Below are 56157 nucleotides of genomic sequence, written 5' to 3' on the forward strand. Positions count from 1 at the left end.
CGCGTGGTGATCGCCCAGATCACTTCCTTCCAGTCGCGGATATTGACGTCCTCGTCGACCACTACGATGAACTTCGTATACATGAACTGGCGCAGGAAGCTCCACACGCCGAACATCACGCGCTTGGCGTGGCCGGGGTAGCTCTTCTTCATCTGCACGATCGCCATGCGGTAGCTGCAAGCTTCCGGTGGCAGATAAAAATCGATGATTTCGGCGAACTGCTTCTGCAACAGCGGCACGAACACCTCGTTGAGCGCGACGCCGAGCACGGCAGGCTCGTCGGGCGGTTTGCCGGTGTACGTGGAGTGGTAGATCGGGTCGCGCCGCATCGTGATGCGCTCGACCGTGAAGACGGGAAACCATTCCTGCTCGTTGTAGTAGCCGGTATGGTCCCCGTACGGACCTTCGAGCGCATGCTCGTACGCGGCGCAAGCGCCCTTGACCGGCCGTGGCGGCGCGCCCGCGGGGGCGGGCGGCGGCGTGGCCTCCTGCGGATAGATGAACCCTTCGAGCACGATCTCCGCGCGCGCCGGCACCTGCAGGCCGTCGACGCCCGGCGTGAGGCACTTCGCGAGCTCGGTGCGCGCGCCGCGCAGCAGGCCGGCGAACTGGTACTCGGACAGCGTGTCGGGCACCGGCGTCACCGCGCCGAGGATGGTGGCGGGATCGGCGCCGAGCACCACAGCTACCGGGTACGGCTTGCCGGGGTTGCGCAGCGCGAATTCGCGGAAATCCAGCGCGCCGCCGCGATGGGCGAGCCAGCGCATGATCAGCTTGTTCCGGCCGATCAGCTGCTGGCGATAGATGCCTAAATTTTGACGGCTCTTATTCGGCCCTTTCGTGACGGTAAGACCCCATGTGATCAGTGGGCCGGCGTCGCCCGGCCAGCAGGTCTGGATTGGGAGTCTCGCGAGGTCGACGTCATGGCCTTCCCACACGATTTCCTGGCACGGTGGCGCGCTCACCGTCCTGGGTGCCATGTCCCAAACCGCTTTGGCCAGCGAGAACAGCTTGCCCGCATCCTTGAGCCCTTTGGGGGGCTCCGGCTCCTTCAGTGCGGAAAGCAGTCGGCCGACGTCGCGCAACGACTCCAGCGCGGCGCCGTCGCCTTCGCCGGCTTGCGCGTCGACGCCCATGCCGAGCGCGACGCGCCGCGCGGTGCCGAACAGGTTGCCGAGCACGGGAAACGTAGAGTGCGCCTTGCTCTCGAACAACAAGGCCGGACCGCCGGCGCGCAGCACGCGGTCGCATAGTTCGGTCATTTCCAGCCTGGGAGACACGGGTTGCGAGATACGGCGCAGTTCACCAATCGTTTCCAGGCGGCTGACGAAATCGCGCAGGTCTTTGTATTTCATCTGTGGCGGTTCTCTGCCGCGTGCGCGGCGAAAGGGGGGCGCGCGGCAGTTGGTCGCCCGCGCCCATGGAACCGGCGATTTTACCTGCGTTGCCTGGCGCACGTAGATCGACCAAATGACCTAGGCGCAACGGCGGAGCGCAGACCGCTCGAAAGGCCCATGCCGCGAGGTTTCGGACCCCTCCAGGCTCCCGCGTTATTACAATTAGTTATAATTTCATCCTTCTATAGTGTTGACGATCTATAAAACGGTGCATAGAATCCGTCCACATTGGTCGCAGGGCGTGCATCTTTTTACCACTGGCCCGGTCCCGTCCGACGCATCGCGTCACCGCCTTACCGATCCCCTGCACGGTATTTGACGGCTATTGAAGTCCCTACCAGCGCCTGCTGACGCTGGTTTTTCGCGTGGGAGCCAGCGCCTGCATGCAGTTTCGGCATGACGCGGGCTTTTCGAGATGGCTCCCCACAGACGGTATTGACCGTTTCCCGACGTCGCTGCTGCCCTAACCAGACAGAGCGCGCGATGTCTTGACTCTACGAACATGCGGTACCGCCGTTTTCATCTGCTGGCGGAGTTCGCGGATCATGCAACATGGGAGATCTGAATGAACGCCTGGTTATCCTGGCGTCCCGATGAGCGGATCGCGCAAGTTGTGCGCGGTGTGTTGCGTCGCGGGACGCGAATGAGTCATCACCTGTTCAGCATCGTCGGCGGTATCGCTGTGGTGCTGGCTATCGCACTGTGGCTGATGCCGGCCTGGCGCGGCGCCTTGGCCGCGCGCTTGATGCCGGTCATCTCCGCCGCTGTGCAGGCGGGCCCCGCCCGTCTGCTGCAAGGCCATCCGCTGCCGTCCTTCGGGCCGTCCAGCAATAGGGTTGCACCCGCCGACGACTCCCTGTCGTCCAACGCGCCGCTTGTTCCCGACACCGCAACCGGTGCGAACAACGGCAGCACCAGCCTCACCGTAAGCAATACCAGCTTCGACAGTGCTTTCGACAGTTCCGGTGCGGCCGGCATGGGCGTGGCAGCGCTGAGCGGGCTCGATCCGCGGACCATGCAAAGTGTCAGCGCGCTGGCGCGTCTGATTCCGGCGCAACGGGTCTCGGCCGATGCGCGCGACGATCGCGCGCTGGTTTCCAGCCGTGAACAGAATCTGGTGGCGACTTATCTGGCGCGGCGTTATCGCGTCGCTCAGGAACCCGTCAGCGAGCTCGTGAAGGCCGCGTTCGATACCGGTCGCGAAGTCGGTCTCGACCCGCTGCTGCTGCTGTCGGTAATGGCGATCGAATCGGGCTTCAATCCGTATGCCGAGAGCGGCGTGGGCGCGCAAGGTCTGATGCAGGTGATGTCCAAAGTGCATTCGGACAAATTCCAGTATTTCGGCGGCCAGAGTGCGGCGCTCGAACCGGTCGCGAACATCAAGGTCGGGGCCTTGGTGCTGAAGGATTGCATCGCGCGCGGCGGCTCGCTGTCGGGCGGCTTGAGGCTGTACGTCGGTTCGAGCACGCAGGACGACGGCGGCTACGGCGCCAAGGTGATGGCCGAGCGCGGCCGTCTGCGCGACGTCGCGCGTGGCCGCAAGGTGCCGATCAACGCACCGCAGGCGCCGGTTCTCACGGCATCGGCCAGCGCAAATACGGCAGCGGTTGCTGCCGGTGGGGGCAAGCGTGTACAGGTGACGCTCGATGGCGGCCGTCCGCTGAGCGCGGCAACGCCGGCTAAGACGCCGGATGTCGGGCAGGACGACGCCAATTCGAATACGAAGCACGTGGCATCGGCCTCCGAGCTGGGCGCTTGAGGTCGCATCGCGTGATACCGACGGCGTGTCGATGTAAGGGCGGCCGGCAGAACCAGCTACAAACGAAAGGGCACCGATGGGTGCCCTTTTTGCGTCTGGCGGGTTGGCTGGTGGCGAAGCGTGCGTTGTGTCAAACATTCGACGGGACAATGCGCGGCTGCCGTCTGCCCACCCGCTCGCCTGGTGGAACCCGCAGGCTTCCACGCCAAGCCGTGGTCAGTGCCGCCCGAAGAGCTTCGCCAAGCGTTCGACCGCCTCTTCCAGCTTCGGATAAGCCGTTGCGTACGACAGCCTGATGTACTCGTTCGGTGCATGCGTGCCGAAGTCCATGCCCGGCACCAGCACCACACCGGCGTCGTGCAACATCGACCGGGTGAGTGCGGCGCTGTCGCCGGCCGCCCGATGCGCGACTGTGCGGCAATCGGCATAGACGTAGAACGCGCCGTCGGGCATGACCGGCACCGTGAAGCCCAGCGATTCCAGTGCCGGCGCGATGAAGTCGCGGCGGCGCTTGAACTCGACACGCCGCGCCTCGTAAGTGGCGATGGTGTCCGGCTCGAAACACGCGAGCGCCGCATGCTGGGCGAGCGCCGACGCACAGATGAACAGGTTCTGCGCGAGCTTTTCGAAGGCGTCGACCATGCCGGGCGGGACCACGAGCCAGCCGAGCCGCCAGCCGGTCATATTGAAATACTTCGAAAAGCTGTTCACCGTGACGACGTCGTCGCCGAACGACAGCGCCGACACGGGCTTCGCATCGTAGCTCAAGCCTTGGTAGATCTCGTCGACGATGGTGAAGCCGCCACGCGCGCGCACGGCGTTGACGATGCGTTGGAGTTCGGCCGGCTCGATCGACGTGCCCGTCGGGTTCGATGGCGACGCAAGCAGCACGCCGCGCGTGCGTTCGTTCCATAAGCGCTCGACGTCGGCGGCGGTCAGCTGGAAGCGTTCGGCCGGGCCGCTCGGCACCATCACCGGCTTGCCTTCGGCGGCGATCACGAAATGACGGTTGCACGGGTAGCACGGATCGGGCATCAGCACTTCGTCGTCGCGGTCGACCAGTGCCGCGCAGGCCAGCAGCAACGCGGCCGACGCACCGGCGGTGACGACGATTCGTGCCGGATCGACTTCTACGCCGTAAGCCTCGGCGTAGTGCACTGAAATCGCTTCGCGCAGCGCATGGAGACCCAAGGCGTTGGTGTATTGCGTGACGCCACGGCGCAGCGCGCTCGCCGCCGCCTCGATGACCGGCTCCGGCGCGGTGAAGTCGGGCTCGCCGATTCCCATGTGAATGATGTCGCGTCCGTCGCGCTCGAGGAGCGCGGCCTCCTTGGCCAGTTCCATCACGTAGAAAGGCTGGATGGCGTCGACGCGCGCAGCAAGCCGCATCAAAGGTTCGGTCACGGAGTTCATACGATCCAATCCAATGCAATTCAGAAGCAAAAGCCGCCCTGCGCCCGCGCGAACGGTCATGCGCGAGGCGGCGTGTTGATGAGCGGGGCCGCGGGCCGCAATAAACGCGGCGCACGACGGAACTCTGCCAGGCTTATAACGACGACGCTCAGCGCTTCCTGGCCGCCTGCGTTTCTTCGACGCGCAGTTGCGCCGATAGCTTGTCCAGTACACCATTCACGTACTTGTAGCCGTCCGCGCCGCCGAATGTCTTGGCGAGTTCAACCGCTTCGTTGATGACCACGCGATACGGAATGTCGAGGTGGTTCTTCAATTCAAAGGCGGCGACCAGCAGCACGGCCCGTTCGACGGGCGAGAGCTGCTCGAGCGGGCGGTCGAGACACGGCGCGATGGCCGCAGACAGCGCTTCCGAGTCGCGGATCACCCCGTTCAGGATGGCGTCCAGATGCTCGTGGTCGGCCTTGTCGAAGCCTTGCGCGCCGCGCAATTGCGCGTCGATTTCACCGGCGGGCGAACCCGACAGCAGCCACTGGTAAAGCCCCTGCGTGGCCAGTTCGCGGGAGCGTCGGCGGGCGCTCTTCATGCCTCTTCCTCTTCTTCATCTTCTTCGTCGTCGCCGCCGAGCTGTTCCAGCGCGACAGCGAGGTTCGCCATTTCGACGGCCACGCGTGCGGCGTCACGACCCTTTTCGGTCATGCGCGCGACGGCCTGCTCGTCGTTTTCGGTAGTCAGCACGGCGTTCGCGACTGGAATGCCGAAGTCGAGGCCAATGCGCGAAATTCCCGCGCCGCTTTCGTTCGAGACCAGTTCGAAGTGATACGTTTCCCCGCGGATCACGGCGCCCAGCGCGATCAGCGCGTCGAATTGCGCGCTTTCGGCGAGCTTTTGCAGCGCCAGCGGAATTTCCAGCGCGCCCGGCACGGTGACGAGCAGCACGTCTTCGCCGGTGACGCCGAGGCGTTCCAGTTCTTCGATGCAGGAATCCGCGAGACCATTGCAGACGGGTTCGTTAAAACGCGCTTGAACGATGCCGATACGCAGTCCGTCGCCGTCGAGATTCGGTTGATATTGTCCGATTTCCATGTGAATTCCGTAGTGTTTTGGTGGGCGCTAAGCGCGTGAACGATCGGATCAGCCTTGTGGAGCTTGCGCAACGCCGCCCGGCATCGGAACGAAGCCCGTGACTTCGAGACCGTAGCCCGACATGCTGCCCAGCTTGCGCGGGTTCGACAGCACCTGCATCTTGCCGACACCGAGTTCGCGCAGAATCTGCGCGCCGATGCCATACGTCTTGAAATCGACTGGCCGGCGTTTGAGTGCGTTGGCCTTTTCGGTCGAGTCGAACGCCTTGAAAACGTCGATCAGATGATCTTTGGAGTCGCCGCAATTGAGCAGAACGACCACGCCGAGATCACGTGCGGCGATTTCTTGCATGGCCGCATCCAGCGTCCACGAATGGGTGGATTCGCCGACTTCGAGCAGATCCAGCACGGACAGCGGTTCATGCACCCGCACCAGGGTGTCCTGGTCCGGGCTCGGCGTGCCGCGCACGAGTGCGATGTGCGGCTGGCCGCTCGGCTGGTCGAGGTACATGACCGCGCGAAACGCGCCGTGCGCGGTGTGCATGGTGCGCTCGCAGATCCGCTCGACGATCGACTCGGTGCGGCTGCGATAGTGAATCAGATCCGCAATCGTGCCGATTTTCAGACCGTGCTGCTGCGCGAACTCCATCAGGTCCGGCAGCCGCGCCATCGTGCCGTCGTCCTTGATGACTTCGCAGATCACCGCGGCAGGCGTGAGCCCTGCCAGCGCGGTGAAGTCGCAGCCCGCCTCGGTATGGCCGGCGCGCACCAGCACGCCGCCGGGCTGGGCCATGATCGGAAAGACATGGCCGGGCTGCACGATGTGGTCCGCCTTGGCGTCCGGTGCGACCGCCGCGGCGATCGTGCGGGCGCGGTCGGCTGCCGAAATGCCGGTGGTCACGCCCTCGGCCGCTTCGATGCTGACGGTGAAGGCGGTGCCGTATTGCGTGCCGTTGCGGTAAGTCATGAGCGGCAGGTTCAGCTGCTTGCACCGTTCCTGCGTGAGCGTCAGGCAGATCAGGCCACGGCCGTAACGGGCCATGAAGTTGATCGCTTCCGGTGTGACGAATTCGGCGGCGATCACAAGGTCGCCCTCGTTTTCGCGATCTTCTTCGTCGACGAGAATCACCATCCGGCCGGCTTTGAGTTCGGCGATGATCTCTGGAGTGGAGGCGAGCGTCATGTTGGCGAGTTGTTCGGGAAAGCGCGTATTTTACGCCACGCGCGGGTGCAAGTCGCCTCTGCCGAACGGCCTATCCCGTTTGACCGACTGGCGACGAGCCGCGCGCCGTTGCTATGCTCGTCAAAACGATCGACGCATGAACCGGCCGGCAGCGGGAGGGCGCCGCCGCAAGCCCATGCGTGGCCGGGCCTGGTGCCGCGCCGGTCGATTATTTCGGCGCGTTCAGCATGCGTTCCACGTACCGCGCGATCAGGTCGATTTCCAGATTGACCTGCGTGCCTTCGCGCAGACGCTTGAGCGCGGTTACTTCGACCGTGTGCGGAATCAGGTTGATCGAGAATTCGCAACCGTCGTCGCGATCTTTAACCGAGTTGACAGTCAGGCTCACGCCGTTGACCGTGATGGAGCCTTTGTACGCCAGGTAGCGGCCGATCTCGCGCGGCGCCAGCACCCGCAGTTCATGCGATTCGCCGACCGGCGCGAAATGCGTGACAGTGCCCAGGCCGTCCACGTGGCCGGAAACGATATGGCCGCCGAGCCGGTCGTGCGCGCGCAGCGCCTTCTCGAGGTTGACTTCGCCGATCTCGCCCAGCCCCGCCGTGCAGTTCAGGCTTTCGCGCGACACGTCGACTTCGAACGACCGGGCGGTTTTCGCGACCACGGTCATGCAGGCGCCCTGGATCGTGATGCTGTCGCCGAGTTGCACGTCGCCGAGGTCGAGACCGCCGGCCTCGACGTTCAGTCGCACGCCCGCGTCGCCGTCGCTGCCCAGCGGCGTGACCGATTCGATGCGGCCCACTGCCGCGACGATTCCTGTGAACATCGTGCTAATCCTTGATCATTTCGAAACAGATGGAGGCGCGGGAGGGGTGCCGGCTCCGACTGCGGCCTGCGGCGCGAAGCGCGCGAGAATCCGCAGGTCGTCGCCGATCCGGTCGACCGCGTGGAAATTCAGTTTGACACGCCCGTCGAGCGTTTGCGGCGCGTCGAGGTTGAACATGCTCATCGAATCCATGCCGAGCAGGCTTGGCGCGAGGTACACGAGCAATTCGTCGACACAGCCTTCGCGCAGCAGCGAGCCGTTCAGCTTGTAGCCCGCCTCGACGTGCAGTTCGTTGACGTTGCGCTCGCCGAGCACACCTAGCATGGCAGGCAGATCGACCTTGCCGTCAGTGTTCGCCAACTGGACGATTTCCGCGCCGCGATCTCGCAGCGCATTGACGCGATCCGCGTGACGCGAATCGAGATTGCCGCAGAAGATCAGCGTGGGTGCGCCCGCCAGGATTTGCGCGTCGGGCGGCACGTCCAGCCGGCTGTCGATCAGCACCCGTTGCGGCTGGCGCGGGGTATCCACCGCGCGCACCGTCATGCGCGGATTGTCTTCCCTGACGGTGCCGATGCCGGTCAGGATCGCCGAAGCGCGGGCGCGCCACGCGTGCCCGTCAGCACGCGCGGCGGCGCCGGTAATCCACTGGCTGATACCGGACGGCAGGCCGGTGCGCCCGTCCAGCGAAGCCGCCACTTTCATGCGTACCCAAGGGCGGCCGCGCGTCATGCGCGACACGAAGCCGTTGTTCAGCTCGTGCGCTTCGTGGGCGAGCAGTCCGCATCGCACTTCGGTGCCCGCGTCGCGCAACATCGCGAGACCTCGCCCGGATACCTGCGGATTCGGATCTTCCATCGCCGCGACCACGCGCGCCACCTGTGCGTCGATCAGCGCATTGACGCACGGCGGCGTGCGGCCGAAGTGGCTGCACGGTTCGAGCGTCACGTAGGCGGTGGCGCCGCGCAGATCATGGCCGCGCGAGCGCGCGTCCTTCAATGCGCGGATCTCCGCATGATCCTGGCCGGCCGGTTGCGTGAAGCCTTCGCCGATCACTTCGCCGTTCTTCACGAGCACGCAGCCCACTCGCGGATTCGGATCGGTGGTGAACATGCCGCGCTTCGCTAATGCAAGCGCGCGTTCCATATGGACGAAGTCGGTTTGCGAAAACATCGGGGGTCCGGTCGGGTGCGGTGGTTAAGTCGTGTCGACTTTCGGTTCGGGACTTTCTATGGGATGCCGGCCTAGGCTACGAGCGACGCAAACGCGCCGCGCGCCGTGTCGATCGTGGCGTCGATGATCGCATCGTCGTGAGCAATCGAAACGAAGCCCGCCTCGTATGCCGACGGCGCGAAATACACGCCCGCGTCGAGCATCTTGTGAAAGAACGCGTTAAAGCGCGGCACGTCGCTCTGCGTGACTTCAGCGAAGCTGGTCGGGATCGACCCGGTGAAATAGAGGCCGAACATGCCGCCGAGCGAGTCCGCCGAAAACGGCACTTTCGCGTCCCGTGCGGCCTGCGCAAGACCTTGCGCGAGCCGCGCGGTGCGCGCGGCGAGCGTTTCGTAAAAGCCCGGTGCCTGAATGAGCTGCAAGGTCTTCAGGCCGGCCGCGACCGCGATCGGATTACCGGACAGCGTGCCTGCCTGGTAGACGCCGCCGAGCGGCGCGAGGTGAGCCATGATGTCGCGCCGGCCGCCAAAGGCCGCCGCCGGCATCCCGCCGCCGATGACCTTGCCCAGGCACGTGAGGTCCGGCGTGATGCCGTACACCTGCTGCGCGCCGCCGAGCGCGACGCGAAAGCCGCACATCACTTCGTCGAAGATCAGCACCGAGCCGTAGTCGCTGCACAGACGCCGCAGCGCTTGCAGGAATGCCGGCGTGGCGCGCACAAGGTTCATGTTGCCCGCGACCGGCTCGACGATCACCGAGGCGATCTCGCTGCCGAATGCCTGAAACGCTGCTTCGAGCGCCGCGACGTTGTTGTATTCGAGGACGGTGGTGTGCCTGGCGATATCCGCCGGCACGCCGGCCGAAGTCGGATTGCCGAACGTCAGCAGACCCGAGCCGGCCTTGACGAGCAGGCTGTCCGCGTGACCGTGGTAGCAGCCTTCGAACTTGACGATGCGGCTGCGGTTCGTGAAGCCGCGCGCAAGGCGCAGCGCGCTCATGGTCGCCTCGGTGCCGCTCGACACCATGCGAACCTGTTCGATCGACGGTACCAGCTTGCAGATCGTCTCGGCGATTTCCACTTCCGACTCGGTCGGCGCGCCGAACGAGAAGCCGTTGACGAGCACCCGCTGGACCGCTTCGAGGACTTCCGGATGGACGTGGCCAAGAATCATCGGGCCCCAGGAGCCGATGTAGTCGATGTAGCGCTGGCCGTCCGCGTCCCAGAAGTAGGGGCCTTGCGCCCGCTCGATAAAGCGCGGCGTGCCGCCGACCGAGCGAAAGGCGCGAACCGGCGAGTTCACGCCGCCGGGAATGGTGCGTTGCGCGCGTTCAAAGAGGGTTTCGTTTCTGGACATGGCGGTGGCTGGAATTGGGGTGGCGCAGCGGCGCAGGCCGCTCATGGGCGATTCGCGCGATGCTGGAATAGGTGCGGAAATTGTACCGGAGTCAGCATGAACCGGGCTGGCCGCTGGCCGGCGACGTTGCTCGTGGTCAAGCTGTTTGCCCGCGTTTCCTCGTTGTCTGGTTCGTTCCCGTTCGGGGCGCGTCGATGGCGGCGTGAGCTTGCATCATCAGTCCTGCCGCCTTCGTCGCTGCCGCGCTTTTTGCCGCTGCTGCAGCGTGCGCGCTCACCTTGCTGGAGCGTGTCGGGCCCGCGGGCGTATCGAGCTTTGGCGCTTTGCGCTTACCCGTGAGTTCGGCCCAGCGCTTTTCAAGTGCGCCTTCGGCGATTGGCTTGATCACCGTGCCCGAGCTTTGCGCGTCCCAGGTCTGCACGGAAAACGGATGCGCGCGCAACGCCTCGCGGGAAATCACGGGCGCTTCGTGCGCGTCGACGAGCCAGTCGTACACGAAGTCGATACACAGGCGGTATCCCCGTCTGGTAGCCGGGTCGGGCACCTCGTAGGGCGCGCGGGTCACGTAGCCCGAGCCGAAGATGCCCTTCGGTTGCTGGGCGACGCGATGCAGAAACAGGCGATCTCCCGGCAGGATGCTGCGGGCAAATCCGCAGCCCCACACGTCGCGGACAGCGTCGCCCGCGGCCACGCGTTTCGCGATGTCCGGCAACTCGGGCCACGGCCATTTCTTGGGGCTCCAGATCAGCAGGAAGGCGGTCATCGCGTGTTTGGAACAGGACTTGGGGAAGGGGGTGCGCGACCCTGTCGCGCGGTCGCGGCGTTCAGACGGCAGCTTAACCGATCGGCTGCGCAATGGCCGCGAGCCGGCCCCGCGCCGCCGCGCCCGTCATGCCGCACGCGCAATCGGACGCGCAATCGGACGCGGCCGCCGCTTCGTGAGCATGATCGGTCGCGTACAATCGAGGCGGTCAAGCTGGTGCTTTCGCATTCCACCCGTTCCGCTGCCGATAACGCGCGGCGCTCCATCCGGATTCCAATGTCTCACGTCTCCAGAAGCCGGCCCGATGGCCGGCTGATTCTGTTGCTCGGTGCGCTTGCCGCATGCGGGCCGATTTCCATCGATATGTATTTGCCGAGCCTGCCCACCATCGCGCAGGCCTTCGCGATCAGCACGGGCGCCGCGCAGGCGACGCTGACCAGTTTCATGCTCGGCTTCTCGATCGGCATGTTGCTGTATGGGCCGCTGTCGGACACGTACGGACGGCGGCCGGTGTTGCTCGGCGGTATCGTCATGTATGCACTGGCGAGCGTGGCTTGCGCGCTGTCGTTTTCGATTGGCTCGCTGGTGGCCTTCCGCTTCGTGCAGGCGCTCGGTGCCGGTGCGGCCTCGGTACTGGCGCGCGCGATCGCGCGCGATGCGCACGGCCCCACCGATGCCGCCCGGGTATTGTCGCTGCTCGCGATCGTCACCGCCGTCGGCCCGCTGCTCGCGCCGCTGATCGGCGGCCAGTTGCTGCTGGTGGGCGGCTGGCGCGTGGTGTTCGTCGTGCTGACGCTGTTCGGCGCGGTGTGCGCGGTGACCGCGTTCCTGAAGGTGCCCGAAACCTGGCCGCGCGAGAAGCGCGCACAGTCGGCGCTGCTGAAATCGTTCGGCGCTTACGGCAAGCTGCTGCGCGATTCCGTCGCATGGGGGCACATGCTGTGCGGGGGCATGGCGTTCGCGGCGATGTTCGCGTACATCACGGCGACGCCTTTCGTCTACATCGAATACTTCCATGTGTCGGCACAGCATTACGGCTTCCTGTTCGCGTTGAACATCGTCGGAATCATGTTCGGCAACCTGATGAATACGCGCCTCGTCGGCCGGCTCGGCTCACTGCCCATCATTTCTTTTGCGGCGACCGTGAGCTTTGGTGCTTCGCTGTTCGTGTGCCTCGTGTCGCTGACCGGCTGGGGCGGATTATGGTCGATCGTGTTCGGCCTGTTCTTCGTGGTCGGCGTAGTGGGCTTGCTGTCCGCCAATTGCACGACCGATCTGATGCACCGCTATCCGGCCAACGCGGGCGCCGCGGCGGCCGTGTTCGGCGCGGTGCAGCTGGCGCTCGGGGCCGTGTCGAGCCTCGCGGTCGGGCTGTGGCACGACGGCTCGCCCAAGGGTATGGGCATCGTGGTGGGCGTGGCGGGAACGCTGTGCTATGTCGGTCGGATGCTGGTGATCAGATGGCATGGCACGAAGGCGCCGCTCGCGGCGGCGTGATGCGTGCCCCCGGGGTCCCTGTGAACGATACATGAAGGTCGTACGACGGCAGAGCGATGATTGCATGATGGCCGTTCTTCCTCTGCCGGGACACTGCCTGGGGCCAACGACGCCCGCGCCGCTGGTACCACAAATACTTCTCGACCCGCGCCGCGCCTACGGAAAACACCAGGTGTTGCGTGCACGCCACCGTGCGTAGCAAATTGCGTTGCTATGATGGAACCACTGTTCTTCGGGGCGGCACTCATGGCGATCAGAGACCTGGTGAATGGCGAACGGCAACAAGCCGCTTTCGCCGAAGCGCGGAAGCTGGCTGATAGCGGCGCCTATCACGACTACACCGACATCGAATACGTCTTGCGCTTTGATTATGGTCTAACCGATGTATCGGCTTTGCTCGATAGCCAACCGATGCATCGCGACCTGAATCGCCGTTGCGCCGATGCGCGCGAAGTGCTGCAGGCGCTAAGCGCGTGACGCGTCACGCATGGTCGCTTGTTCGAGTGTGCGAAGCGCATCGAACGCTGAGCGGGGCGACGCATTGCATCTCGCGGCAGTCGATCTTGCACGTTCATGTGCTGCGACGGCGTTGTGCGTAACCGCGCACTGTTTCGGACTGCAGATCAAACTCGCTTGCGGGGGCGAGTGTGCGGCGTTCCTCACCGCGCACGTCGTACCAGCAACCGGCTATCGGACGAGAAAGCCGTAGGTTAGCGGATCGCGCTCATCGACGATCCAGGTGGAAAAACCACAGATAAAGGCGTTGCCTTCGACTTCCGGAATCACCGCCTTGAAGTCGCCCACCATGGTTTCGCTCAAGACCCGGCCTTTGAATACCGTGCCAATGATGGATTCGTTAATCAGTGTTTCGTCTTTCCCCAGTTCGCCGCGCAAATACAGCTGAGCCACCCGACCACCCGTGCCCGAGCCGGTAGGCGAGCGATCCACTTCCCGGTCGGCGAACACGCAGCAGTTGGCTTGCGTCGATCCCGCGTGCCGGGGAGCGTTGGCGATGATCGTTCCGTAGATGTGATTGATCTCGGGTATGAGCGGGTGCTCGACCGGGAATGCCTCGTTAGCCGCCGCCTTCACCTCGGCGCCAAAGCGGATCAATTCCTCGACCGAGGATTCGCGCACTTCGAGACGATGCGGGCGACCATCGGTATAGAAATAGAACGCGCCGCCGAAAGCGATATCGCCGGTCACGGCGCCAAACGAAGGCGTCTGGACCGTGACGTCTTTCTTCCAGATGAAGGACGGCACGTTGACGAAGCGGACGTTGCCCGCGTGGTCGCCGTCCCACTGGACCAACGCTTCGATGAAGCCGCACGGCGCATCGATTCCAACGCGTGTCTCGGGAACCTGACGTTGCACCCAGCCGAGTTCCACCGCCGCCGTGGACAGCGCGATGATGCCGTGTCCGCAATGGTCGCTATACCCCTCGTTGTGCACGAAGATGATGCCGAAGTCCGCGGCCGGGCTCACCGGCTCGGTCAGGTAACCACCGTACATGTCAGCATGCCCGCGCGGCTCGAACATCAGCGCCCTGCGGATTTCGTCGGCGTTTTCCTTCAGCCACGCGCGGCGTTTGACGATCGTGTCGCCAGGCAGACGCGGCAGGCCACTGGTCACGATGCGGAATGCTTCCCCGCCGGTATGGACTTCGACAGTCGAAAGGGTGCGTGTGATTTTCATGATCGCCTCGGCAAGATCGGTTCGCGGCCTTGGGTTATTCGCCGTACGGAACGGGCAAGCCGTTCTTGATGACGTACACCGTTGTTGGCGCACCCTTGAGGTCGCCGTACTGGTCGAACGAGTAGGTGCCGGCAACACCCTTGTAGTTCTCCTTCGCAAGCTGCGCGATCAGCTTTGCCTTGTCGGTCGTCGTGCCCGCCTTGACCATCGCATCGGCAAGCAGCTTGACGCCGTCGTAGTAGCTGACCGCGTAGACCTGCGTGTCCGTGTGGTAGGCGGCCTTGTACTTCTGCAGGAACTCGCGGCCCGCAGCGGACTTGTCGAGCCCGACGCCGCCCTGGGCGCAGTAGACGATCGATGCCGCGTCGCCCGCGACCTTGCCCATGTCCGCCGAGCAGATGCCGTCGCCGCCGAGCAGCTTCGCGCGCAGCCCCCGCTGGCGCATCTGCCGGGCCATCGGTGCGCCTTGCGCAGCATAGCCACCGAAGAAAACCACGTCCGGATTTTTGCCCTTGATGTTGGTGAGAATGCCGAGAAAGTCGGTTGCCGAAGAATTGGTGAACTCCTGATCGACAATCTGGATACCGTTGGCCTTTGCCGTCTTCATGAACTGTTCGGCGACGCCCTGACCGTATGCCGTGCGGTCGTCGATGACTGCCGCCGTTTTCGCTTTCAGCGTTTTCGCGGCGAACTGGCCCATCGTGCCACCGAGCTGCTCATCGCTTGCGCCGATCCGGAAGATGTTGTTGAAGCCCTGTTTCGTCAGTGCCGGGTTGGACGCAACGGGCAGCATCGGGACGCCGGCGGCGTGGTAGACGCGCGATGCCGGGATGGCTACCCCCGAGTTGTACGGTCCTACGACCGCGACAACCCCGCCGTCGACCAGCTTTTGCGCGACCTGTACACCGATTTTTGGATCGGCCTGATCGTCTTCCGAATCGAGCTTGAATGTCACCTTCTGTCCCGCAACGCTGACACCTGTCTTGTTCAGCTCGTCGATGGCGAGACGCGCGCCGTTCTCGTTGTCCTTACCGTTGGGCGCTTGCGGGCCTGTGAGTGGCGCCGAATGGCCGATTGTGACAACGGCTTGAGCACTTGCAGAGAGGGCGAAACCGGCGGCCAGCAGGGCGGCCATTGTTGTTGCGAGACGGCACATAGCAGACTCCGGGGCGGGTCGACAGAAAGACCAGATTAGTCGCAATCCGGTCCTTGTTCAATCGGTGGTGACGGGCCACGCACGCGTACTGTCTCGACCGTCTCATTGAACAGCGGGACCATGACATCATGGGCCGTCAGTCGGTCGCGGTTCTTACTGAAAGTGGAGTGGTCCCAAATCACATCGTCCATCGCCGGTCCGACGAACCAGCGACAGCATTTGGCTTGCTCCTTATCCGAATGTCCGACACTAGCAACGCAGCGAAGGCTTTGCGCTAATCTGCGGACGGTTAGGGCATCTCGTTTTTGCCGTAGACAGAAAACATCCAGAATTGGGTGCCTTCGATTCAGTAGGAATAGATGAGATGACGCGCAACCCGCCTCGCTTGCCCTTGTTTCGTCGGCGCAGCGGGGCGTAAGCCTACGCAATCTTGGCGGCACCTAACTTTTGCGGGTGCTATGGCGGGCAGAAACGAAAAACGGGCCCCGTGGGCCCGTATTCATTGAGTTTCTGGCGGAGGCGGTGAGATTCGAACTCACGGAAAGATTGCTCCTTCGCCGGTTTTCAAGACCGGTGCCTTAAACCGCTCGGCCACACCTCCAAGCCGCGAATTGTAACCCGAAAAATCCGTGTGCGGCATTCAGTCAATCGGCAATCACTGTGAGTCTTTGAGGAACAGCGCTTGCAGATCGTTCAGGAACGCCTGGCCGAGCGGTGTCGGTGCAATCTTCTCGTGGTCGCGCGTAATCAGCTTGCGCCGTTCCGCTTCCTGCAATGCCGGTTCGATGGAAGTGATGGACAGCCCCGTACGCTCGACGAACCGATGCACCGGGAAGCCTTCCACCAGTCGCAGCGCGTTCAGCATGAACTCGAACGGCAAGTCCCGCGGCCCCACTTCGTGCTCTTCCTGCACCGCGTAGCCGGCCTTCGCCTGCTCGATGAAGGTAGTCGGATGTTTATAGCGCGCCTGGCGCAGCATGCGATTCGGAAACGACAGCTTGCTGTGCGCGCCCGCGCCGATACCGAGGTAGTCCCCAAAGCGCCAGTAGTTCAGATTGTGTTTGCTCTGACGATGCGGCTGCGCATACGCCGACACTTCATAGTGCGTGTAACCGGCCGCTGCCGTGCGCTCGTGAATCCAGTCTTGCATGTCGGCTGAGGCATCGTCGTCGGGCAACGCGGGCGGGAATTTCGCAAACAGCGTGTTCGGCTCGAGCGTCAGGTGATAAAGCGACAGGTGTGGCGGCGCGAACGACAACGCCGTCTCCACGTCGGCCTGGCATTCGGCGAGCGTCTGACCCGGCAGCGCGAACATCAGGTCGAGGTTGAAGTTGTCGAACGTGGTGGCGGCGACGTCAACGGCGTGGCGCGCTTGCGCCGCGTCATGAATCCGGCCGAGCGCCTGCAGATGCGCTTCGTTGAAACTCTGGATGCCTACCGACAGCCGGTTCACGCCGCTCGCGCGAAACTGTGCGAACTTGTCGGCTTCGAACGTGCCGGGATTGGCTTCGAGCGTGATTTCGGCGTCGGCGTCGAGCGGCAGCAGCGCGCGCACGTCCGACAGCATGCGGTCGAGCCCCGCCGCGGACAGCAGGCTGGGCGTGCCGCCGCCGATGAATACCGTATGCACCTGGCGGCCCCAGATTAGCGGCAACGCCATCTCGAGGTCGGTACGCAGCGCGTCGAGGTAGTCGTTTTCCGGAAACGTGTCGCCCTTCCACTCATGCGAATTGAAATCGCAATACGGACACTTGCGCACGCACCACGGGAAATGCACGTACAGCGCCAACGGCGGGAGCGACGTGAGCCGAATGCTGCCCGGCGACGTGAACGCCTGGATGACGCCGTTGCCGATGTCGGCAGGCGTGGGCTTGATCGGAATCACGTTTCCTCCCGCAGGCGCGCAAGCAGTTGCCGCAAAGCGATGGCACGGTGACTGCTGGCATTTTTCACCGCCGGCTCGAGTTCCGCGGCGCTCGCGTTCAGCGACGGCAAAAAGAAGTACGGGTCGTAGCCGAAACCGTGAGCGCCACGCGGCGCTTCGAGGATTTCACCATGCCAGCGGCCTTCGGCGATCAGCGGTTCGGGATCGTCCGGGTGACGCACCAGCGCCAGCACACAGTAGTAATAGCCGCGGCGATCGCTTTCGCCTTGCAGTTCGGCCACGAGGCGGGCGTTATTCGCCGCGTCGCTTTTCTCGCCGCCGACGAGTTGCGCGTAGCGTGCCGAATACACGCCGGGCGCGCCGCGCAACGCGCGCACGCACAGGCCGGAGTCGTCGGCGAGCGCGGGCAGGCCGGTGAGCCTCGCTGCATGGCGCGCCTTGGCCAGCGCGTTTTCGACGAAGGTGGGATGCGGCTCTGGCGCCTCGGGCACGTTCAGCTCGCCTTGCGCAATCAGCTCGATGCCGGCCGCGCCGAGCAGCGCCGCGAACTCGCGCAGCTTGCCCGCGTTGTTCGACGCCAGCACGACCTGGGTCAACGGCGTCTTCAACGATGTATTCAACGATGTATTCAACGGCGTGCCTGCGCCATTGCGTCCACGAACCTCATTCACTCTTTTGCTCCAGCGCTGCTTTCTGCTTCGCGATCAGCGTGCCGATGCCGGCGCTTGCCAGATCGAGCAGCGCATTCATTTCGCCGCGCGTAAAGGGCACGCCCTCGGCGGTGCCCTGGACTTCGACGAAGCCGCCCGCGCCCGTCATCACCACGTTCATGTCGGTGTCGCATTGCGAGTCCTCGTCGTAGTCGAGGTCGAGCACCGGCAGGCCGTCGTACACGCCGACCGAGATCGCGGCGACGTAATCGTTGATCGGCGAGGTTTCGATGCGGCCGGCGGCGAGCAACCTGGCCACCGCGTCGTGCGCGGCTACGAACGCACCAGTGATGCTGGCCGTGCGCGTGCCGCCGTCGGCCTGGATCACGTCGCAATCAATGTGCAGCGTGCGCGCGCCGAGCTTCTCGAGATCGAACACCGAACGCAGCGCCCGGCCGATCAGCCGCTGGATTTCCTGAGTGCGGCCGGTCTGCTTGCCGCGCGCCGCTTCACGGTCGCTGCGGGTGTGCGTGGCGCGCGGCAGCATCCCGTATTCGGCGGTGAGCCAGCCCTGGCCGCGGTCGCGCAAAAACGACGGCACGCTTTCGGCAATGCTCGCGGTGCAAATCACTTTGGTGTCGCCGAATTCGACCAGTACCGAGCCCTCCGCGTGCTTCGTGTAGTGGCGCGTGATGCGCACGTCGCGCAGCTGATTGGCCTGGCGGCCGCTGGGGCGATGGGTGTCGTTGGTCATTGGGATGGTCTGAGAAGGGCGGAGGGAAAGCGCGATTTTACCGCCGATCGGCTAGAGCGGTCAGCCGCGCGCCTTGCTGCCCGGTCGGTGCGCGGCGAGTCGCCATCCAGCGCGGACGCCTCCTGCTGAATGCCAGCCTGCATGCGGGCAGCGGCGCGTGCCCGCATGCAGGCTGGCTGCGCCGGATGCCGCGCTCAAAAATGGGATAATGCCGGTTCACCGCCCCGCGTCTCGTACATGCCGGGCGATTTGCCTCTCAGGCCGGCGTCGAACGCATGGCCGCAATCGCGAGAAATACGATGATCTACAGCATGACTGGCTATGCGAGCGCGACCCGCGAACTCGTGGCGGCATCAGGCACCGGCGGTGTGAGCGTATCGGTCGAACTGCGCACGGTGAACTCGCGCTTTCTCGATCTGAATTTCCGTATGCCGGAAGACGTGCGCGTCTGTGAACCGACGCTGCGCGAAATGCTGATGAACAAGCTGTCGCGCGGCAAGGTGGATATCCGCATCAATCTGCAACGCAGCGAGCAGTCGGCCAATGCCGGCGCGATCAATCGCGACACGCTGACGCAATTGGCGCTGCTCGAACGCACGGTGCTTTCCACGTTCCCGGAAGCGGGCCGTCTGCGCACCGGCGAAATTCTGCGCTGGCCGGGCGTGCTGGCCGAAACCGGCGTGGCGCCCGAAACGCTGCGCGACGCGGTGCTCGCGTGCGGCAAGCAGGCGATCACCGACCTGATCGACGTGCGTGCGCGCGAAGGCGCGCAGCTTGCCACGATGCTGCTCGCCAACGTCACCGAGATGGAAGCGATCGTCACGAAGATCACGCCGCTCGTGCCGGAGCTGATCGCGCGGCATCAGCAGAAGATCGTCGAACGTTTGCAGGAAGCGCTCGGCATCGCCGCGCCGGATACCGCTGCGACGATCGTCTCGCGCGACGAAATCAACGAACGGATTCGCCAGGAAGTGACGATGTACGGCATCCGCATCGACATCGCCGAGGAACTCTCGCGCCTCACGGCTCACCTGAACGAAACGCGTCACGTGATCGAGAAGGGCGGCAAGCTCGGCAAGCGGCTCGACTTCATGATGCAGGAGCTCAACCGCGAGGCGAACACGCTCGGCTCGAAGGCGGCGGCGAAGGAACTGGCGGATTCGTCGATGACCTTGAAGCTGCTCATCGAACAGATGCGCGAACAAGTACAGAACCTGGAATAAGGCTGGAGCATCCCCGACATGATCGATCACCCACGCGAAAGCGGCGCACCGCGCAACCCCTACGCCGGTGCTTATCCGGGCAACCTCTTCATGGTGGTCGCGCCTTCGGGGGCGGGCAAGTCGACTCTCGTGAACGCGCTGCTCGCCGGCGACGACGCGATCCGTCTGTCGATCTCTTACACCACGCGTCCGCCACGCCCGAAGGAACAGGACGGCGAGCACTACCACTTCACCAGCGTCGACGACTTCATGCGGCGCCATGACCAGGGCGAATTTCTGGAGAGTGCGGAAGTGCATGGCAACTACTACGGCACGTCGCGCGTCTGGATCGAGGAGCAGATGAAGAGCGGTCATGACGTGCTGCTCGAAATCGACTGGCAAGGCGCACAGCAGGTGAAGAAGCAGTTTCACAACGCGGTCGAGATTTTCATCTTGCCGCCGTCGCTCGAGGCGCTCGAAGAGCGTCTGAAAAAGCGCGGCCAGGACGAGCCGAATGTGATCACACGCCGCCTGCTCGCGGCCGGCAGCGAGATGGCGCACGCGGCCGAAGCGGAGTACGTCGTGATCAACGAGAACTTCGAGCGCGCGCTCAGCGAACTGCAATGCCTCGTCGCCGCCACGCGCTCGCGCTTCGCGTCGCAGTACGCCCGTCATACGCAGCTTTTCGTGCAGCTCGGCATTCACCTGCCGCACGCGTGAGCGCGGCGTGGTGTCGAGCACATAAGGTAGAATGAGCAACATACTGAGAAGGAATCCAACATGGCCCGCATTACCGTCGAAGACTGCCTCAAACAGATCCCGAACCGTTTCGAACTCGCGCTTGCCGCAACCTATCGCGCGCGTCAGCTCGCTCAAGGCCATACGCCGAAGATCGAAAGCCGCGACAAGCCCACCGTCGTCGCGCTGCGTGAAATCGCAGCCGGCCAGGTCGGCGTCGAAATGTTGAAGAAGGTGCCCGTATAAGGCTTACTGTTCCGTTTTCGATTGGCCACGTGCTTGCCAGTTATTTGTCACGTTGTTTGTCACGTACTTGCCACACCTGATTGCATCAAACCTGCAGGCCGGCGTCCAACCCTGAACCGCTACGGAGGCGACCATGAGTGCTACCCCGCCCGCCGCCACGGAAGTGGACCACGACGCCAATTCGCCCTCGTCTGCACGCAAGTACATCGACGCGGTCCTCGAACAGTCGTTTCGCCATCTATTCGGACCGACCGCCACGCCGGAGCAGCCGCGCCGGCATGACGTCGTCTCCATCGCCAGATTGACGTCCGTGCTGTCCGGCTATCTGCAGCCGGACGAGATCAAGGACATCAAGGCCGCCTTCCATTTCAGCGACGAAGCGCACCTCGGCCAATACCGCCAGAGTGGCGAGCCTTACATCACGCATCCTGTCGCCGTCGCGGAAATCTGCGCCGGCTGGAATCTCGACGCGCAGGCCATGATGGCGGCACTGCTGCATGACGTGATGGAAGACCAGGGCGTGACCAAGGCGGAACTCGCCGAGCGTTTCGGCGCGAAGGTCGCGGAACTGGTCGACGGTTTGTCGAAGCTGGACAAGATGGAATTTCGCAATCGCGAAGAGGCGCAGGCGGAAAACTTCCGCAAGATGCTCCTCGCGATGGCGCGCGACGTTCGCGTGATTCTGGTCAAGCTCGCGGACCGGCTGCATAACATGCGCACGCTCGGCGCGGTGCCGCCGGAAAAGCGCCGTCGGGTGGCACGCGAAACGCTGGATATCTACGCGCCCATCGCGCACCGGCTGGGCCTGAACAACACCTACCGCGAGTTGCAGGACCTGAGCTTTGCAAATTTCAATCCGCACCGGTACGCCACGCTCGAAAAAGCCGTCAAGGCGGCGCGCGGCAACCGGCGCGAAGTCGTCGGCAAGATTCTGGAGTCGGTGCAGCGCGGCATTGCCGACGCAAAGATCGACGCCGAAGTCACCGGCCGCGAAAAGACCATCTTCAGCATCTACAAGAAGATGCGCGACAAGCAATTGTCGTTCTCCCAGGTGCTCGACGTCTACGGCTTTCGCGTGGTGGTGGAGAGCGCGCTGGAGTGCTACACCTGCATCGGCGCGCTGCATGCGTTGTATAAGCCCGTGCCGGGCAAGTTCAAGGACTACATCGCAATTCCGAAGGTGAACGGCTATCAATCGCTGCACACCACGCTAGTCGGCCCGTTCGGTGCGCCAATCGAGTTCCAGGTGCGCACTCGCAAGATGCACGAGATCGCCGAAGCGGGCGTGGCTGCGCACTGGCTGTACAAGAACGGCAGCGCGGATCTGAACGACGTGCAAAAGCGCGCGCACCAGTGGTTGAAGTCGCTGCTCGACATTCAGAGCGAAGCAGGCGACTCGAGCGAGTTCCTCGAGCACGTCAAGATCGATCTGTTCCCGGATGCGGTTTACGTCTTTACGCCGAAGTCGAAGATCATGGCATTGCCGCGCGGCGCCACCGCCCTCGACTTCGCGTACTCGATCCACAGCGACCTGGGCAATCAGTGCGTCGCGGTGAAGATCAACAATGAACTGCTGCCACTGCGCACCGAGTTGAAAAGCGGCGATATCGTCGAAGTGATTACGGCGCCTTACTCGAAGCCGAATCCGGCGTGGCTCGGTTTCGTGCGCAGCGGCAAGGCCCGTTCTGCGATCCGCCATTATCTGAAGACGATGCGTCTGAACGAATCCGTGCAACTCGGCGAGCGGCTAGTGGATCAGTCGTTGAAGGGTTACGGACTGGCGCTGTCGGATGTGACGCCGGAAGCGTGGGAAAAACTCGTGCAGTGGACGGGCAACAAGAACCGTCAGGAAATCTTCGCCGACATCGGCCTCGGCCGGCGCGTCGCAGCGGTCATGGCCAAGCGCATTGAAGTGCTGATGAGCGGCCGCGATGCCGACGACGACGGTTCGCGCTCCGAGTCCGGTTCGACGCCGCATGCGCCGCCTGTAGTCATCACGGGCACCGAGGGCATGTCGGTGCAGTTGTCGGCATGCTGTCGTCCGATTCCGGGCGACAACATCATGGGCTATATCGGCATCGGCCTCGGCATGGCGATCCACACCACCGACTGCCGCGTCGCGCAGCGAATTCATCGGCGCGATCCCGGGCGCTGGATCGACGTGGCGTGGGCGCCGCAGCCAGGCCGTCTGTTCGACGTCGCCGTCAAGGTGCTGGTGAAGAATACCAAGGGCGTGTTTGCCCGCGTGGCTGCCGACATCACGTCGGCGGATGCGAACATCGTCCACATTGCGATGGACGAAGACCTGTCGCAGGAATCCACGGTCCTGCGTTTCGTGATCCAGGTCAGCGATCGCGTCCATCTGGCCAATGTCATGCGCCGCGTGCGCACCAACCCCGACGTCATGCGCATTGCACGTGAACGGCCGAGCGAAGAGGCGCATCACCGTCATGAAGGCGGCATGCGTATCGATCGCGAGCGCGCGGATTACTGATCGGCGCTGGCTTTCAAGGCTCAGAAATTGCGTCGGCGTTGGAGGGGCGCCTGCCGTGTTTCGCTTGAGCTGAACATGCGGGCGTCACCGCGTCTCACCCGGGACTGACCGGAACCAAACGGAGAACGCTGATGGACGTAGGCGAACTCGACGGCATGGCGCTCGATTATTGGGTGGCCCGCAGCCTGCATGACTTCGTGCGCGAAATCTATTTCACCGATAGTGGCGAGACCGTCTCCATTCGCGGCAATGACCGCGGTCGTCCATGGGACGGGCGGTTCACGCCCGCCACATCCTGGGAGGCGGCAGCCGTGGTGCTGGAGCGCATGCGGCGGCTCGAGGTGCGTGAACGGACCGAAATGGGCGCGACGCATTGCATCGCGGAGTTCGAGGGCGGGAATGGAGCGGTGGAGGGACTCGGAGACTCGTTGCAGGTCGCGCTGTTGCGAGCGTTCGTCGCAAGCCGCTTCGGCGATAGCGTAGATGAAGTGTTGCAGGAACCGCAGGCGCTGACCGGCGCGCGAGCCCGGGTGAGCGGCGAGCAAACGGTGGGCGGCGTGGTGGAGGACGTGCCGAATCCGGCCGGACGAATCGGGGATATTCAGTCGCCACCGCGATGACGGCTGGTCTCACCCAACGGTGACGCACCCCGCGCTGAAGGACCTCGATAAAAGCGGCAGACAAAAACAAAGGGCCTTCCTTGTGGAAGGCCCTTGACAGGTGGTGCGGCTGGCAGGATTCGAACCCACGACCCCTTGGTTCGTAGCCAAGTACTCTATCCAACTGAGCTACAGCCGCACGCTTAAACAGGTGACGTTCACTGCAATGAAACGCGGGAGCTTCCACGAAGGAAACCCCTGGAATGAATGGTGCGGCTGGCAGGATTCGAACCCACGACCCCTTGGTTCGTAGCCAAGTACTCTATCCAACTGAGCTACAGCCGCACACAGAAACGAGATTATAGCGAAATGTTCGGTAAAAGGGAAGCCTAAAGCGATTTCTCCGGCGCGCCGGATCGTGTACCCTTCATAGGCAGTTGCTTGCTGCAGTTAATGGACCATTATGAACAAGGCCTTTGTCAAAGAGTCGAGTGACGAGAACGACGACGACCTCGACGTCGCCCAGCCGGATGTCCCCGCGGGCACCAAAAACTACATCACGCCCGCCGGCTACCGGCGCATGCGCGATGAACTGCTGAATCTGATCGACGTCGAGCGACCGGAGGTGGTCAGGCTGGTGTCGTGGGCCGCATCGAACGGCGATCGCTCGGAGAACGGCGATTACATCTATGGCAAGCGCCGCTTGCGCGAGATCGACCGGCGTATCCGCTTTCTGACCAAGCGTCTCGATCTTGCTGAAGTCGTCGATAGCAGCAAACAGGAAAACGTCGATCAGGTCTTCTTCGGCGCAACGGTCGAATATGCGACGCAAGACGGTGAGGTGCATACGGTGACGATCGTCGGCATCGACGAGGTCGATCTGGACGTCGGCCACGTCAGCTGGATTTCTCCGGTGGCGCGCGCGCTTCTCAAGGCAAGGATCGGGGATACGGTCACGCTGTATACACCGGCCGGCCCGCAGCCGATCGATATACTCGACGTCAAATATCCGGCGCCCGGCACAAGCGCTTAGGCGCACCCCTCACCGCGCCGTTAGCTGGCGCGGCATAAACGCCGTTAGCTGGCGGGGCATAAAAAAGGCGCCGCGAACGGCGCCCTCGATACTGCAGTTCGACCCAGTCTTTTGAATGCTTAGAAGCGGTGACGCAGACCTGCGGTCACAGCGACCTGCTTGTTGCTGCTGGACGCTGCGCCAAGGCCATTGATGTTGGCGTCGACGATCGCGCCTTGATTGGCTTCCTGATACACACCTTGCAGATACACGTCCGTACGCTTGGACAGTGCGTACGCGGTTTGCAGGTTGAACTGGTTCCAATGCACGTGCGAGCTCGACAGATTCGCGCGGGTGTACGTGTACGCACCGGCAATGCTGACGGCCGGCGTGAGGGCGTAGCGTGCGTTGGCTTCGAAGTTCTGGAACTGGGCGCTGTTGGTCGGGAACGCAAGGCCGCCCGCGACGCCGGAGGAGCTCTGGCTGATGCCGGCGAGGCCGGACAGGTTCGTCTGCGAGTACACGAGGCCGACTGTTGCAGGGCCGAACGCGTAGTTCGCACCCGCCCCCCACGTTTGCTGACGGGCAGCGAAGAACGTATTGTCACCCGATACCGCGCCGCCCGAGTTGAACGCAGCGGCCGCCGTGTTCGCGCCATTGCTGTTCAATTGCAGGTAAGCAGCGGCGACATTCAGGCCGCCCCAGTTGTACGACGCGCCCGCGCTGTAGGCGCGGTTGTTGGCAAAGCCGGCGGCCTGGTTCGAGAAGCCATACAACGCGCCGAACTTGAAGCCGCCGTAGTTGACGCTCTGGTACTTGACCGAGTTGTTGACACGGAACGAGTTGTTCAGGTTGTCGTTGTCGAACGGGTGCGCGAACTGGGTGCCGCCGTATTGCGTGCCGGTAAGCGCGAGCGGGCCGACGTAATCGACCATGCTGTCGTACTGACGACCGAGGGTTACCGCGCCAAAGTCGTTGCTCGACAGACCGACAAAAGCCTGGCGGCCGAACAGACGGCTGTTCTGCTTCAGCGTGCCGTCATTGATGCCGAAGCCGTTTTCCAACGTGAAGATGGCCTTGAGGCCGCCGCCCAGATCTTCCGCGCCACGCAAGCCAAAACGGCTGCCGTTCACGGAGCCGCTCGTCATCTGCCAGTTGCTATGACCGTGCTGGTTGTTCGTGTAAGTAATGCCGGCGTCGATCAAGCCATATAGCGTCACGCTGCTTTGCGCATGCGCAGCCGTTGCAAAAACGCCCGTAAGGGCCGCGACCATGAGTGTCTTCTTCATTTTGTAACTCCGAGTGCAAGAGAATATTTGAACGCTGGCTTGGAGACCTTCACGCGGGCGCTGCGAGAGGCGGGATCCGCGTGAAAAGCGCGTTGATCCAATCGCGCACGTTTCCGGTAAGGCAGAGTGTAGAGAGAGGCGTCGCGGAGTGGGCGTTCCGAATTTCGCAATAAAGTATTACGCGGTCAGAAACGATGCATGAACGCCCCACAAGCCCTTTGGACAAAGGCTTTCCGGGTTTATTAACCGGCTGGGAGGTAGTCGGAGGACATTTGCGTTGCAGTTTTGCGACAGTCAGTGATGCGAAAAAGCAACGCGCCGAAACACATCGAACAATGGTTGTTGTCGCTGAAATAAGCGATTGTTAATTGTGCGGATAAAGCAAATAGGGCGCGCCGCTATACTGAAGCTTCTGCTTCCCAAAGCAGACTTTTTCGTTGAAGAAGATCCCAAACCTTTGTCGGCGCGACTTTCCGGTCGCGCTTTTTTCGCCTGCTGATGGATGGGCCGGGCGGCTCAATGCGCTGGCGCTGCGTCGTCTGCGTCGGTCCAATCGACCGTCGGCGACATCGACCAGTCTTCCATCACGTAATGGCGCGCGTCCATGGGCGATGAAAGCAGGTTTTGCCAGTGGTCCCCGTGCCACACGGGATCGAATTCGACGAAGGGTGCGGCAGCCGGCGCCGAATGCTCGGCAGCGCTCTTTGTGTGTGAGTGACTGAGCCGCAGGACGAAGCGACGGATTTCAGCTAGGAACATGTCAGTCTCCTGAAACGCGTTACATCACTGAGTCCATCATGCGACGCTGCACGTTCCGCAACAAGTCGGAGAAACACCGACCTTATCGAGGCCGTCGGGTGAAAAATCTCCCGCCTTTCGCATCTCGCCGGCCGCTCGGGTAATCATTACGGATTTTGTCGGTACTGGTTAATAAGCACGAGCGGCTGAACGACATTATTTGCACGGCACCTGGCTTGCAAAGGGCCAATCACCTTTCTTGACTGCAATTGCTGGCTCCGATTATGGCAAACCGAGTTTCGGCTGCTTTTTACTTGCTAAACCGTAGCATTTCACTCAAGCGCAATTGCGCGTTTGTATGTAATCGTCGAGCGAAAGTGACAACGGGCAACGGTACAGTCCCAACGGTTCGCGGACGGCAATCGCTTGCTTCAAGGATGCGCTGTGCGGGCACCGATCATGCCGGGCGATGCCATGCGATGAAACTGTCCGACGCTCAACTGGGGCATACTTGCCGCAAGCCACGCGTCTAAAGTACCTATTTCCATGTCTGAACAGTTTTTGCCGGAACCGGCCCTGAATGTCCCGATCGTTTTTGTCGACCTCGAAACCACCGGCGGTTCCACCAGCGAGCATCGCATTACAGAGGTCGGCGTCGTCGAAGCCGGTCCGGCCGGCGTGTCCCGCTGGAGCAGCCTAGTCGACCCGCAGCAGCCGATTCCGTCGTTCATTCAGCAACTCACCGGTATCACAGACGCCATGGTGCGCGGCGCGCCAACTTTCGACGCGATCGCGCCGGCTTTATTCGAGCGTCTGAACGGCAAACTGTTCATTGCGCATAACGCCAGTTTTGACCGTGGTTTTCTGCGCGGCGAGTTCCGCCGGGCGGGAATCGCGTTCGACCCTGATGTGCTGTGCACCGTGCGCCTGTCGCGCGCGTTGTTCCCGGCTCAGAAGCGTCACGGCCTCGATGCGCTGGTCGAACGTCACGCGCTCGTGCCGTCAGATCGTCACCGCGCGCTCGCCGACGCGGATCTGATCTGGCAGTTCTGGCAGCGCCTGCACGGTCTCGTGCCGCTCGACACACTGCGCGCGCAGATCGAGCGCACTACGCGGCGCTACCGGCTCGCTGGCGACATCACCGAAGATCTGCTCGATTCCGCGCCGGCCGGTTGTGGTGTGTATGCCTTTTTCGGTGAGGGTGATTTGCCGCTCTATGTCGGCCGAAGCGTGCGTGTGCGTCAGCGGTTGCGCTCGCATCTGACAGGCGAGCGGCGTTCGTCGAAGGATCTTCGGCTTGCGCAGCTCGTGCGGCGAGTCGAGTGGCGCGCGACTGGCGGCGAACTGGGCGCGATGCTGGCCGAAGCGCAGTGGATCGCGACGTTGCGCCCCGTCCATAATCGTGCACCGCGTGTCATGAAGTCGGATCCGACGGATGCGCCATGGCCGTTCGAGGGACCGGTCGTCTTCGAGCAGCGGGAGGACGCATCTGCGGACGGCGCCTTCCACGTGGTCGACCGTTGGCGCTATATGGGGCACGCGACGTCGCTCGTGCAGGCCGCCGAATTGTACGCGTCGAGCGTGGTGGGGCCGTTCGAACTCTCGACCTATCGCCTGCTGCACAGTCACCTTGCGCGCGGCTTGCGCGTGCTGCCGTTGAGCGTCCCCACGGAGATGGCGGTCTCGAGTCTCGCTTGATGAGCGGAGCGGCGTCCGCGCGGCGTGAGCCGCTCATCCGTTGTTGAAAGTGATTTCGGTGGCGGCCGCCCCGGTTTTACTGGACTGGCGGAATCACCCGGTCGCACCTACGCCCCCCGTTTCGCAGACGTGACCCAGCGCGCGAGTCAACGCGTTAGAGCGGGCCGAGTCATAACGGGTCAGCGATTTCCAGTTGGCAAGCGATTGCGCAACGCGCGACGGACAGTCACTCGCCGTGCGCAGTGGTTGGACGCGCGCCAGACCGGCCATGAGCGACTGCGTCAGCCGGTCGAGCTCCGGTCTGGTGCTGGTCGCCAGGTCGGGCACCGGTCCTTGCGGCGGCTGTGTGCTGCGCCAGGTCGCGAACAGCGCGTTTTGCACCTCCTTGCTTGCGTCGATCTGATCCTGGAAGAAAGCGCGGGCGAATGCCGGGTCGACATTCACGGCCGCAGCGCGCTTTTGCACATCGGCGAGTAGCGCGTTTTCGCGCGGAGTATCGGTGATCGCCTGGTGATTGGCCCACTTCCAGCGGGCAACCGGCTCGGCAAGCGAGAGGCGCTGCGAAACCAGCGCGATCAGATTGGTGAGCGCGGTGTCGTCGCCATCGCCGGCGACGGCAAGGGAAGGCGTGACAGCGAGCCAGGCGGCTAAGGCGAGCGCGCACGATGCGCCAAGGCGATGAAAACGAGTCATGGGCGGTAGCGGGGCCGGGCGGGCGCAGAGGAAAGGCACAAGGATAAATGATGCAGCGGGAGCAGCGGCGTCTCGCGCCATGAAGAGCAGCGTCCGACAGATCGCGGCAGTCCGCGCGATAGCAGAAAGAGAAGGGGAAGCGAAGGGCGCGCGCAACCGGGCTGCATGCCGCATAGGCAAATGCGGGCTAATGCGCAAAGGTATCAGGCGAACCGATCCAGCGTCATTCCGGGGTCGAACGACGAATAAGCGGCCGCAGGCACGCTGCGTACCCGGCCATGCCTGTTACGCACGCGAATCCATGCTGCATTGCGCCACCGCAGTTACTTCGAGTCGCACGATTTACGTTGTTCGTCGAAGAAGGCGCGAACGTGTTCAGGCAGCTCGGCACCCAGAAACTCGACGCCAGCGGGTTCCGGATCCGGGCACAGAACTTTGTCCGGGGTCGGAATCTTCGTTGGTTTGGCATCCATGATCGTTCTCCTTTACAAAATGATTATCTGCCGCGTGTCTGCCTGAGCACCAGTGTCGGATGCGTTTGCGACGTTCTCTGTTGCTTTAACGGCACAACAGAACATTTCACCAGAGGGTTTGAATATCATTTATTGCCTTGCTGCAACGCACGCTCGCGAACGGGTACCAAAATAAGTGGGCCGTTTCGGTCGTTAGCCATTGGCGCTTTCGAGACTGCGCGCTGCGCGGCCCGGCGCGACGCGGTCATGTTCGAGCTCGTAATCTGTTGCAAACGAATAAAACAGTGGCGCTTGTGCGCTGCCGCACGGACGAAGTTTCCCGACACATAGCGGTGTGCTAACTCCCCCGCTTGCGTGCACTCCGCACCCCAATATCGAGTAAACGAGCGGTTTCAGGCTTTCGTTGACCACTGGGGCATATTAAAGAATTGCATGAATCGCCAAACGACTTTAACGCCCTCTCGTCGCGATTGAGAGGATGTTGTCGTGACGGAAATCCGCGCCAAACGGTCCGTCGATCGTCGCTTCGTCAGCGAGTGCTCAGAAAGCAAAACGCCCAGTCCAAAGGACTGGGCTTTTTGCTTGAATCTTGATGGTGCCGGAAAGAGGAATCGAACCCCCGACCTTCGCATTACGAATGCGCTGCTCTACCGTCTGAGCTATTCCGGCATCAGGAGAACCGCGATTATAGGGACTCTTTCAGCGGCTTGGCAAGCCCCCGGCTCACTTTTTTGTTTCGAGATGGTAGCGGGTGACCCTGTCCACTTCATTCTTCGAGCCGAGGAACACAGCCACACGTTCGTGCAGGCTCTTCGGCTGGATATCCAGAATGCGCTTTTCGCCGTTGGTCGCAGCCCCGCCAGCCTGTTCGACGATGAACGCCATCGGGTTTGCTTCGTACATCAGGCGCAGCTTGCCCGGCTTGTCGGGGGTACGCTTGTCCGCCGGATACATGAAGATGCCGCCCCGATTCAGGATACGGTGCACGTCCGCGACCATCGATGCGATCCAGCGCATGTTGAAGTCGCTCTGACGCGGTCCTTCCTTGCCCGCTTTCAATTCGCCGATGTACCGCTCGACGGGCGGGTACCAGTGGCGTTCGTTCGACGCGTTGATCGCATACTCGCGCGTTTCCACCGGAATGCGCATATCGCTTTGCGTGAGCACCCACGACCCCAGTTCGCGGTCGAGCGTAAAGCAGTTGACGCCGTTGCCGGTGGTCAGCACAAGGACGGTTTGCGGGCCGTACACCGCATAACCCGCAGCCACCTGCTGCGTGCCCGGTTGCAGGAACGATTGTTCGGTAGGCTGCTGGCCGTCCGGACAGCGCAGCACCGAAAAGATCGTGCCGATCGAAACGTTGACGTCGATGTTCGACGAACCGTCGAGCGGGTCGAACACCAGCAGGTATTCGCCCTTCGGATAGTTGGCCGGAATCGGGAAGAACTGTTCCATTTCCTCGGAAGCCATGCCGGCCAGGTTGCCGCCCCATTCGTTGGCTTCGAGCAGGATTTCGTTCGAGAGGATGTCTAGCTTTTTCTGCACTTCACCCTGGACGTTCTCGCTGCCGGCTGTGCCGAGCGCATCGCCGAGCGCGCCTTTGCTGACGTGGTAGCTGATTGCCTTGCACGCACGCGCGACGACTTCGATCAAAAGGCGCAGGTCGGCTGGCAGATTATTGGTCTCGCGCTGCTGCTCGATCAGGTACTTCGTGAGGGTGGTACGACGTTGCAAGGACATGCTGTACTCCGGGAAGGCGAGAGGAATAACCGGATTCTAACCGTTCGTTGTGTCCGTTCCGTGCTTTGGCGCGCGCACGGCAAGCGCCGCGCGGGCTGGCGCTACACCGCGGTATCGGCCGAGATGGCGCGCCTCGCTCGCGCCGCGTCGTTGATGCGCGGCGCCGGTGCGCGCAGCGCAACTGACCATCCCGACATTCAGCGCCTGTTCGCCCGACGAAGTGCACAGAGACGCGCTGCGAGGCGGCAGTCAATGCACGAACCCTGCCGTGAAGATTCTCGCGGTAGCCTTGTCGCCGAATGTCCCGATCGCGGGATGACGGAGCGCCCCCCGTTAAGCGAAGGCGTTCTGGTTTCATCCCGGCGAGTCGGCATGAACAGTCGTGCAGATGGCTAACGTCGAGCGCGCCGAATTTGGCGGACGATCCGCATTCGGGGCCAGGAGGCGGGCGTTAAGCCAACGCCTTCTCCACGATTTCGCGCACGTCGCGCGACTTCACTTGCGAAGCCACCTTTTCCAGCGCTGCGCGCATGCCCTCGCGCAACGTTGGCGTGAAGCGGCGCCACAGTTCGAGCGAGCGGGCGAGGCGTGCGGCCACTTGCGGATTGAGGGCGTCTAGCGCGATTACCTGATCGGCCCAGAACGCGTAGCCCGAGCCGTCTTCGGCATGGAACTGCGCGGGATTGGCCGCGCAGAAGCTGAAGATCAGCGAGCGCGCGCGGTTGGGGTTCTTGAGGTTGAAGGCCGGATGGGCCATCAGCTTGCGCACGATGTCGATTACCGGCCGCTGCGCGCTGCCACGCTGCGTGGCTTGCAACGCAAACCACTTGTCGATGACGAGCGGCTCTTTTTCGAAGCGCCGGTAGAAGTCGTCCAGCGCCTGTTGCGCCTCGCTGCTGCCGCCCTTGGCTGCCGCCGCGTTGAGCAGTGCCGAGAGCGCCGCGGCGCGGTCGGTCATATTGTTCGCGGCGTCGTATTGCGCAGACGCGAGACGCACGGCTTCAGCCGGATCGTCCAGTTCGGCGAGATACGACAGTGCGAGATTTTTCAGCGCCCGATGGCCGGCCGCCTCGGGCGTCGCTTCGTAGGTGCCGGGCGTGCGATGCTGCTCGTACAGTGCGAGCCACTCGTGCTTGAGCGCCGTGGCCAGACGCTTACGCACGAACTGCCGGGCAGCGTGCACGGCCGCAGGATTCGACTCGGCCATCTGCTCGGCCAGGTACGCTTCGGACGGCAGCATTAGCGCGAGTTCACGGAACGACGGTGACAGCGTCTCGTCGGTGAGCACACGCGCGAACGCGGCCACTACCGAGTCGTCGAGCCGCAGCGGCGCATGGGTGGCGGCACGTTCGGCCAGCGTCATCAGTTCGCGCGTGGCGAGCCGCTGGCCCGCTTCCCAGCGGTTGAAGGGATCGCTGTCGTGTGCCAGCAGGAAGGCCAGTTCGTCGGCCGAGTAGTCATACTCGACGATCACCGGCGCGGAGAAATTGCGCAGCAGAGACGGCAATGGCTCCTGTGCGACCTTTACGAACGTAAAGGTCTGCTCGCTTTGGGCGAATTCGAGCACGCGCGTGGTGGCGGCCGATGCCGTCGCTTCGCCTTCCAGCTGCAGCGGCAGATCCTTGCCGTCGTTGCCAATCAGGCCGATCGCGAACGGAATCAGCAGCGCTCCCTTCTGTGTTTCGCGCGCGGCCGGTGCCGCGTCGCCGTAACCTTGCCTGAGCATTATGCTGTAGCGCTGCTGGGCGGCATCGTAATGGGTGCGCACGGACACCCTTGGGGTACCCGCCTGGCTGTACCAGCGCTCGAACTGCGCGAGGTCGCGGCCGTTCGCATCGGCGAGCGCGTAACGGAAATCGTCGCAGGTCACCGCCTGGCCGTCATGCCGCTTGAAGTACAGATCCATGCCCTTGCGGAAACCGTCGCGGCCGAACATCGTCTGATACATCCGCACGACTTCGGCGCCCTTCTCGTAGACCGTCATCGTGTAGAAGTTGTTGATCTCGACGTAGCTTTCCGGGCGTACGGGATGCGCCATCGGGCCCGCGTCTTCGGCGAACTGCATCTGGCGCAGCACGCGCACGTCCTCGATGCGCTTGGTCGCGCGCGCGGCCGCGTCGCCGTTGCGGGTCTGACCGGCCGCCATGTCCGCCGAGAACTCCTGGTCGCGAAATACCGTCAGGCCTTCTTTCAGGCTCAGCTGGAACCAGTCGCGGCAGGTCACGCGGTTGCCGGTCCAGTTATGGAAATACTCGTGGCCGACCACCGCCTCGATGTTCGCGAAGTCGGTGTCGGTCGCGGTTTCCGGGTTCGCCAGCACGTACTTCGTGTTGAAGATGTTGAGCCCCTTGTTCTCCATCGCGCCCATGTTGAAGTCGCTCACCGCGACGATCATGAAGCGGTCGAGGTCGAGTTCGAGCCCAAAGCGTTCTTCGTCCCAGCGGATTGCATGAATCAGCGAGTCCATCGCGTGACGGGTCTTGTCGAGGTCATGCGGTTCGACCCACACCTGCAGCAGCTTTTCCTTGCCCGAGCCGGTCTTCACGCGTTCTTCCAGCGCGACCAGCTTGCCCGCGACCAGCGCGAACAGATAGCTCGGCTTCCTGAACGGATCTTCCCAGCGCGCGTAATGACGGCCGTCCGGCAAGTCGCCTTCGTCGAGCAGATTGCCGTTCGACAGCAGCACCGGAAACTCGGCCTTGCTCGCGCGCAGCGTGACCGTGTAGGTTGCCATCACGTCCGGTCGGTCGAGGAAGTAGGTAATGCGGCGAAAGCCCTCGGCCTCGCACTGCGTGAAGAAATTGCCGCCCGACACATACAGGCCCGACAGGGTGGTGTTGGCAGCCGGGTTGCACACGCTCGTGAGCGTGAGCTCGAAGCTCTCCGGCACGTTCTCGAGCCGCAGGCCGTGCTCGTGCGCATGCGCGCCGGCGAACGGCCGGCCGTCGATCTGCGCGCCGACGAACTCGATCTGTTCGCCCATCAGTTCCAGATGCGCGGCGCGCGACGCGTCGGGATTGCGGCGCACACGCATCGTATTCCTGACGGCCGTGCGTTCAGGGACCAGATCGAACTCCAGCTCGACAGTGTCGATAAGGAAGGCGGGCGGCGCGTAATCGGCGCGGCGGATCACATTGGGCGTTGCGGTATCGGCCATGGTGTTCTGTGGTGATGGGACTCGAGCGGTCGGGCGCGCCGGGGCACGCGAGCCGGGCTTGACGAGCCATTGTACAAAGCCTCGGGCAATCCTGCGGAGCGAACTTTGTACCCGCCGGCCAGGTCAGCGTAATATCGGGCGCCTTCGCACCAACAGACGATACGAGGCCGCGTGGCAAACGAACCCGGTCGCAAGTGACAAAAACGGGCAACCTTGAGGCATCACGAGGCAGACCATGAACATCCATCAATGGACCCGTCGCGCCGCATTGCTGCTGGCGGCGCTGACGGTGCTGCTGTCCGGCTGCACGACGTACGTGACCACCCAGGTCACGGCGTTTTCCGACTGGAGCGGCAACGACGCCACCCGCACCTATGTGTTTACGCGGCTGCCGGCTGCGCAGAACGATCTCGAACTGTCCACGTACGAGCGCATCGTTGCCGGGGAACTCGCGCTGCATGGGTTCCGCGAAGTCGACAGCGCGCACGCGCGCTATCTGGTCGGACTAGCGTATGGGATGCGCTCGGATATCGTGACCGTCGCAGAACCCGTGTACTACAACCCGTGGCCAGGGCCTTACTGGGGCCGGCCGTTCGATCCGTGGGGACCTTGGGGTCCGTATCCGAGCGGGTATGTGAACCAGAGCTATCCGATTTTCACGCATGTGTTGGGCGTGCGGATCACCGAGCACGCGACGGGTAAGGAGGTCTATAACGTGACGGCGCGCAATTCGGGCGGCGAGTCGTCGCTGGTCCGCGCGATGCCGTATCTGGCCCGCAGCGCACTGGCCGATTTTCCGCTCGGCAACGGCGCCGTGCGTACGGTCAAGCTTCCGCTCGACCTGAACAGCAGCGCGGGACACGAGACCGCTGGCAGTGGGGCGGCGCCGGCTCCGGCGCCAGCGTCCGGAGCGAAAGTCGCGGAGTAGGGTTGTGCGCTGAACCATGGGCGCTTTACCGGGCGCTTTAGCGGCGCGTGCCCCCTGGGTGTTGCCCCTCGCGTTGCCGCTGAGTGTCGCCCTTGGGTGTCGCCGCTCACTGTCGCCCCATTACGGCTTGCAAAAGAACGGCCTGGCACGCGCGACCCGCCGGGCCACGCTTACATCGTAGCTTTCGTGAACAGCGGCGACTGCAAGCACACAACCTGAAAGTCGCTCAAACCCCGACCCCGAACAGCGCCATCGTTCCCAGGACCACGAACATGACGGCGGCGATGCCGTGCACGAGTTTCGTCGGCAGCCGGTGAGCGAAGCGGTCGCCCAGCAGGATTGCGGGAACGTTCGCGATCATCATGCCGAGCGTGGTGCCGGCCACGACGCCGAAGAAATCGTGAAAGCGGGCGGCGAGCGCGACGGTGGCGATCTGCGTCTTGTCGCCCATTTCCGCGATGAAAAACGTCACCATGGTCGTACCGAATACGCCCAAATGCGTGCGGCTGGTGTTGGCTTCATCGTCGTCGAGCTTGTCCGGCACGAGGATCCACAGACCCATGCCGATGAACGATGCCGCGAGCGCCCAACGCATCACGGTGGGTGTGAGCAGCGAGCCGAGCCACGCGCCGAGCGCGCCCGCGCAAGCGTGATTGACCAGCGTGGCGGTCAGCACGCCGAGAATGATCGGCACAGGCTTGCGGTAGCGGGCGGCGAGAACGAGCGACAGAAGCTGCGTTTTGTCGCCGATTTCGGCCAGCGCGACGGCTCCGGTCGAAATGAGGAACGCTTGATTCACGATGGTTTGATTTATCCGGGCCTGCCATGAACGAGCGACGACCCACGACACGCCGGGCCCTGTTGCGGCGCGTGTGGATCATCGGTCTCGCCAGGCTCGAGGCTGCGGCTGCCATGGCCGTGACGGCCAAGTCTGTCGACAGGCGCCCCCGCGAACGCATGTGCGACGCACCCGGCACACAGGTGCGGACATTGCGCGGGGCGGCTACTCCCCAATGAGGGACGGAGTATAGCAGGCAGGGGTGGCCTCAATCCCAACAGGGCCGTGCGGCGGTTGCTTGCAGTGGACCGCGGGGCGACGCGCGCGGCGAGGGCCGGATGATGCGAACCATGCCTGATGCATGCGAGCGAAGCAGCGCCGGCGTTGATATCGGCTCAGCCTTACTGGCGGGAGATCGATTGGAATATCCGCGCAGAGCCAGGCACGCGCTCGGCGCATGTCAACCGGCGCGCGCCTTCGTTTGACAATCCGTCGCTCCGCCGATACGGATACAGATGGATACGTCTTTTGGCTGATTTATTCCGGAATGTTCAGTATGATTCCGCCGACAATAGTGTTTTTGACGTTTCGTCGGATCATTGTCTGTGCGCTAAACATTCATTGGGCGAGTGCCGATAAACCGCTGAATTCCCCGTTGGCGGACTGCATTGTCCCGCGGCCGGAGATCGCCAACCCGCTCGGCTAGCGCACGCCGCGAAGAATGTGTTCCGTCAGGGGCCTGAGCCTCTCCCCGTTTTTCCACGCGCGAACACCCATATGCCCGATCTGCACTGGACCATTCCGGTCGGTCGCTGGTCTAGCTGCCCGGCCGCCGCATCTGCCGCACCCGATATCGGCTTTATCGAGCCGATCGTCCGGCGTCGTCTGAGCACGCTGTCCAAGGCTGCGCTGAAGGTCGCGTACGACTGCGTCGCCGGCGCCCACGTGCGCGTCGTGTTCGCTTCGCGTCATGGGGAATTGCGCCGCACGACCGACATCCTGCGCAGCATCAGCGCCGCGCAGCCCGTCTCGCCGACGGCTTTCAGCCTGTCGGTGTTGAACGCGATGACGGGCATCTTCGGCATCGCCCGGGGCGACCGCTCGGCGGCGAGCGCGATTTCGGCCGGCGCCGAAACGCTTGGCTACGGCTTGCTCGAAGCGCACGCGCAATACGCGACGCAGTCCGCGTCGCCCGTGTTGCTGGTGTACGCGGACGAACCGGCCGATCCCGCTTACGGCACCATCGAAGATGAAGTGCAGGGCGGTGCGATCGCCGTTCTGCTCGACAGCGAGGCGTCAGCCGGGCAGATGGTGTGCACCGTCAGCCGCGCCGGTCAAGAGCCGTCGACGCAAACCGGCGACGCCATTCAAGCCGGCGCTCCCGGTGCGACCGCTGAGGGCATCGTCGCCGGCAGCAGCGCCGGCACCGGCATCCGCGCGAATGCCGCGCCCACGTCAGCCAGTTTCGCGACGCAGAGCGAGGCGCTGCTGCACTGTCTGCAAACCGGCCAGTCCGCGTGTTGGCAAGGTGCGGGCACTGTTTGGCAATGGAGCTGGCGTGTCCGCGCGGCTTGATTACCTCTGGCGTTTCTGCGCCACCGGCATGGCCTTCGCGATGTTCGGCGTGTGCGGCGTGCTGTTTTCCGTGCTGGTGTTCCCGCTCGCATGGCTGTGGCCGCATCGCGCGTCGCGGCAGCGGGCGGTGACGACGGTGATCCACTGGTTTTTCCGCGCGCTGGTCGCGATGCTGCGGCGCGTCGGCGTGATGGAACTCGAGGTGTCGGGCGCGGACGCATTGCGCGCGGGCATCCCGGCGATCGTGGTCGCCAATCACCCGACCTACCTCGACGTGATGGTGCTGTTGTCGCTCGCGCCGCGCGCCTGTTGCGTCGTGAAAAACGCGCACTGGAGCAACCCGTGTTTCTGGGGCATCGTGCGCGCGGCGGAATACGTGAGCAATGCGGACCCCGCCGATCTGGTCGAGGCTGGCGTCCGGCAACTGGCGGCCGGCTACACCATGATCATTTTTCCCGAGGGCAGGCGCAGTCCGGCGCCGAACCGGCTGCACGCGTTTTCGCGGGGCTTCGCGCACATGGCGTTGAAGGCCGGCGCGCCGATCGTGCCCGTACTGATGGATTGCGACCCGCCCGCGTTCACGAAGCAGATGCGCTGGTACGACGTGCCGGCGCGCGCGTTCCGCATGCGCGTGAGCGTGCTCGCGCCGCTCGGCGTCGAGCAGCTTGCGGCGCACCACACGATACCGGCTCTCGCGGCGCGCAGCGTGACGAGCGCCATCGAAGCCCACATTACCCGGCACCTGTTCGACTATGGATTCTTTAAAACTTGAAATCAAACAGCTTCTGATCGAAGCCCTCGATCTGGAAGACCTGACCCCGGCCGATATCGACGACGACGCACCGTTGTTCGATACCGACGGCATCGGTCTCGATTCCATCGACGCGCTCGAGATCGGCATCGTGCTGCGCAAACACTATCAACTGACCATCGCGGCAAACGACGAACGCACGCGCGAACACTTCCGCTCCATCAGCACGCTGGCTGCGCTGGTCGAGAGTCAGCGCGAAGCTGCCCATGCTGCGCACGAAACCACCAAGAAGGGGGAATAAGCCGTGTCCGACGCAGAGATTCTTGAACGCATCCGCGCCATCTTCAAAGAGACCTTCGCGATCGAGCCTGAGCGGGTCACGCCCGACGCGCATCTGTTCGAAGACCTCGACCTCGACAGCATCGACGCGGTCGACCTCGCGATCAAGTTGCAGGAAATGACCGGCCGCCGCATCAAGCCGGAAGAGTTCAAATCGGTACGCACCGTGGGCGACGTGATCGGCGCGGTCGAGTCCTTGCTGGCGGCCGAAGGCTGATGCCGGTTGCGCGCTCGCCACTGCCGGCTGCGACGCCCGAAGCGGCCGCAACCGCGCCGCAGCATGAGCGCCACCGCGGCAAGCTGATCGTACAGGCGCTGTTGAAGCTCGCCTATCCCGCGCTGATTCTGTGCGCGTGGCGCTGGGACACGCCGCGCGTCGTCGGCGGCATGCTGTTTGCCGTTTTGTGGCTGCAACGCTGGGCCGGCGGCGGTCCGTTCGCGGCTTCGCTGCGACGCCTGTCCGCGCTCGAGTGGAGCGTGGCGGGCATGCTGAGCTGCGCGTCGGCGGCGATCGTCGTCACCGACAGTGAGCTGTTGTTGCGGCTCTATCCGTCGCTCGTCAATCTCGGATTGCTGATCGCGTTCGGTGCGACGCTCGTGCGCGGGCCGTCCATGATCGAAAGATTCGCGCGCCTCGGCAACGCGGCATTGCCGCCCGGCGCGGTGCGCCATACGCGGCGAGTCACCCAGGTGTGGTGCGCTTTCTTCGTGATGAACGGCGCGTTTTCCGCGTATACGGCCTTGTACTGGAGCCGCCCGAGCTGGTCGCTGTATAACGGCGCGATCGCGTATGGGCTGATCGGCGTGTTGCTGGTGGCCGAGGTCATTTGGCGGTATCTGGTGGTGCTGCCGCGCGCCGCGCGTTCGGGGGCGGCATGATCGCGCTGCATGATGTGTTGTTGGCTGTTGAAGGCGCCGCCGCGCCGGTATGCCGCGACGGTAGCGCGGTGCTCGATCGCACGGCGTTCCGCGCGCGCGTCGCCGCGCTGCTCGCGCTGCTGCAAGCCCGCACGGGGCGGCGCTGCGCGTTGTGCATCGACGATCCGTTCGATTTCGCGTGCGCGCTGTTCGCGCTGTTCGCGTGCGGCAAGGAGCCGGTGCTGCCGGCCAACGCGACGCCAGGCTATCTGGCCGATCTCGCCGACGCGTACGACACGATGCTGACCGACGCAGACCTGCCCCCGTTCACCCCTGGTGCGAGCGCGGCGAGCGCGGACTCCGCGGCTGCCCATGCGGCACGCCGCACCCGCACCATCGACCCGCATACTCCGCTCACGCTCTACACGTCCGGCAGCAGCGGCCGCCCGAAGCCGATCCACAAGACGCTCGCGCAATTCGACGCCGAAGTGCGCACGCTCGAACAGCAATGGGGCGCGCTGCTCGGCGACGCGACGATGCTCGCGAGCGTGCCGCATCACCACATCTATGGCTTGCTGTTTCGCGTGCTGTGGCCGCTCGCCGCCGGCCGCCCATTCGATCGTGCGATCAGCGTCGATCCGCTGCATCTGCAAAGCCGCATCGAGCAATGCGGCGCGACGGTGGTCGTTTCGACGCCCGCGCAATTGTCGCGTTGGCCCGCGCTGCCCGGCTTCGCTTCGCTGACACCCGCGCCGCGCGCGTTCTTTTCGTCCGGCGGCCCGCTCGCGTTCGAGGCCGCGCGGCACTACGCCGCGGCGTACGACGCCGCGCCGCTCGAAATTTACGGCAGCACGGAAACCGGCGGCATCGCGTGGCGTCGTCAGGATCGCACCGATGCATGGCGGCCGGTGACCGGCGTCGAGGTGCGTCGCGACGAGGACGGCGCGCTGAGCGTGCGCTCGCCGCATCTGGGCCATTCAGGCTGGCACCGCACCGACGACCGGATCGCCTGGGACGCGCCCGGCTGCTTCCGTTTGCAAGGCCGGCTCGACCGCGTGCTGAAGCTGGACGGCAAGCGCGTGTCGCTGGCCGAGCTCGAAGCGCGGCTCGCGTTGCATCCGTACGTGGCGCAAGCGGCGGTCGTGCCGCTGAACGGTGCCGCGCGCGATCGCGCCGGCGGCCTCGTCGCGTTGACGGAAGCGGGCAGCGCGGTTTTGCGCGGCGAAGGCCGCGTGCTGCTCGCGCGAAGCCTGCGCCGCCATCTGGCGGACTATTTCGATGTGGTGGTGCTGCCGCGTCATTGGCGTTTCCGGCTGAGCTTGCCGTTCGACGCGCGCGGCAAGCTGCCGGTCAGCGTGCTGGCGGCCGCCTTCGAGCCTCGCGTGGAAGGCATGGACCTGCTGGCCGAAGCGCGCAGCGGCGACACGCTGCATTACGAACTGCGGGTGCCTCGCACGCTCGCGCATTTCGCCGGCCATTTTCCCGGCCTGCCGATTCTGCCGGGCGTGGTACAGCTGGACTGGGCGATCCGGCTGGCGGCCGAGCATGTGCCGAGCGTGCGCGCGGTTGCATCGATCGACCGGCTCAAGTTCATGGCTCCGGTCTTGCCGGGCGCGGTGCTCAAGCTCACGCTCGCCCATGACGCCGCGCGTCGGCGCATGCAGTTCGCGTACCGGATGGATGGCCGGGACTGCGCATCGGGCGTGATCGTTTATCAGGAGCCTGCAGGATGAGCCGCTTTGCTGCCTGCATCGTTGTTCCGATCTACAACCACAAGGACGCGATCGGCGCGACCGTCGCCGGTCTTGCCGTGCATCGCCTGCCGATCTTCGTGGTCGACGACGGCAGCGACGACCCGACCCGGCAGGTGCTCGCCGGCATCGCGCAGCAGTACGGCGCGCAGCTTACGCTGTTGCGTCTGCCGGTCAACGGCGGCAAAGGCGCGGCGGTCATGGCGGGGCTGCGCGCGGCGCGCGAGGCGGGCTACACGCACGCGTTGCAGATCGACGCCGACGGCCAGCACGACGCGACCGACGTGCCGCGCTTCATCGATGCGGCGCGCGCCGAACCGGACGCGGTGATTCTCGGCCGGCCGGTGTACGACGAGAGCGTGCCGAAAGCGCGCCTTTACGGCCGCTATGTGACGCACGTGTGGGTGTGGATCGAAACGCTTTCGCTGACGATCCGCGATTCGATGTGCGGCTTTCGGCTCTATCCGTTGGCACTGGCTTGCAAGCTGATCGACGGCGTGCGGCTGCCCACGCGGATGGACTTCGACATCGAAATCCTCGTGCGGCTGCATTGGCGGCGCACGGCGTTTCGCTTTATCGCGACGCGCGTCACGTATGCCGCTGACGGCGTGTCGCATTTCGACGTGTTGTGGGACAACGTGCGTATCAGCCGCAGTCATACGCGGCTCGTGTTCGGCATGCTATGGCGTTTGCCGATGCTGCTCGCCCACAAGGTAATGCCGCGTCGTGCCGCGCCCGCCGAACAGCCACGCGCGCCGAACGAACCGCGCGAACGGAGCAAAGCGGATCAACCGGATCAACCGGATCGACACGCCGAGCCGAGCGGCCAGCATTGGTGGCGCATCGCCGAACGCGGCAGCCACCTCGGCATGGCTTTACTCGCGCTCAGTTGCAAGCTGTTCGGCCGCCGCTTCACCGCGCTCTGGCTGCATCCGGTCGTCGCCTATTTTCTGCTGACGGGCGCCGCCGCGCGCGAGGCGTCGGCCGACTACTTCCGGCATCTCCGTGCGGCCGAGCCGCAAGGCGGCACGCCACGTCCTGGCTGGCTGTCCGCATATCGCCACATGCTGGCGTTTGCGCACTCGGGCTTCGATAAACTCGCCGCGTGGTCCGGGCGTGTCAATGACGCCGACGTCAAGTTCGAAGATCGTTCGGCGTTCGAAGCATGGGTCGCGAGCGGCAAGGGCGCGCTCGTGATCGGCGCGCATCTCGGCAATCTGGAGATGACCCGCGCGCTCGCCGCCCACGGCGCTCACGCAAAAGTCACCGCCGTCGTCTACACCGGCCACGCGCGCCGCTTCAACCGCGTGCTGGCGTCTGCCAGTAGCGCGTTCACGCGGCATCTGCTTGAAGTCGCCGACTTCGGACCCGACACGGCGATGCTGATGCAGCAGCGCGTCGATGCCGGCGAGCTGCTGGTGATCGTCGGCGACCGCGTGCCCCCGCACGAAGCGGGCCGCACGACCGACGCGCAATTTCTGGGCGCGAGCGCACCGTTCGCCCAAGGGCCGTATGTGCTTGCGCATGCGCTCGGCTGCCCGGTCTATCTGTTCTTCTGCCTGAAAGAGCACGACGGCTATCACCTGTACTTCGAGCCGTTTGCCGAGCGCATCGAACTGCCGCGGCGCGAGCGCGCGCAGCATCTCGCGACGTGGGCGCAGCGTTATGCGACACGTCTCGAACACTATTGCCGCAAGGCACCCTATCAATGGTTCAACTTCTTCGATTTTTGGGCCGGCACCAAGCGAGGCGGGCATGGCCGAACATGATGTGAGCGAAGCGCGCGAGGCAGGAGCGAGCGTGACGGGGCGCGGCAACGCCGACGCCAACCCGCCAGCGGTCTTGATCGGCGCGCGCAGACTGACGATCGAAGAGGTCGTCGCGATCGCGCAGCACCGCGCGCCGGTCGCGCTGAGCGGCGACCCCGCATGGCGCGCGCGCATCCAGCGCGGCGCCGATTTTCTGCGCCGCCATCTGGCCGCGGGCGCGACCGTCTACGGCGTCAACACCGGTTACGGCGACGCCTGTGTAGTGGACGTGCCGGCCGACCTGATCGAAGCGCTGCCGCTGCAGCTGACGCGTTATCACGGCTGCGGAATGGGCCAGCATCTGGACGACGCGCAAGTGCTCGCGGTGATCGCCGCACGCCTCAACTCGCTGGCCTATGGCTTTTCGGGCGTGCGTCCGGTACTGCTCGAACGCCTTGCCGATCTGATCAATCACCGCGTTCTACCGCGCATTCCGGCCGAAGGCTCGGTCGGGGCGAGCGGCGATCTGACGCCGCTGTCGTATGTGGCGGCGGCGCTCGCCGGCGAGCGCGACGTCAAGTTCGAAGGTGCGCTGCGCGACGTTTGCGACGTGTGGGCCGGGCTCGGTCTCGCGCCGCTCGCGCTGGCACCGAAAGAAGGTCTCGCGCTGATGAACGGCACTGCCGTGATGACGGGCCTCGCCTGTCTCGCGTTTGCCCGCGCGGATCATCTGACGCGGCTCGCCGCGCGTTTGACCGCGCTCTCGACGGTGGCGCTCGACGGCCGTGCCGCGCACTTCGACGCGACGCTGTTCGACGTCAAGCCGCACGCCGGCCAGGCGCAAGCGGCCGCGTGGATTCGCGCCGATCTGGCGGGCCGCGACGATACACCGGGGCATCGCCTGCAGGACCGCTATTCGATTCGCTGCGCGCCGCACGTGATCGGCGTGGCGCGCGATGCGCTGACGTGGGTGCGCCGCGATGTCGAGAACGAATTGAACAGCGCCAACGACAACCCGCTGATCGATCCGGACAACGAGCGCGTACTGCACGGCGGCAATTTCTACGGCGGCCACATCGCGTTCGCGATGGATGCGCTCAAAGTCGCGGTCGCCAATCTCGCCGATCTGATGGACCGGCAGTTGGCGCTTTTGGTCGACGTGAATTTCAACAACGGCTTGCCGCGCAATCTGTCCGGCGCCGCGCCCGCGCGCGCCGCGATCAATCACGGCTTCAAGGCCGTGCAGATTTCGTCCTCGGCATGGACGGCGGAAGCGTTGAAGAACACCATGCCCGCCAGCGTCTTTTCGCGCTCGACCGAGTCGCACAATCAGGACAAGGTCAGCATGGGTACGATCGCCGCGCGCGACTGTTTGCGCGTGCTCGAGCTGACCGAGCAGGTAGGCGCCGCGCATACGCTCGCGACGGTGCAGGCAGCGCGTCTGCGTATGCGGATCGACAGCGCGGCGCCGCTGCCGGCGCCGCTGCAGCGCTTTATGGGCGACGTGAGCGCAGGCTCGCCGTTCGTCGATGAAGACCGCGCGCTGGAAAGCGAACTGCGCGCGTTGACCGCGCGCATTGCCGCCTGCGATCTGCTCGACGACTATCCCGAAGGATCGAACGCATGAGCGCGACGCCGAAACTGCTGAGCGCCAGCGCGACAGTCGAAGTGCCGTTCCACGACGTCGACGCGATGAACGTGTGCTGGCACGGCCACTATCTGAAGTACTTCGAGATCGGCCGCGCGGCGCTGCTGCGCGCGTTCGATTACGACTATCGCGAGATGCAGGCGTCGGGCTATCTTTGGCCGATCGTGGAGGCGCATCTGAAGTACGTGCGGCCAGCCGTGTATGGTCAGCGGCTCGATGTGCGCACGCAACTGCTCGAACACGAAAACCGCCTGAAAATAGGCTATGAAATCGTCGATTGCGCGTCCGGCGCGCGGCTGACGAAGGGCTACACGATCCAGGTCGCGGTCGATGCCGCCACCCAGGAGTTGCAGTTCGTGTCGCCGCCGGTCGTATTCGAAAAGCTGGAGCGGGTATGGGGATGATGAAATGGCGAGCGTTGCCGATCAGAGCGCTTGGCCGGTTGAGCGTGACCGGTGTGCTTGGCCTGGCGGCAGTGGCGACGGCGAGCGTCGCGAGCGCGGGGAGCGCAGCGCCGTCAATTACTACATCGGCAACGGGATCAGCTACGCCAGCAACAACGGCATCAACAACGGCATCAACAACGGGTTCAATAACGCCAGCAACAACGCGATCGGCTACTACATCGGCTACGCCGGCGCCCACGGCATCGCCAACGGCAACAGCAACGACATCGACCACCGGCAACCCCGCACTCGTATCGCGGATCGCCGCCCATCTCGCACAGCCCAAAGGCGTGCGCGCGCAATTCACGCAGACGCAGACGCTTGCCGCGATGAAAGAGCCGCTCGTCAGCAACGGCGCATTGGTGTTCTTTCGCGAGCGCGGCGTGATCTGGCGGATCGATACGCCGTACAAAGCCACCTATGTCATCACCGACGCGGGCGTCACCCAGTTCGACGCCGCTGGCCGGCGCGTGAGCGCCCATAGCGCGGCCGGCGCACGCGGTGTCGCGCAGGTCTCGAAGATGATGCGCGCGATGCTCAGCGGTGACCTGTCGGCGCTGTACTCGCAGTTCGACATAGAGGCCCAAGGCAGCACCGCGCGATGGCGCATGCGGCTGACGCCGAATCAGCCGCAGCTCGCGCAGTCGATCAAAGGTCTGGAGATGGATGGCGGCGACTACCTGGAAAGCCTGCGCATCGCGCTGCCCAACGGCGACGTGACGAAGCTCGACTTCACGAAGAGCGAGGCGACGACCGAACCGACTGCGGCTGAACGCAGCATGCTCGGAGCGCCGTAATGAACCTGCGGGATCTGCGCGACGTGCGCGATACACAACAGCACGAGGCGCCACCACGGCGATCCGTGCGGCAGACGTGGGCCATACGGGCCGCATGGCTGCTGCTCGCGCTGATCGCGGCGTTGTATTGCGCGTGGCGCTTTGCCGGGCCGTCGCCGTTGCAGACCGATTTGCTAGCGCTTCTGCCCGCCACCGAAGCGGACCCGGTCGCCGAAAAAGCGGTCGACACTCTGGCGAGCGCGCTCGGCGACCGCACGGTATTGCTCGTCAGCAGCAACGACGACGCGCACGCGAAAGCGGCGGCGAGGCAACTCGGCGCGTCGCTGCAAAAGAGCGGGGCGTTCCGCTCGGTGACGGCCGAGTTGCCGCCGTTCGACCTCGCGCAGATCGCCGCGTTGTATATGCCGTATCGCTTCGGCCTGCTAGCGCCGGTCGACCGCGCGGCGCTAGCGGCCAGCGCCGCGGGCCCATCCGGCGCGACGTTGCGCGACACGCTCGCGCAGCGCATCTACAGCCCATTGCACGGCGGCCTCGCCACCCCGCTCGCCGACGATCCGTTCGGCTGGCTCGAACGCTGGCTCGGCGGCCTGCCGCTCGCGACATCCCATCTGGAAGTCGAAGACAATCTGCTGGTCGCGCATCGCGGTGACGCAACCAGCGTGCTGATCGTCGCGACCTTGCCGGGCTCGGCCTACGAAACGCAAACGCAGCGCGCGGTGCACGCGGCGCTCGCCCGAAGCGAAAACGTGTTGCGACAAACGTTCCCCGATGTCTCGGTGGCGCGCACCGGCGCCGTGTTCTACGCGGAGTCGGCCCGCAGCGCGGCCGAACGCGAAGTGCATCTGATCGGCGTCGCGTCGTTGTGCGGTATCGCGCTGCTGATGTTGTGGGTGTTCCGCTCGCCGCGCCTGCTGCTGCTCGGCTTCGTGTCCACGGCGCTCGGCATCGTGTGCGCGCTCGCCGCGACGCTGCTGGTGTTCGGCAAGCTGCATCTGTTGACGCTGGTGTTCGGCGCGAGCCTGATCGGCGAAGCCGTCGATTATTCGATCCAGTATTTCATCCTGTACCTCAGCGCGCAGCGCGACTGGGACGCGCGGCGCGGCGCGCGCGCGGTGCGTCCCGCGCTGACGGTCGCACTGCTGACGAGCCTGCTCGGCTACGCGATCCTGATGTGGGTGCCGTTTCCCGCACTCAAGCAGATTGCATGCTTCGCGATGGTGGGCATCACGACCGCATTCGCATCCGTGCTGTGGCTGTTGCCCGCGTTGCTGACGCGCGCGCCCAGGCGCAGCCCGCAACGTGTGTTCGCGGCGGCGGCCGGTTTGCTGGCGCGCTGGCAGCGCGCGATCGGCGGGCGGCGCGCGTGGTACGTGGCGGCGCTGTTGCTGGTCGTCGCGCTGCCCGGCTGGCTGCGTCTGACCAGTGACGACGATATCCATCTGCTGATCCAGCGCGATGCATCGCTGGTCGCGCAGGAGGACAAGGTGCGCGAGGCGGTGGGCGTCGATAACAGCGCGCAGTTTTTCGTCGTGCGCGCAAACACCCCCGAAGCGGTGCTGCAACGCGCCCAAGCGCTGGGCGCGAAGCTGGATGCATTGGACGGCACCGCCGACCAGGTCGGCGGTTATCAGTCGGTGGCGCAATTCGTGCCGTCCGCGAAGCAGCAGAAGGCAGACTACGCGCTGCTCGCGCAGCGTGTCTTCGACGACCGCGCCGCGTTGCGTGCGACGTTGCTGCAAGCAGGCTTCAAGGACGAAGTCGCCGATGCGTGGCTCGCCGCATTCGCGCAAGCACAGACACAGCCGCCGCTGAGCGTTGAGCGATGGCTGGCGACGCCCTGGTCGCAACCGTACCGGCATCTGTGGCTCGGCGAAGTCGATGCCGCCACGCACGCCTATGCGGCGGTCGTGATTCCGCAAGGCGTGACGCCGCGCAACGAGCCCGCGCTGTTTGCGCTCGCCGAGCGCTTGCCTGGCGTCACGTTCGTCGACAAGGCCGCGAGCGTGTCGAAGCTGTTCGGCGCATATCGGGTGGATAGCGGCTGGTGGCTCGGCGGCGCGCTTGCGCTGGTGCTTATCGTGTTGACTCTCCGATACGCCCCGAAGGAAGCCCCCTTGGGGGGCGCCGCGAAGGAACTCTCCTTGCGAAGCGCCACAAAGGAAGCCCGCTTGGCGGACGCCCCGAAAGAAGCCTGCCTGGAGGGCGCCTCGAAGGAAGCCCGCTCCGCAGACGCGAACAAACTCACCCTGCCAGACCGCCTGCGTGGCGGCATCGCCACGACGCTGCCGGTGGCACTCGCGGTCGGCGTCACTCTTGCAATCTTCGGCTACGCCCGCGTCCCGCTCAACCTGTTCAACTGGCTCGCGCTGATGCTGGTGCTCGGCGTGGGCGCCAACTATGCGGTGTTTCTGCGCGAAGGCTGCCTGCGCGCAGACGCGGATCTCGGTGCGGTCTGGACCGGCGTGCTGCTGTCGGCGGCCACCACGCTGTTGTCGTTCGGCATGCTCGCCATGAGCGCGATGCCCGCGCTGAAGAGCTTCGGCGCGACGCTCGCGCTCGGCATCGCGGTCGCGGTGCTGCTTGCGCCGATCGGCATGCCATTGGATTCGAGGAGAGCGACATGAGCGCGCCATCAGTCTATCTACACGCGCTCGGCATGATCAACGCGCTCGGCGGCAACGTCGATGAAATCGTGCCGGCGCTCGCCGCCGCGCGCGCGCCGGGCATGGCGAACGTGCACACGGGAATCGGCGACGCGTTCGCGGGCAGCGTGCTCGCGCCGCTGGAGCTCGCGCCGCGCGCCGAGCTCGCGCGCTACGACTGCCGCAACAACCGCTTGCTGCTGGCCGCGCTCGCGCAAATCGCGCCGGCCGTCGAGGCCGCGCGCGAGCGCTACGGCGCCGCGCGGATCGGCGTGGTGCTCGGCACGAGCACATCGGGCATCGAGGCGGCCGAAGCCGCGTTCGTCTATCACGCCAAAGCCGGCGCGCTGCCCGAGCACTTCAACTACCGTCAGATGGAAATCGGCACGGCCGCGCCATTCGCCGCCGCCGCGCTCGGTGTACAGGGCCCGGCCTTCACGATCTCGACCGCCTGCACGTCGAGCGCGAAAGCTTTCGCGTCGGCGCGTCGGCTGCTGCAATTGCAACTGTGCGATGCAGTGGTGGTAGGCGGCGTCGATTCGTTATGCGAACTGACGATGCAGGGCTTCGCGTCGCTCGAATCGACTAGCGCCGTGCGCAGCAATCCGATGAGCGTCAACCGCTGTGGCATCAATGTCGGCGAGGGCGCGGCCGTCTTCCTGATGAGCCGCGACGAAGCGGCGGTGCGCCTCGCGGGCGTCGGCGAATCGAGCGACGCGCATCACATTTCGTCGCCGGACCCGCAAGGCGCGGGCGGCGAACTCGCGTTGCGCGCAGCGCTGTCTGATGCGGGCGTCGCCGCGGCGGGGCTCGGCTACGTGAACCTGCACGCGACCGCCACGCCGAAGAACGATGAGATGGAAGCGAAGCTGATGGCGCGGGTGTTCGCGCACGGGGTGGCGACGAGCGGCACCAAGCCGTTGACCGGCCATCAACTCGGCGCGGCGGGCGCGACCGAACTCGGCTTCGCGTGGCTCACGCTCGTGCGCGACGACGTGCCGCTGCCGCGTCATCTGTGGGACGGACAGGCCGATCCGGCGTTGCCGGCGCTCGACCTCGTAGAGAGCGAACGCTTTTTGCCGCGCGGCGCTGGCACGCAATACGTGATGAGCAATTCGTTCGCTTTCGGCGGCAGCAACGTCAGCCTGATTCTTGCACGGTGACGCACATGACCCATCCCATACCGGGCGTCGAGCAACTCGTGCAGCAACCGATCGAGGCGATCATCCCGCATCGCGGCACCATGCTGCTGATCGGGGCCGTCGACAGTTTCAGCGACACGGCGCTGAGCGCGCGCGCCAGTGTCGACCCGCATGCGTGGTACGCCGGCGCCGACGGCGCAATGCCCGCATGGATCGGCATCGAACTGATGGCGCAGGCGATCGCCGCGCACGTCGCGCTACTGGCGATGCGCGGCGGCGGCCGGGCGCGGCCCGGCGTGCTGCTCGGCTCGCGCAGCTATCACGCGCTGCGGCCCGCGTTCGCGGTCGGCGCACCGCTGCTCGTCGACGTGAGCGAACTGCTGCGCGGCGAAGCCGGCCACGGTGCGTATGAATGCACGATCCATCAGGACGGCGTGTGTTGCGCGCAAGCCGTCATCAAGATTTTCCAGCCGACCGATTTTCAGTCATTCATCGAAGGGAGTGTCAGTTCATGAGCCGGCGTGTTCTCGTTACCGGCGCAAGCCGCGGCATCGGCCGCGCGATTGCGTACAAGTTGGCCGCCGACGGCTTTGCGGTCTCCGTGCACTGCCGCACGGGACGCAGCGAAGCCGATGCGGTGGCGACGGGCATCGCCGCGCAAGGCGGCACCGCGCGCGTGCTGCAATTCGACGTGCGCGAGCGCGCCGTGTGCCGCGCAGTGCTGGAAGCGGATGTCGCGGCGCACGGTCCGTACTACGGCATCGTGTGCAGCGCGGGCGTGACCCGCGACGCCGCGTTTCCCGCGCTCACCGAAGAAGATTGGGACATCGTGATCGAGACCGGTCTCGACGCCTTCTACAACGTCGTCCATCCGCTGACCATGCCGATGGTGCGCGCCCGCAGTGGCGGGCGCATCGTCACCATCGCGTCGGTGTCCGGCGTCACGGGCAATCGCGGTCAGGTCAACTACAGCGCGGCGAAGGCCGGGCTGATCGGCGCGAGCAAGGCGCTCGCGGTGGAGCTGGCCACGCGCAACATCACCGTCAACTGCGTCGCGCCCGGCCTCATCGAGACCGGCATGCTCGAGCAGATGCCGCTCGAACAGGCGTTGAAGAGCGTGCCGATGAACCGCGTCGGCCAGCCTGCGGAGGTCGCCTCCGTGGTGAGCTTCCTGATGTCGGATGCGGCCTCGTATGTGACGCGCCAGGTGATCGGCGTGAACGGCGGGATGGTGTGATGAAGCGCGTCGTCATTACCGGCATGGGCGGCGTCACCGCGTTCGGCGATAGCTGGGAGTCGATCGAAGCGCGCCTGAGGCGCGGCGAGAACGCGGTGCGGCGCATGCCCGAGTGGGACTACTTCGAGTCGCTGCATACGCGGCTCGCCTGTCCGCTGCCCGAGTTCAGCGCGCCCGCCCACTATCCGCGCAAGAAGACGCGGGCGATGGGGCCGGTGTCGATGTATGCGGTGCGCGCGAGCGAACTGGCGCTTGCCGACGCGGGCCTCGCCGACGACCCGAGCATCGCGGACGGCCGCATGGGCGTCGCGTACGGCTCGTCGTCGGGCTCGGTGCAGCCGATCCGCGCGTTCGGCACGATGCTCGAAACCGGCTCGATGGCCAACGTGACGTCGAACAGCTACGTGCAGATGATGCCGCACACCACGGCGGTCAACGTCAGCCTGTTCTGGGACCTGAAAGGGCGCATCGTTCCGACCTCGTGCGCGTGCGCGTCGGGCAGCCAGGCGATCGGCTACGCGTTCGAGGCGATCCAGTCCGGCAAGCAGACGCTGATGCTGGCAGGCGGCGCGGAAGAACTGTCGGGCCCGGCGGTCGCGGTGTTCGACACGCTGTATGCGACCAGCACGCGCAACGACGCGCCGCACCTGACGCCGCGTCCTTTCGATGCCGCGCGCGACGGCCTCGTGGTCGGCGAAGGCGCGGCGACGCTGGTGCTCGAAGATTATGAACACGCGCTCGCGCGCGGCGCGCGGATTCACGCGGAGATCGTCGGCTTCGGTTGCAACTCGGACGGCGCGCACATGACCCAGCCGACCGCCGGCACGATGGCCCTCGCTATGCAGCTCGCGCTGCGCGACGCGCAACTGCCGCCCGAAGCGATCGCCTATGTCAACGCGCACGGCACGTCGACCGATCGCGGCGACGTCGCCGAAAGCCTGGCGACTGCGCAGACCTTCGGCGCGCGCATGCCGATCAGCTCGCTCAAGAGCTACGTCGGGCATACGCTGGGCGCATGCGGCGCGCTCGAAGCGTGGTGGACCATCGAGATGATGAAGCGCAACTGGTACGCGCCGACCTTGAATCTGGACAACGTCGATCCGGCTTGTGCGCCGCTCGACTACATCGTCGGCACGGGGCGGCAGATCGACGCTGAACATGTGATGAGCAACAACTTCGCGTTCGGCGGCATCAATACGTCGCTGATTTTCAGGCGCGTGCGATGAGCGCCGCGCTGCAACGCGTGGTCGTCACCGGCATGGGGATCGTGTCGTGCCTGGGCAATACGCTCGACGCCGTGGCACTCGCGTTGCGCGCGGGCCGCTCGCGCATCGAGCGGGTGGATGCGTGGCGCGAGCGCGGGTTCGCGTCGCAGGTGGCGGGTGTCGCGTCGGTTCAGCACGAGCCGCCGTTCCAACGCAAGCTCGAACGCTTCATGGGCGACACCGCGCGGTTTGCGTGCCATGCCGCGCGCTACGCGATCGATGACGCGGGGCTCGCGTCCGCGGCGTTGCGCTCGCCGCACGCCGGCGCGGTGATCGGCTCGGGCGTAGGCACGATGGCGAGCTATGACGCGGCGCTCGCCATCGCCCACGCGCGCGGCGTCGAAAAGGTGCCGCCCTACGTCGTGCCCCACGCGATGAGCAGCACTGCGTCGGCCAACGTCGCGCAAGTATTCGGACTCGAAGGGGCGAGCTATGCGCCGTCGTCGGCGTGCACGACCTCGGCGCTCGCGATCGGCCAGGCAATGCAGCTGATCCAGACCGGCCGCCAGCAGATCGTGCTGGCCGGCGGCAGCGAGTCGCTGCACGACAACATGACGTTGATGTTCGACGCGATGGGCGCGCTGTCGCGCCGCTTCAACGACGAGCCGCAGCACGCGTCGCGCCCGTACGACCTGCTGCGCGATGGCTTCGTGATCGCGTCGGGCGGCGGCGTGCTGGTGCTCGAATCGCTCGATCACGCGCTCGCCCGCGGCGCGCGCATCTACGCAGAGCTCACCGGCTTCGGCGCTTGCACGGACAGCGCGGGGATGGTCGCGCCGCGTGCGGCAGGCATCGCGCGGGCAATGCGCGGCGCGCTGGCCGAAGCGGGCATACGCCCCGACTACGTCAACATGCACGCGCCGTCGACACCGCTTGGCGACCTCGAAGAACTTCGCGCATTCAATGACGTATTCGACGCCGAGTTGGACCACCGCCTGCCGGCATTTTCGTCGACCAAAGGCATGACCGGCCATTCGCTCGGCGCGTGCGGCGTGCACGAGGCGATCTACACGTTGCTGATGATGCGCGACGGCTTCATCGCGGGCACGGCGGATAGGGGCGCGGCCGAGCCGCAAATGCGCGGCATGCCGCTCGTGCGCAGCACGCGCGCCGCGCGCATCGACACGGCAATGTCGGTTTCGTTCGGGTTCGGCGGCAGTTGCGCGAGCCTGATGTTCGAAGCATGGCAGGGCGGTTGAAACGACCGCCACTTTTTTCAACAACCAGGGTGACAACAATGAAAAAATTCGGTGTACTAGCTTTTCTCGCGGTGGTGACGTTGACGCAGACCGGTTGCGCGACGCAGGTGAAGTCGCTGCCGTTCGCCGCGGCCGGTGGCGAGTCGCGCGGCGAAGTGCCGGTGTTTTTCGGCCAGCAGGATCATCCGGCGGTGAAGAGCAAGCTCGGCGAGGTGACATACTCGGTGCGGATCGCGCGCAAGGTCGCCAATGCCGACGACGCATGCCACGAAGCGCTCGCCGAAGCGGTGCGCAAGCTGCGCGATGCGGCACGCGAGCGCCACGCGAATGCGGTAATCGACGTGGCGACGCGTTTTCACAGCACCGAAACCGCTTCGTCGACGGAGTTCATGTGCGGCGTCAGTCAGAGCGCGGCCGCGATTGGCGTGCGCGGGCAACTCGTGGTGCTGGAAGCGCACTGAGTTGGAGCCCGCCCTGTCGTGGCCTGGTGGTAGAGCGGTTGTGCAATTTAAGCGGCCTTGAACGCCGCGACATTGACGAGGGTCTCCCGGCGCTTGCCGGGCTTCGGCCGATACAGCCGCAGCCGTTCGAGCAGGCCGAAGTCTTTCGCGCGGCTCCACCACAGGTACGGCAGCGACACGTTGCGCTGTCCGAAACAAAACCCGGCGCCGCGCAGCATGTCGAGGTAGCCGTCCGCGCTCTTTTGCACCTGCATCGGATGACGGAACAGCAGCCGGATCACCCACGACCTGATGTAGGCGTCGGTCGATTCGGCGAACAGCAGGATGCCGCCCGGTTTGAGCACGCGGCGGAATTCGGCGAGCGCGCGGTCCTGTTCGACCAGATGGTGGAACGTTTGATGGCAGAACACGATATCGGCGCTGGCGTCGGGCAGCGGCAGGTTCGCGCAGTCCCCGTGCAGCAGTTCGATATCGGCAACCGTAGGGCGGCAGGCGTGCGCCGCGTTGGCGGCGGCCGCGAGCGAGGGCCTGTGGAAATCGATGCCGACGATGCGGCGCGGCTTGAACGCTTCGGCGAGCAGCCGGAACGAGATGCCCTGCCCGCAGCCGACGTCTACGATCACCGGCGCATCGGGCAAAGGCGCATCGATCAGGCGCTTGAGGTCGGCGATCGCAACTCGCAGCACATGATGCTCCCATGTATGCGTGCGCAGAAACCAGATGCCGAAGGCCGTCTCCGGTACGAAGGGCACCCTGGATAGTTCGGATGACGACATAATGCATTCCCCGCGGAAAAGTCGTTCTTGCTGTCAGAGACACGATTGTAACGAGAAGTCAGTGTGCGGCGTGCCGCTGCGCCAGCCATGCAAACAATTGAGGCAAATTTGAGCAAACATTCATCAACGCGGCTCACCTTCGACGTCGCGGTCATCGGCGCCGGTCCGGCCGGCGCGGTCGCCGCCGCGCTATTGCGCAAAGCGGGCCGTTCGGTCCTCGTGCTGGAACGTCAGCATTTTCCACGTTTCTCGATCGGCGAGAGCCTGCTGCCGCAAAGCATGACCTACCTGGAAGAGGCCGGCATGCTGCAAGCAGTGGTCGAAGCCGGCTTCCAGTACAAGAACGGCGCGCACTTCGTGTATCGCGACCAGTCGTCGTCGTTCGACTTTCGCGACAAGCATTCGCCCGGATGGGGCACGACCTACCAGGTCGAGCGCGCGGTGTTCGACGACATCCTGATTCGCTGCGCCGCCGCGCAAGGCGCCGACGTGCGCTTCGGCCACACGGTGCGCGCGGTCCACGTGAGCTCCACGGTTCATATGCCGCTTGTCGACGTGGTCGACGAGGCCGATCGCGCGTATCAGGTCGAAGCGCGCTTCGTGCTGGACGCGAGCGGGTTCGGACGCGTGCTGCCGCGTCTGCTCAACCTCGAGTCGCCGACCCGCATGCCTGCGCGCGCCGCACTTTTCACGCATGTACGCGACGGCATTCCGGTCGACGCCAGCGATCGCAACAAGATTTGCGTCGCGACGCATCCCGAGCGCCGCGACGTGTGGTTCTGGATGATTCCGCTGGCGGGCGGCCGCTCGTCGGTGGGGTGTGTGGCCGAGGCGAGCTTTCTCGACGTGCCGCAAGCACAGCGCGACGCGACGCTGCGCACGCTGATCCGGCAGGAGTCGACGCTGAACCGGCTGATCGGCGACGCGCCGTTCCTGATGCCGGTGCGCCATATCGGCGGCTATGCGGCGAATGTCGAGCGCCTGCATGGGCCGGGCTATGCGCTGCTCGGCAATGCCGGCGAGTTTCTCGATCCGGTGTTCTCGTCCGGCGTGACGATCGCGCTGCGCTCCGCCCATCTCGCCGCGCACACGCTGAACCGGCAACTGGACGGCGCGGCGGTCGACTGGTCCGCGGATTACGACGCGCCATTG

Annotated in this window: 51 protein-coding genes, 4 tRNA genes, 1 pseudogene and 1 riboswitch (2 of these 57 cut by a window edge); of the genes and pseudogenes, 29 read left to right on the forward strand and 27 right to left on the reverse strand. The window is 64.7% G+C overall.

All coding sequences use genetic code 11. The features are described from left to right. On the reverse strand, window positions 1-1355 hold the 5' portion of the coding sequence (locus ABQJ48_RS03680; RefSeq protein ID WP_367836056.1) for a UbiD family decarboxylase. It extends 214 nt beyond the left edge of the window; the window shows 1355 of its 1569 coding nt (coding positions 1-1355); its start codon is at window positions 1353-1355; the stop codon falls past the left edge of the window. A gap of 607 nt (window positions 1356-1962) precedes the next feature. Between ABQJ48_RS03680 and ABQJ48_RS03685 the strand changes: the two genes are divergently transcribed. After that, window positions 1963-3156, forward strand: a complete 1194-nt coding sequence (locus ABQJ48_RS03685; RefSeq protein ID WP_367836058.1) for a transglycosylase SLT domain-containing protein — start codon at window positions 1963-1965, stop codon at window positions 3154-3156. Between the two features lie 216 nt (window positions 3157-3372). Here ABQJ48_RS03685 and ABQJ48_RS03690 read toward each other — a convergent pair whose 3' ends face one another. The 8 genes from ABQJ48_RS03690 to ABQJ48_RS03725 all read right to left on the reverse strand — a co-directional run bounded on the left by ABQJ48_RS03690 (window position 3373) and on the right by ABQJ48_RS03725 (window position 10948). After that, a complete protein-coding gene (locus ABQJ48_RS03690; protein WP_367836059.1) occupies window positions 3373-4569 on the reverse strand; it encodes a pyridoxal phosphate-dependent aminotransferase in 1197 nt (398 codons plus the stop codon). Between the two features lie 148 nt (window positions 4570-4717). Continuing rightward, window positions 4718-5152 carry a transcription antitermination factor NusB gene (gene nusB / locus ABQJ48_RS03695; RefSeq protein ID WP_367836060.1) on the reverse strand — a complete coding sequence of 145 codons (435 nt, stop codon included), beginning with the start codon at window positions 5150-5152 and terminating at the stop codon, window positions 4718-4720. Next, on the reverse strand, window positions 5149-5652 hold the full coding sequence (gene ribH / locus ABQJ48_RS03700; RefSeq protein ID WP_367836061.1) for a 6,7-dimethyl-8-ribityllumazine synthase: 504 nt from the start codon (window positions 5650-5652) through the stop codon (window positions 5149-5151). The genes nusB and ribH overlap by 4 nt, the downstream gene beginning before the upstream one ends. A 48-nt stretch (window positions 5653-5700) precedes the next feature. Next, window positions 5701-6834, reverse strand: a complete 1134-nt coding sequence (ribBA, locus tag ABQJ48_RS03705) for a bifunctional 3,4-dihydroxy-2-butanone-4-phosphate synthase/GTP cyclohydrolase II (protein ID WP_367836062.1) — start codon at window positions 6832-6834, stop codon at window positions 5701-5703. A 208-nt stretch (window positions 6835-7042) separates the two neighbouring features. Next, a complete protein-coding gene (locus tag ABQJ48_RS03710) occupies window positions 7043-7657 on the reverse strand; it encodes a riboflavin synthase (RefSeq protein ID WP_367836063.1) in 615 nt (204 codons plus the stop codon). Window positions 7658-7672: 15 nt separating this feature from the next. Continuing rightward, a complete protein-coding gene (gene ribD, locus ABQJ48_RS03715; RefSeq protein WP_367836064.1) occupies window positions 7673-8830 on the reverse strand; it encodes a bifunctional diaminohydroxyphosphoribosylaminopyrimidine deaminase/5-amino-6-(5-phosphoribosylamino)uracil reductase RibD in 1158 nt (385 codons plus the stop codon). A gap of 71 nt (window positions 8831-8901) precedes the next feature. Further along, window positions 8902-10185: a glutamate-1-semialdehyde 2,1-aminomutase gene (gene hemL / locus ABQJ48_RS03720; RefSeq protein WP_367836066.1), complete on the reverse strand. Its 1284-nt coding sequence runs from the start codon at window positions 10183-10185 to the stop codon at window positions 8902-8904. Window positions 10186-10321: 136 nt separating this feature from the next. Then, the gene (locus ABQJ48_RS03725; protein WP_367836067.1) at window positions 10322-10948 is read right to left on the reverse strand and encodes a hypothetical protein; all 627 of its coding nucleotides are present in this window, start codon (window positions 10946-10948) and stop codon (window positions 10322-10324) included. Between the two features lie 276 nt (window positions 10949-11224). Here ABQJ48_RS03725 and ABQJ48_RS03730 point away from each other — a divergent pair, with 276 nt between their 5' ends. Both ABQJ48_RS03730 and ABQJ48_RS03735 read left to right on the forward strand, forming a co-directional pair. Continuing rightward, complete coding sequence (locus ABQJ48_RS03730) at window positions 11225-12445, forward strand: Bcr/CflA family multidrug efflux MFS transporter (RefSeq protein WP_367836068.1); 1221 nt, start codon at window positions 11225-11227, stop codon at window positions 12443-12445. A 246-nt stretch (window positions 12446-12691) separates the two neighbouring features. After that, window positions 12692-12922, forward strand: a complete 231-nt coding sequence (locus tag ABQJ48_RS03735) for a hypothetical protein (RefSeq protein WP_367836070.1) — start codon at window positions 12692-12694, stop codon at window positions 12920-12922. Window positions 12923-13132: 210 nt separating this feature from the next. On the opposite strand, the gene lhpH is transcribed toward ABQJ48_RS03735, so the two are convergent. From lhpH to rph, 7 genes and pseudogenes are all read right to left on the reverse strand, one after another. Further along, window positions 13133-14140, reverse strand: a complete 1008-nt coding sequence (lhpH, locus tag ABQJ48_RS03740; protein WP_367836071.1) for a trans-3-hydroxy-L-proline dehydratase — start codon at window positions 14138-14140, stop codon at window positions 13133-13135. A 34-nt stretch (window positions 14141-14174) separates the two neighbouring features. Further along, on the reverse strand, window positions 14175-15296 hold the full coding sequence (locus ABQJ48_RS03745) for a branched-chain amino acid ABC transporter substrate-binding protein (RefSeq protein ID WP_367836073.1): 1122 nt from the start codon (window positions 15294-15296) through the stop codon (window positions 14175-14177). Between the two features lie 74 nt (window positions 15297-15370). Beyond that, a pseudogene (locus tag ABQJ48_RS03750) lies at window positions 15371-15508 on the reverse strand (IS5/IS1182 family transposase); the annotation flags it as partial. A gap of 299 nt (window positions 15509-15807) precedes the next feature. Continuing rightward, window positions 15808-15897 (reverse strand) — tRNA-Ser (locus ABQJ48_RS03755). 54 nt (window positions 15898-15951) lie between these two features. Further along, window positions 15952-17181 carry a radical SAM family heme chaperone HemW gene (hemW, locus tag ABQJ48_RS03760; RefSeq protein WP_367836075.1) on the reverse strand — a complete coding sequence of 410 codons (1230 nt, stop codon included), beginning with the start codon at window positions 17179-17181 and terminating at the stop codon, window positions 15952-15954. Next, the gene (gene rdgB, locus ABQJ48_RS03765) at window positions 17178-17852 is read right to left on the reverse strand and encodes an RdgB/HAM1 family non-canonical purine NTP pyrophosphatase (RefSeq protein ID WP_473094094.1); all 675 of its coding nucleotides are present in this window, start codon (window positions 17850-17852) and stop codon (window positions 17178-17180) included. The genes hemW and rdgB overlap by 4 nt, the downstream gene beginning before the upstream one ends. Then, window positions 17845-18585: a ribonuclease PH gene (gene rph, locus ABQJ48_RS03770; protein ID WP_367836077.1), complete on the reverse strand. Its 741-nt coding sequence runs from the start codon at window positions 18583-18585 to the stop codon at window positions 17845-17847. Before rph ends, rdgB begins: the two co-directional genes overlap by 8 nt. A gap of 299 nt (window positions 18586-18884) precedes the next feature. Between rph and ABQJ48_RS03775 the strand changes: the two genes are divergently transcribed. The 5 genes from ABQJ48_RS03775 to ABQJ48_RS03795 all read left to right on the forward strand — a co-directional run bounded on the left by ABQJ48_RS03775 (window position 18885) and on the right by ABQJ48_RS03795 (window position 23885). Continuing rightward, a complete protein-coding gene (locus ABQJ48_RS03775; RefSeq protein ID WP_367836513.1) occupies window positions 18885-19808 on the forward strand; it encodes a YicC/YloC family endoribonuclease in 924 nt (307 codons plus the stop codon). Window positions 19809-19826: 18 nt separating this feature from the next. Further along, window positions 19827-20507: a guanylate kinase gene (gmk, locus tag ABQJ48_RS03780; RefSeq protein WP_367836079.1), complete on the forward strand. Its 681-nt coding sequence runs from the start codon at window positions 19827-19829 to the stop codon at window positions 20505-20507. Between the two features lie 60 nt (window positions 20508-20567). Beyond that, the gene (rpoZ, locus tag ABQJ48_RS03785; protein ID WP_006025620.1) at window positions 20568-20771 is read left to right on the forward strand and encodes a DNA-directed RNA polymerase subunit omega; all 204 of its coding nucleotides are present in this window, start codon (window positions 20568-20570) and stop codon (window positions 20769-20771) included. A gap of 133 nt (window positions 20772-20904) precedes the next feature. Continuing rightward, window positions 20905-23265 carry a RelA/SpoT family protein gene (locus tag ABQJ48_RS03790; protein ID WP_367836088.1) on the forward strand — a complete coding sequence of 787 codons (2361 nt, stop codon included), beginning with the start codon at window positions 20905-20907 and terminating at the stop codon, window positions 23263-23265. A 131-nt stretch (window positions 23266-23396) separates the two neighbouring features. Continuing rightward, entirely contained in the window at window positions 23397-23885 is a 489-nt protein-coding gene (locus ABQJ48_RS03795) for a phage protein NinX family protein (RefSeq protein WP_367836090.1), read from the forward strand. A gap of 101 nt (window positions 23886-23986) precedes the next feature. Here ABQJ48_RS03795 and ABQJ48_RS03800 read toward each other — a convergent pair. Together ABQJ48_RS03800 and ABQJ48_RS03805 are read right to left on the reverse strand one after the other, a co-directional pair. Continuing rightward, a tRNA-Arg gene (locus ABQJ48_RS03800) sits at window positions 23987-24063 on the reverse strand. A gap of 69 nt (window positions 24064-24132) precedes the next feature. Then, window positions 24133-24209 (reverse strand) — tRNA-Arg (locus ABQJ48_RS03805). A 118-nt stretch (window positions 24210-24327) separates the two neighbouring features. Here ABQJ48_RS03805 and greB point away from each other — a divergent pair. Further along, window positions 24328-24897, forward strand: a complete 570-nt coding sequence (gene greB, locus ABQJ48_RS03810) for a transcription elongation factor GreB (RefSeq protein ID WP_367836091.1) — start codon at window positions 24328-24330, stop codon at window positions 24895-24897. Window positions 24898-25016: 119 nt separating this feature from the next. Here the strand turns inward: greB and ABQJ48_RS03815 are convergent, their stop codons facing one another. Together ABQJ48_RS03815 and ABQJ48_RS03820 are read right to left on the reverse strand one after the other, a co-directional pair. Then, window positions 25017-26165 carry a porin gene (locus tag ABQJ48_RS03815; RefSeq protein ID WP_367836093.1) on the reverse strand — a complete coding sequence of 383 codons (1149 nt, stop codon included), beginning with the start codon at window positions 26163-26165 and terminating at the stop codon, window positions 25017-25019. Between the two features lie 516 nt (window positions 26166-26681). After that, window positions 26682-26924: a hypothetical protein gene (locus tag ABQJ48_RS03820; RefSeq protein ID WP_367836095.1), complete on the reverse strand. Its 243-nt coding sequence runs from the start codon at window positions 26922-26924 to the stop codon at window positions 26682-26684. A gap of 525 nt (window positions 26925-27449) precedes the next feature. Between ABQJ48_RS03820 and ABQJ48_RS03825 the strand changes: the two genes are divergently transcribed. After that, on the forward strand, window positions 27450-28601 hold the full coding sequence (locus ABQJ48_RS03825; RefSeq protein WP_367836096.1) for an exonuclease domain-containing protein: 1152 nt from the start codon (window positions 27450-27452) through the stop codon (window positions 28599-28601). A 93-nt stretch (window positions 28602-28694) separates the two neighbouring features. Here ABQJ48_RS03825 and ABQJ48_RS03830 read toward each other — a convergent pair whose 3' ends face one another. The 5 genes from ABQJ48_RS03830 to pepN form a co-directional block, all read right to left on the reverse strand. Next, entirely contained in the window at window positions 28695-29294 is a 600-nt protein-coding gene (locus ABQJ48_RS03830; protein WP_367836098.1) for a chorismate mutase, read from the reverse strand. A 323-nt stretch (window positions 29295-29617) separates the two neighbouring features. Then, window positions 29618-29767 (reverse strand): hypothetical protein, encoded by a 150-nt coding sequence (locus ABQJ48_RS03835; RefSeq protein WP_367836100.1) that lies wholly within the window; start codon window positions 29765-29767, stop codon window positions 29618-29620. A gap of 593 nt (window positions 29768-30360) precedes the next feature. Further along, window positions 30361-30436 (reverse strand) — tRNA-Thr (locus ABQJ48_RS03840). A gap of 54 nt (window positions 30437-30490) precedes the next feature. After that, window positions 30491-31507, reverse strand: coding sequence for a class 1 fructose-bisphosphatase (locus ABQJ48_RS03845; RefSeq protein ID WP_367836101.1), 1017 nt, complete (start codon window positions 31505-31507; stop codon window positions 30491-30493). 451 nt (window positions 31508-31958) lie between these two features. Beyond that, window positions 31959-34664: an aminopeptidase N gene (gene pepN, locus ABQJ48_RS03850; protein ID WP_367836102.1), complete on the reverse strand. Its 2706-nt coding sequence runs from the start codon at window positions 34662-34664 to the stop codon at window positions 31959-31961. A gap of 235 nt (window positions 34665-34899) precedes the next feature. On the opposite strand from pepN, the gene ABQJ48_RS03855 reads away from it, so the two are divergent. Further along, complete coding sequence (locus ABQJ48_RS03855; RefSeq protein WP_367836103.1) at window positions 34900-35592, forward strand: DUF4136 domain-containing protein; 693 nt, start codon at window positions 34900-34902, stop codon at window positions 35590-35592. Window positions 35593-35818: 226 nt separating this feature from the next. Here ABQJ48_RS03855 and ABQJ48_RS03860 read toward each other — a convergent pair whose 3' ends face one another. Continuing rightward, window positions 35819-36391 (reverse strand): TMEM165/GDT1 family protein, encoded by a 573-nt coding sequence (locus ABQJ48_RS03860; protein WP_367836104.1) that lies wholly within the window; start codon window positions 36389-36391, stop codon window positions 35819-35821. 76 nt (window positions 36392-36467) lie between these two features. Further along, window positions 36468-36616, reverse strand: a riboswitch (yybP-ykoY riboswitch). A 531-nt stretch (window positions 36617-37147) separates the two neighbouring features. Here ABQJ48_RS03860 and ABQJ48_RS03865 point away from each other — a divergent pair. From ABQJ48_RS03865 to ABQJ48_RS03945, 17 genes are all read left to right on the forward strand, one after another. Continuing rightward, window positions 37148-37945: a beta-ketoacyl synthase chain length factor gene (locus ABQJ48_RS03865; RefSeq protein WP_367836105.1), complete on the forward strand. Its 798-nt coding sequence runs from the start codon at window positions 37148-37150 to the stop codon at window positions 37943-37945. Then, window positions 37929-38717 carry a lysophospholipid acyltransferase family protein gene (locus tag ABQJ48_RS03870; protein WP_367836106.1) on the forward strand — a complete coding sequence of 263 codons (789 nt, stop codon included), beginning with the start codon at window positions 37929-37931 and terminating at the stop codon, window positions 38715-38717. Before ABQJ48_RS03865 ends, ABQJ48_RS03870 begins: the two co-directional genes overlap by 17 nt. After that, window positions 38698-38997, forward strand: coding sequence for a phosphopantetheine-binding protein (locus tag ABQJ48_RS03875; RefSeq protein WP_367836107.1), 300 nt, complete (start codon window positions 38698-38700; stop codon window positions 38995-38997). Before ABQJ48_RS03870 ends, ABQJ48_RS03875 begins: the two co-directional genes overlap by 20 nt. A 3-nt stretch (window positions 38998-39000) precedes the next feature. Next, on the forward strand, window positions 39001-39252 hold the full coding sequence (locus ABQJ48_RS03880) for an acyl carrier protein (protein WP_367836108.1): 252 nt from the start codon (window positions 39001-39003) through the stop codon (window positions 39250-39252). Beyond that, window positions 39252-39914, forward strand: coding sequence for a COG4648 family protein (locus ABQJ48_RS03885; RefSeq protein ID WP_367836109.1), 663 nt, complete (start codon window positions 39252-39254; stop codon window positions 39912-39914). The genes ABQJ48_RS03880 and ABQJ48_RS03885 overlap by 1 nt, the downstream gene beginning before the upstream one ends. Next, complete coding sequence (locus ABQJ48_RS03890; RefSeq protein ID WP_367836111.1) at window positions 39911-41626, forward strand: ApeI family dehydratase; 1716 nt, start codon at window positions 39911-39913, stop codon at window positions 41624-41626. Before ABQJ48_RS03885 ends, ABQJ48_RS03890 begins: the two co-directional genes overlap by 4 nt. Continuing rightward, window positions 41623-43413 (forward strand): glycosyltransferase family 2 protein, encoded by a 1791-nt coding sequence (locus tag ABQJ48_RS03895; RefSeq protein WP_367836112.1) that lies wholly within the window; start codon window positions 41623-41625, stop codon window positions 43411-43413. Before ABQJ48_RS03890 ends, ABQJ48_RS03895 begins: the two co-directional genes overlap by 4 nt. Beyond that, window positions 43400-45019 carry an HAL/PAL/TAL family ammonia-lyase gene (locus ABQJ48_RS03900; RefSeq protein WP_367836113.1) on the forward strand — a complete coding sequence of 540 codons (1620 nt, stop codon included), beginning with the start codon at window positions 43400-43402 and terminating at the stop codon, window positions 45017-45019. The genes ABQJ48_RS03895 and ABQJ48_RS03900 overlap by 14 nt, the downstream gene beginning before the upstream one ends. Beyond that, a complete protein-coding gene (locus ABQJ48_RS03905; RefSeq protein ID WP_367836114.1) occupies window positions 45016-45444 on the forward strand; it encodes an acyl-CoA thioesterase in 429 nt (142 codons plus the stop codon). The genes ABQJ48_RS03900 and ABQJ48_RS03905 overlap by 4 nt, the downstream gene beginning before the upstream one ends. Before the next feature lie 188 nt (window positions 45445-45632). Further along, window positions 45633-46283 carry an outer membrane lipoprotein carrier protein LolA gene (locus ABQJ48_RS03910; RefSeq protein WP_367836515.1) on the forward strand — a complete coding sequence of 217 codons (651 nt, stop codon included), beginning with the start codon at window positions 45633-45635 and terminating at the stop codon, window positions 46281-46283. Then, window positions 46283-48907 (forward strand): MMPL family transporter, encoded by a 2625-nt coding sequence (locus tag ABQJ48_RS03915; protein ID WP_367836115.1) that lies wholly within the window; start codon window positions 46283-46285, stop codon window positions 48905-48907. The genes ABQJ48_RS03910 and ABQJ48_RS03915 overlap by 1 nt, the downstream gene beginning before the upstream one ends. Then, the gene (locus ABQJ48_RS03920; protein ID WP_367836117.1) at window positions 48904-50088 is read left to right on the forward strand and encodes a beta-ketoacyl-[acyl-carrier-protein] synthase family protein; all 1185 of its coding nucleotides are present in this window, start codon (window positions 48904-48906) and stop codon (window positions 50086-50088) included. Before ABQJ48_RS03915 ends, ABQJ48_RS03920 begins: the two co-directional genes overlap by 4 nt. 5 nt (window positions 50089-50093) lie before the next feature. Continuing rightward, a complete protein-coding gene (locus tag ABQJ48_RS03925) occupies window positions 50094-50582 on the forward strand; it encodes a hotdog family protein (protein ID WP_367836118.1) in 489 nt (162 codons plus the stop codon). After that, window positions 50579-51304 (forward strand): 3-ketoacyl-ACP reductase FabG2, encoded by a 726-nt coding sequence (locus ABQJ48_RS03930; RefSeq protein ID WP_367836120.1) that lies wholly within the window; start codon window positions 50579-50581, stop codon window positions 51302-51304. Before ABQJ48_RS03925 ends, ABQJ48_RS03930 begins: the two co-directional genes overlap by 4 nt. Beyond that, window positions 51304-52530: a beta-ketoacyl-ACP synthase gene (locus ABQJ48_RS03935; RefSeq protein ID WP_367836121.1), complete on the forward strand. Its 1227-nt coding sequence runs from the start codon at window positions 51304-51306 to the stop codon at window positions 52528-52530. Before ABQJ48_RS03930 ends, ABQJ48_RS03935 begins: the two co-directional genes overlap by 1 nt. Beyond that, complete coding sequence (locus tag ABQJ48_RS03940; protein ID WP_367836122.1) at window positions 52527-53768, forward strand: beta-ketoacyl-[acyl-carrier-protein] synthase family protein; 1242 nt, start codon at window positions 52527-52529, stop codon at window positions 53766-53768. Before ABQJ48_RS03935 ends, ABQJ48_RS03940 begins: the two co-directional genes overlap by 4 nt. Before the next feature lie 38 nt (window positions 53769-53806). Then, window positions 53807-54229, forward strand: a complete 423-nt coding sequence (locus ABQJ48_RS03945) for a signal peptidase (protein ID WP_367836123.1) — start codon at window positions 53807-53809, stop codon at window positions 54227-54229. A gap of 47 nt (window positions 54230-54276) precedes the next feature. On the opposite strand, the gene ABQJ48_RS03950 is transcribed toward ABQJ48_RS03945, so the two are convergent. Continuing rightward, window positions 54277-55005, reverse strand: a complete 729-nt coding sequence (locus ABQJ48_RS03950; protein ID WP_367836124.1) for a class I SAM-dependent methyltransferase — start codon at window positions 55003-55005, stop codon at window positions 54277-54279. Window positions 55006-55092: 87 nt separating this feature from the next. Here ABQJ48_RS03950 and ABQJ48_RS03955 point away from each other — a divergent pair, with 87 nt between their 5' ends. Then, window positions 55093-56157 carry the 5' portion of an NAD(P)/FAD-dependent oxidoreductase gene (locus ABQJ48_RS03955; RefSeq protein WP_367836125.1) on the forward strand. 210 nt of this gene lie beyond the right edge of the window, so only the first 1065 of its 1275 coding nucleotides appear in the window; the start codon lies at window positions 55093-55095; its stop codon lies off the right edge, out of view.

It is taken from the genome of Paraburkholderia suaedae, assembly GCF_040812055.1.
In the GTDB taxonomy this organism is placed as follows: Bacteria; Pseudomonadota; Gammaproteobacteria; order Burkholderiales; family Burkholderiaceae; genus Paraburkholderia.

What these genes read in the sequence shown, in the direction of transcription:
- ABQJ48_RS03685 (WP_367836058.1), top strand. Translation starts at nt 1,963, where the DNA reads ATGAACGCCTGGTTATCCTGGCGTCCCGATGAGCGGATCGCGCAAGTT.
- ABQJ48_RS03690 (WP_367836059.1), bottom strand. Translation starts at nt 4,569, where the DNA reads ATGAACTCCGTGACCGAACCTTTGATGCGGCTTGCTGCGCGCGTCGAC.
- nusB (WP_367836060.1), bottom strand. Translation starts at nt 5,152, where the DNA reads ATGAAGAGCGCCCGCCGACGCTCCCGCGAACTGGCCACGCAGGGGCTT.
- ribH (WP_367836061.1), bottom strand. Translation starts at nt 5,652, where the DNA reads ATGGAAATCGGACAATATCAACCGAATCTCGACGGCGACGGACTGCGT.
- ribBA (WP_367836062.1), bottom strand. Translation starts at nt 6,834, where the DNA reads ATGACGCTCGCCTCCACTCCAGAGATCATCGCCGAACTCAAAGCCGGC.
- ABQJ48_RS03710 (WP_367836063.1), bottom strand. Translation starts at nt 7,657, where the DNA reads ATGTTCACAGGAATCGTCGCGGCAGTGGGCCGCATCGAATCGGTCACG.
- ribD (WP_367836064.1), bottom strand. Translation starts at nt 8,830, where the DNA reads ATGTTTTCGCAAACCGACTTCGTCCATATGGAACGCGCGCTTGCATTA.
- hemL (WP_367836066.1), bottom strand. Translation starts at nt 10,185, where the DNA reads ATGTCCAGAAACGAAACCCTCTTTGAACGCGCGCAACGCACCATTCCC.
- ABQJ48_RS03725 (WP_367836067.1), bottom strand. Translation starts at nt 10,948, where the DNA reads ATGACCGCCTTCCTGCTGATCTGGAGCCCCAAGAAATGGCCGTGGCCC.
- ABQJ48_RS03730 (WP_367836068.1), top strand. Translation starts at nt 11,225, where the DNA reads ATGTCTCACGTCTCCAGAAGCCGGCCCGATGGCCGGCTGATTCTGTTG.
- ABQJ48_RS03735 (WP_367836070.1), top strand. Translation starts at nt 12,692, where the DNA reads ATGGCGATCAGAGACCTGGTGAATGGCGAACGGCAACAAGCCGCTTTC.
- lhpH (WP_367836071.1), bottom strand. Translation starts at nt 14,140, where the DNA reads ATGAAAATCACACGCACCCTTTCGACTGTCGAAGTCCATACCGGCGGG.
- ABQJ48_RS03745 (WP_367836073.1), bottom strand. Translation starts at nt 15,296, where the DNA reads ATGTGCCGTCTCGCAACAACAATGGCCGCCCTGCTGGCCGCCGGTTTC.
- rph (WP_367836077.1), bottom strand. Translation starts at nt 18,585, where the DNA reads ATGACCAACGACACCCATCGCCCCAGCGGCCGCCAGGCCAATCAGCTG.
- ABQJ48_RS03775 (WP_367836513.1), top strand. Translation starts at nt 18,885, where the DNA reads ATGATCTACAGCATGACTGGCTATGCGAGCGCGACCCGCGAACTCGTG.
- gmk (WP_367836079.1), top strand. Translation starts at nt 19,827, where the DNA reads ATGATCGATCACCCACGCGAAAGCGGCGCACCGCGCAACCCCTACGCC.
- rpoZ (WP_006025620.1), top strand. Translation starts at nt 20,568, where the DNA reads ATGGCCCGCATTACCGTCGAAGACTGCCTCAAACAGATCCCGAACCGT.
- ABQJ48_RS03790 (WP_367836088.1), top strand. Translation starts at nt 20,905, where the DNA reads ATGAGTGCTACCCCGCCCGCCGCCACGGAAGTGGACCACGACGCCAAT.
- ABQJ48_RS03795 (WP_367836090.1), top strand. Translation starts at nt 23,397, where the DNA reads ATGGACGTAGGCGAACTCGACGGCATGGCGCTCGATTATTGGGTGGCC.
- greB (WP_367836091.1), top strand. Translation starts at nt 24,328, where the DNA reads ATGAACAAGGCCTTTGTCAAAGAGTCGAGTGACGAGAACGACGACGAC.
- ABQJ48_RS03815 (WP_367836093.1), bottom strand. Translation starts at nt 26,165, where the DNA reads ATGAAGAAGACACTCATGGTCGCGGCCCTTACGGGCGTTTTTGCAACG.
- ABQJ48_RS03820 (WP_367836095.1), bottom strand. Translation starts at nt 26,924, where the DNA reads ATGTTCCTAGCTGAAATCCGTCGCTTCGTCCTGCGGCTCAGTCACTCA.
- ABQJ48_RS03825 (WP_367836096.1), top strand. Translation starts at nt 27,450, where the DNA reads ATGTCTGAACAGTTTTTGCCGGAACCGGCCCTGAATGTCCCGATCGTT.
- ABQJ48_RS03830 (WP_367836098.1), bottom strand. Translation starts at nt 29,294, where the DNA reads ATGACTCGTTTTCATCGCCTTGGCGCATCGTGCGCGCTCGCCTTAGCC.
- ABQJ48_RS03835 (WP_367836100.1), bottom strand. Translation starts at nt 29,767, where the DNA reads ATGGATGCCAAACCAACGAAGATTCCGACCCCGGACAAAGTTCTGTGC.
- ABQJ48_RS03845 (WP_367836101.1), bottom strand. Translation starts at nt 31,507, where the DNA reads ATGTCCTTGCAACGTCGTACCACCCTCACGAAGTACCTGATCGAGCAG.
- pepN (WP_367836102.1), bottom strand. Translation starts at nt 34,664, where the DNA reads ATGGCCGATACCGCAACGCCCAATGTGATCCGCCGCGCCGATTACGCG.
- ABQJ48_RS03855 (WP_367836103.1), top strand. Translation starts at nt 34,900, where the DNA reads ATGAACATCCATCAATGGACCCGTCGCGCCGCATTGCTGCTGGCGGCG.
- ABQJ48_RS03865 (WP_367836105.1), top strand. Translation starts at nt 37,148, where the DNA reads ATGCCCGATCTGCACTGGACCATTCCGGTCGGTCGCTGGTCTAGCTGC.
- ABQJ48_RS03875 (WP_367836107.1), top strand. Translation starts at nt 38,698, where the DNA reads ATGGATTCTTTAAAACTTGAAATCAAACAGCTTCTGATCGAAGCCCTC.
- ABQJ48_RS03885 (WP_367836109.1), top strand. Translation starts at nt 39,252, where the DNA reads ATGCCGGTTGCGCGCTCGCCACTGCCGGCTGCGACGCCCGAAGCGGCC.
- ABQJ48_RS03890 (WP_367836111.1), top strand. Translation starts at nt 39,911, where the DNA reads ATGATCGCGCTGCATGATGTGTTGTTGGCTGTTGAAGGCGCCGCCGCG.
- ABQJ48_RS03895 (WP_367836112.1), top strand. Translation starts at nt 41,623, where the DNA reads ATGAGCCGCTTTGCTGCCTGCATCGTTGTTCCGATCTACAACCACAAG.
- ABQJ48_RS03900 (WP_367836113.1), top strand. Translation starts at nt 43,400, where the DNA reads ATGGCCGAACATGATGTGAGCGAAGCGCGCGAGGCAGGAGCGAGCGTG.
- ABQJ48_RS03905 (WP_367836114.1), top strand. Translation starts at nt 45,016, where the DNA reads ATGAGCGCGACGCCGAAACTGCTGAGCGCCAGCGCGACAGTCGAAGTG.
- ABQJ48_RS03915 (WP_367836115.1), top strand. Translation starts at nt 46,283, where the DNA reads ATGAACCTGCGGGATCTGCGCGACGTGCGCGATACACAACAGCACGAG.
- ABQJ48_RS03920 (WP_367836117.1), top strand. Translation starts at nt 48,904, where the DNA reads ATGAGCGCGCCATCAGTCTATCTACACGCGCTCGGCATGATCAACGCG.
- ABQJ48_RS03925 (WP_367836118.1), top strand. Translation starts at nt 50,094, where the DNA reads ATGACCCATCCCATACCGGGCGTCGAGCAACTCGTGCAGCAACCGATC.
- ABQJ48_RS03930 (WP_367836120.1), top strand. Translation starts at nt 50,579, where the DNA reads ATGAGCCGGCGTGTTCTCGTTACCGGCGCAAGCCGCGGCATCGGCCGC.
- ABQJ48_RS03935 (WP_367836121.1), top strand. Translation starts at nt 51,304, where the DNA reads ATGAAGCGCGTCGTCATTACCGGCATGGGCGGCGTCACCGCGTTCGGC.
- ABQJ48_RS03940 (WP_367836122.1), top strand. Translation starts at nt 52,527, where the DNA reads ATGAGCGCCGCGCTGCAACGCGTGGTCGTCACCGGCATGGGGATCGTG.
- ABQJ48_RS03945 (WP_367836123.1), top strand. Translation starts at nt 53,807, where the DNA reads ATGAAAAAATTCGGTGTACTAGCTTTTCTCGCGGTGGTGACGTTGACG.
- ABQJ48_RS03950 (WP_367836124.1), bottom strand. Translation starts at nt 55,005, where the DNA reads ATGTCGTCATCCGAACTATCCAGGGTGCCCTTCGTACCGGAGACGGCC.